General features: G+C 71.9%; 55 protein-coding genes and 1 pseudogene (1 of these 56 running past the window's edge). 13 read left to right on the top strand and 43 right to left on the bottom strand.

Annotated elements, in window-relative coordinates; translation table 11 throughout:
- Nucleotides 1-19, top strand: partial view of a 2,3,4,5-tetrahydropyridine-2,6-dicarboxylate N-succinyltransferase gene (gene dapD / locus ACFFCA_RS08735; protein ID WP_375483818.1) — the end only. Its footprint begins 929 nt before the window's first position; 19 of the gene's 948 nt are visible here — the last part of the coding sequence; the start codon falls outside the window, past its left edge; it ends in the stop codon at nt 17-19.
- A gap of 3 nt (nt 20-22) precedes the next feature.
- The gene (locus ACFFCA_RS08730; RefSeq protein ID WP_375483816.1) at nt 23-856 is read left to right on the top strand and encodes a hypothetical protein; all 834 of its coding nucleotides are present in this window, start codon (nt 23-25) and stop codon (nt 854-856) included.
- A 40-nt stretch (nt 857-896) separates the two neighbouring features.
- Here the strand turns inward: ACFFCA_RS08730 and fdxA are convergent, their stop codons facing one another.
- On the bottom strand, nt 897-1,223 hold the full coding sequence (gene fdxA / locus ACFFCA_RS08725; protein WP_375483814.1) for a ferredoxin: 327 nt from the start codon (nt 1,221-1,223) through the stop codon (nt 897-899).
- Nucleotides 1,224-1,298: 75 nt separating this feature from the next.
- On the opposite strand from fdxA, the gene ACFFCA_RS08720 reads away from it, so the two are divergent.
- Both ACFFCA_RS08720 and ACFFCA_RS08715 read left to right on the top strand, forming a co-directional pair.
- On the top strand, nt 1,299-2,255 hold the full coding sequence (locus ACFFCA_RS08720) for a GNAT family N-acetyltransferase (RefSeq protein ID WP_375483812.1): 957 nt from the start codon (nt 1,299-1,301) through the stop codon (nt 2,253-2,255).
- A gap of 106 nt (nt 2,256-2,361) precedes the next feature.
- Nucleotides 2,362-2,805 carry a DUF1269 domain-containing protein gene (locus ACFFCA_RS08715; protein WP_375483810.1) on the top strand — a complete coding sequence of 148 codons (444 nt, stop codon included), beginning with the start codon at nt 2,362-2,364 and terminating at the stop codon, nt 2,803-2,805.
- Here the strand turns inward: ACFFCA_RS08715 and ACFFCA_RS08710 are convergent.
- From ACFFCA_RS08710 to ACFFCA_RS08660, 11 genes are all read right to left on the bottom strand, one after another.
- Nucleotides 2,795-3,235, bottom strand: coding sequence for a hypothetical protein (locus ACFFCA_RS08710; RefSeq protein ID WP_375483809.1), 441 nt, complete (start codon nt 3,233-3,235; stop codon nt 2,795-2,797). The genes ACFFCA_RS08715 and ACFFCA_RS08710 overlap by 11 nt on opposite strands.
- Nucleotides 3,232-4,089, bottom strand: coding sequence for an N-acetyl-1-D-myo-inositol-2-amino-2-deoxy-alpha-D-glucopyranoside deacetylase (mshB, locus tag ACFFCA_RS08705; protein WP_375483807.1), 858 nt, complete (start codon nt 4,087-4,089; stop codon nt 3,232-3,234). Before mshB ends, ACFFCA_RS08710 begins: the two co-directional genes overlap by 4 nt.
- Before the next feature lie 23 nt (nt 4,090-4,112).
- Nucleotides 4,113-5,273, bottom strand: a complete 1,161-nt coding sequence (locus ACFFCA_RS08700; protein WP_375483805.1) for an ABC transporter ATP-binding protein — start codon at nt 5,271-5,273, stop codon at nt 4,113-4,115.
- Nucleotides 5,270-6,346, bottom strand: coding sequence for an ABC transporter ATP-binding protein (locus ACFFCA_RS08695; RefSeq protein WP_375483803.1), 1,077 nt, complete (start codon nt 6,344-6,346; stop codon nt 5,270-5,272). Before ACFFCA_RS08695 ends, ACFFCA_RS08700 begins: the two co-directional genes overlap by 4 nt.
- A 34-nt stretch (nt 6,347-6,380) precedes the next feature.
- Nucleotides 6,381-7,385, bottom strand: coding sequence for an ABC transporter permease (locus tag ACFFCA_RS08690; RefSeq protein ID WP_375483801.1), 1,005 nt, complete (start codon nt 7,383-7,385; stop codon nt 6,381-6,383).
- Nucleotides 7,386-7,477: 92 nt separating this feature from the next.
- Complete coding sequence (locus ACFFCA_RS08685; RefSeq protein ID WP_375483799.1) at nt 7,478-9,259, bottom strand: ABC transporter substrate-binding protein; 1,782 nt, start codon at nt 9,257-9,259, stop codon at nt 7,478-7,480.
- An 84-nt stretch (nt 9,260-9,343) separates the two neighbouring features.
- Nucleotides 9,344-10,348 carry an ABC transporter permease gene (locus ACFFCA_RS08680; RefSeq protein WP_375483797.1) on the bottom strand — a complete coding sequence of 335 codons (1,005 nt, stop codon included), beginning with the start codon at nt 10,346-10,348 and terminating at the stop codon, nt 9,344-9,346.
- Nucleotides 10,349-10,897: 549 nt separating this feature from the next.
- Complete coding sequence (locus ACFFCA_RS08675; protein WP_375483795.1) at nt 10,898-11,653, bottom strand: nitrilase-related carbon-nitrogen hydrolase; 756 nt, start codon at nt 11,651-11,653, stop codon at nt 10,898-10,900.
- Complete coding sequence (locus ACFFCA_RS08670; RefSeq protein ID WP_375483793.1) at nt 11,650-12,801, bottom strand: pyridoxal phosphate-dependent aminotransferase; 1,152 nt, start codon at nt 12,799-12,801, stop codon at nt 11,650-11,652. The genes ACFFCA_RS08675 and ACFFCA_RS08670 overlap by 4 nt, the downstream gene beginning before the upstream one ends.
- Before the next feature lie 72 nt (nt 12,802-12,873).
- Entirely contained in the window at nt 12,874-14,748 is a 1,875-nt protein-coding gene (typA, locus tag ACFFCA_RS08665; protein WP_375483791.1) for a translational GTPase TypA, read from the bottom strand.
- 50 nt (nt 14,749-14,798) lie between these two features.
- Nucleotides 14,799-16,307: a DEAD/DEAH box helicase gene (locus tag ACFFCA_RS08660; protein ID WP_375483789.1), complete on the bottom strand. Its 1,509-nt coding sequence runs from the start codon at nt 16,305-16,307 to the stop codon at nt 14,799-14,801.
- 257 nt (nt 16,308-16,564) lie between these two features.
- Here ACFFCA_RS08660 and ACFFCA_RS08655 point away from each other — a divergent pair, with 257 nt between their 5' ends.
- Complete coding sequence (locus ACFFCA_RS08655; RefSeq protein WP_375483787.1) at nt 16,565-17,245, top strand: lysophospholipid acyltransferase family protein; 681 nt, start codon at nt 16,565-16,567, stop codon at nt 17,243-17,245.
- 51 nt (nt 17,246-17,296) lie between these two features.
- Nucleotides 17,297-17,707, top strand: coding sequence for a PLD nuclease N-terminal domain-containing protein (locus ACFFCA_RS08650; RefSeq protein WP_375483785.1), 411 nt, complete (start codon nt 17,297-17,299; stop codon nt 17,705-17,707).
- Between the two features lie 73 nt (nt 17,708-17,780).
- On the opposite strand, the gene ACFFCA_RS08645 is transcribed toward ACFFCA_RS08650, so the two are convergent.
- From ACFFCA_RS08645 to ACFFCA_RS08625, 5 genes are all read right to left on the bottom strand, one after another.
- A complete protein-coding gene (locus ACFFCA_RS08645) occupies nt 17,781-18,554 on the bottom strand; it encodes a VOC family protein (protein WP_375483783.1) in 774 nt (257 codons plus the stop codon).
- A gap of 32 nt (nt 18,555-18,586) precedes the next feature.
- Nucleotides 18,587-19,576 carry a DUF6159 family protein gene (locus tag ACFFCA_RS08640; RefSeq protein WP_375483782.1) on the bottom strand — a complete coding sequence of 330 codons (990 nt, stop codon included), beginning with the start codon at nt 19,574-19,576 and terminating at the stop codon, nt 18,587-18,589.
- Nucleotides 19,577-19,809: 233 nt separating this feature from the next.
- The gene (locus ACFFCA_RS08635) at nt 19,810-20,415 is read right to left on the bottom strand and encodes a hypothetical protein (protein WP_375483780.1); all 606 of its coding nucleotides are present in this window, start codon (nt 20,413-20,415) and stop codon (nt 19,810-19,812) included.
- Nucleotides 20,405-21,079, bottom strand: coding sequence for a hypothetical protein (locus tag ACFFCA_RS08630; protein WP_375483778.1), 675 nt, complete (start codon nt 21,077-21,079; stop codon nt 20,405-20,407). The genes ACFFCA_RS08635 and ACFFCA_RS08630 overlap by 11 nt, the downstream gene beginning before the upstream one ends.
- Before the next feature lie 99 nt (nt 21,080-21,178).
- A complete protein-coding gene (locus ACFFCA_RS08625; RefSeq protein WP_375483776.1) occupies nt 21,179-22,294 on the bottom strand; it encodes a trypsin-like peptidase domain-containing protein in 1,116 nt (371 codons plus the stop codon).
- Nucleotides 22,295-22,394: 100 nt separating this feature from the next.
- On the opposite strand from ACFFCA_RS08625, the gene ACFFCA_RS08620 reads away from it, so the two are divergent.
- Nucleotides 22,395-23,081: a response regulator transcription factor gene (locus ACFFCA_RS08620; protein WP_375483774.1), complete on the top strand. Its 687-nt coding sequence runs from the start codon at nt 22,395-22,397 to the stop codon at nt 23,079-23,081.
- The gene (locus tag ACFFCA_RS08615) at nt 23,065-24,627 is read left to right on the top strand and encodes an ATP-binding protein (protein ID WP_375483772.1); all 1,563 of its coding nucleotides are present in this window, start codon (nt 23,065-23,067) and stop codon (nt 24,625-24,627) included. The genes ACFFCA_RS08620 and ACFFCA_RS08615 overlap by 17 nt, the downstream gene beginning before the upstream one ends.
- Here the strand turns inward: ACFFCA_RS08615 and ACFFCA_RS08610 are convergent.
- The 6 genes from ACFFCA_RS08610 to ACFFCA_RS08585 form a co-directional block, all read right to left on the bottom strand.
- Nucleotides 24,603-25,418, bottom strand: coding sequence for a GNAT family N-acetyltransferase (locus ACFFCA_RS08610; RefSeq protein ID WP_375483770.1), 816 nt, complete (start codon nt 25,416-25,418; stop codon nt 24,603-24,605). The two genes, ACFFCA_RS08615 and ACFFCA_RS08610, sit on opposite strands and share 25 nt — an antisense overlap.
- A gap of 60 nt (nt 25,419-25,478) precedes the next feature.
- Nucleotides 25,479-26,555 carry a HoxN/HupN/NixA family nickel/cobalt transporter gene (locus ACFFCA_RS08605; RefSeq protein WP_375483892.1) on the bottom strand — a complete coding sequence of 359 codons (1,077 nt, stop codon included), beginning with the start codon at nt 26,553-26,555 and terminating at the stop codon, nt 25,479-25,481.
- Between the two features lie 270 nt (nt 26,556-26,825).
- Nucleotides 26,826-27,401, bottom strand: a complete 576-nt coding sequence (locus tag ACFFCA_RS08600; RefSeq protein WP_375483768.1) for a TerD family protein — start codon at nt 27,399-27,401, stop codon at nt 26,826-26,828.
- 59 nt (nt 27,402-27,460) lie between these two features.
- Nucleotides 27,461-27,916: a tellurite resistance TerB family protein gene (locus ACFFCA_RS08595; RefSeq protein WP_375483766.1), complete on the bottom strand. Its 456-nt coding sequence runs from the start codon at nt 27,914-27,916 to the stop codon at nt 27,461-27,463.
- Nucleotides 27,917-27,964: 48 nt separating this feature from the next.
- Entirely contained in the window at nt 27,965-28,984 is a 1,020-nt protein-coding gene (locus tag ACFFCA_RS08590) for a TerC family protein (RefSeq protein WP_375483764.1), read from the bottom strand.
- 152 nt (nt 28,985-29,136) lie between these two features.
- Nucleotides 29,137-30,144 carry an acetamidase/formamidase family protein gene (locus tag ACFFCA_RS08585; protein WP_375483762.1) on the bottom strand — a complete coding sequence of 336 codons (1,008 nt, stop codon included), beginning with the start codon at nt 30,142-30,144 and terminating at the stop codon, nt 29,137-29,139.
- A 131-nt stretch (nt 30,145-30,275) separates the two neighbouring features.
- Between ACFFCA_RS08585 and ACFFCA_RS08580 the strand changes: the two genes are divergently transcribed.
- Entirely contained in the window at nt 30,276-32,150 is a 1,875-nt protein-coding gene (locus tag ACFFCA_RS08580; RefSeq protein ID WP_375483760.1) for an alpha/beta hydrolase, read from the top strand.
- 10 nt (nt 32,151-32,160) lie between these two features.
- Complete coding sequence (locus tag ACFFCA_RS08575) at nt 32,161-32,700, top strand: hypothetical protein (RefSeq protein WP_375483758.1); 540 nt, start codon at nt 32,161-32,163, stop codon at nt 32,698-32,700.
- A 79-nt stretch (nt 32,701-32,779) separates the two neighbouring features.
- On the opposite strand, the pseudogene ACFFCA_RS08570 reads toward ACFFCA_RS08575, so the two are convergent.
- From ACFFCA_RS08570 to ACFFCA_RS08560, 3 genes and pseudogenes are all read right to left on the bottom strand, one after another.
- Nucleotides 32,780-32,959, bottom strand: a pseudogene (locus ACFFCA_RS08570) (acetamidase); the annotation flags it as partial.
- A 22-nt stretch (nt 32,960-32,981) separates the two neighbouring features.
- A complete protein-coding gene (locus tag ACFFCA_RS08565; protein ID WP_375483756.1) occupies nt 32,982-34,178 on the bottom strand; it encodes a PucR family transcriptional regulator in 1,197 nt (398 codons plus the stop codon).
- 24 nt (nt 34,179-34,202) lie between these two features.
- Entirely contained in the window at nt 34,203-34,844 is a 642-nt protein-coding gene (locus ACFFCA_RS08560) for a nitroreductase family protein (RefSeq protein WP_375483754.1), read from the bottom strand.
- A 72-nt stretch (nt 34,845-34,916) separates the two neighbouring features.
- Between ACFFCA_RS08560 and ACFFCA_RS08555 the strand changes: the two genes are divergently transcribed.
- Entirely contained in the window at nt 34,917-35,615 is a 699-nt protein-coding gene (locus tag ACFFCA_RS08555) for an SDR family NAD(P)-dependent oxidoreductase (RefSeq protein ID WP_375483752.1), read from the top strand.
- A 9-nt stretch (nt 35,616-35,624) separates the two neighbouring features.
- Here the strand turns inward: ACFFCA_RS08555 and ACFFCA_RS08550 are convergent, their stop codons facing one another.
- The 3 genes from ACFFCA_RS08550 to ACFFCA_RS08540 form a co-directional block, all read right to left on the bottom strand.
- The gene (locus ACFFCA_RS08550) at nt 35,625-36,656 is read right to left on the bottom strand and encodes a TIGR03842 family LLM class F420-dependent oxidoreductase (protein ID WP_375483890.1); all 1,032 of its coding nucleotides are present in this window, start codon (nt 36,654-36,656) and stop codon (nt 35,625-35,627) included.
- A gap of 28 nt (nt 36,657-36,684) precedes the next feature.
- Nucleotides 36,685-38,115 carry a dihydropyrimidinase gene (hydA, locus tag ACFFCA_RS08545; protein ID WP_375483749.1) on the bottom strand — a complete coding sequence of 477 codons (1,431 nt, stop codon included), beginning with the start codon at nt 38,113-38,115 and terminating at the stop codon, nt 36,685-36,687.
- 70 nt (nt 38,116-38,185) lie between these two features.
- A complete protein-coding gene (locus tag ACFFCA_RS08540; protein ID WP_375483747.1) occupies nt 38,186-39,034 on the bottom strand; it encodes a nitrilase-related carbon-nitrogen hydrolase in 849 nt (282 codons plus the stop codon).
- A 115-nt stretch (nt 39,035-39,149) separates the two neighbouring features.
- On the opposite strand from ACFFCA_RS08540, the gene ACFFCA_RS08535 reads away from it, so the two are divergent.
- Complete coding sequence (locus ACFFCA_RS08535; protein WP_375483745.1) at nt 39,150-39,794, top strand: hypothetical protein; 645 nt, start codon at nt 39,150-39,152, stop codon at nt 39,792-39,794.
- Here ACFFCA_RS08535 and ACFFCA_RS08530 read toward each other — a convergent pair.
- From ACFFCA_RS08530 to ACFFCA_RS08470, 13 genes are all read right to left on the bottom strand, one after another.
- Nucleotides 39,721-40,323, bottom strand: a complete 603-nt coding sequence (locus ACFFCA_RS08530) for a DedA family protein (RefSeq protein WP_375483743.1) — start codon at nt 40,321-40,323, stop codon at nt 39,721-39,723. The genes ACFFCA_RS08535 and ACFFCA_RS08530 overlap by 74 nt on opposite strands.
- Before the next feature lie 10 nt (nt 40,324-40,333).
- Entirely contained in the window at nt 40,334-41,086 is a 753-nt protein-coding gene (locus ACFFCA_RS08525; protein ID WP_375483741.1) for an MBL fold metallo-hydrolase, read from the bottom strand.
- Nucleotides 41,083-43,290, bottom strand: coding sequence for an alkaline phosphatase family protein (locus ACFFCA_RS08520; protein WP_375483739.1), 2,208 nt, complete (start codon nt 43,288-43,290; stop codon nt 41,083-41,085). Before ACFFCA_RS08520 ends, ACFFCA_RS08525 begins: the two co-directional genes overlap by 4 nt.
- A gap of 107 nt (nt 43,291-43,397) precedes the next feature.
- Nucleotides 43,398-44,591 (bottom strand): C40 family peptidase, encoded by a 1,194-nt coding sequence (locus tag ACFFCA_RS08515; RefSeq protein WP_375483738.1) that lies wholly within the window; start codon nt 44,589-44,591, stop codon nt 43,398-43,400.
- A gap of 121 nt (nt 44,592-44,712) precedes the next feature.
- The gene (locus ACFFCA_RS08510; RefSeq protein WP_375483737.1) at nt 44,713-45,756 is read right to left on the bottom strand and encodes a quinone-dependent dihydroorotate dehydrogenase; all 1,044 of its coding nucleotides are present in this window, start codon (nt 45,754-45,756) and stop codon (nt 44,713-44,715) included.
- Between the two features lie 61 nt (nt 45,757-45,817).
- Nucleotides 45,818-45,988 (bottom strand): hypothetical protein, encoded by a 171-nt coding sequence (locus ACFFCA_RS08505; protein ID WP_375483736.1) that lies wholly within the window; start codon nt 45,986-45,988, stop codon nt 45,818-45,820.
- 68 nt (nt 45,989-46,056) lie between these two features.
- Nucleotides 46,057-46,947, bottom strand: coding sequence for a polyphosphate kinase 2 (gene ppk2, locus ACFFCA_RS08500; RefSeq protein WP_375483734.1), 891 nt, complete (start codon nt 46,945-46,947; stop codon nt 46,057-46,059).
- Nucleotides 46,947-47,246 carry a DUF3349 domain-containing protein gene (locus ACFFCA_RS08495; protein ID WP_375483732.1) on the bottom strand — a complete coding sequence of 100 codons (300 nt, stop codon included), beginning with the start codon at nt 47,244-47,246 and terminating at the stop codon, nt 46,947-46,949. Before ACFFCA_RS08495 ends, ppk2 begins: the two co-directional genes overlap by 1 nt.
- A gap of 12 nt (nt 47,247-47,258) precedes the next feature.
- Nucleotides 47,259-47,513 carry a hypothetical protein gene (locus ACFFCA_RS08490; RefSeq protein WP_375483730.1) on the bottom strand — a complete coding sequence of 85 codons (255 nt, stop codon included), beginning with the start codon at nt 47,511-47,513 and terminating at the stop codon, nt 47,259-47,261.
- Between the two features lie 67 nt (nt 47,514-47,580).
- On the bottom strand, nt 47,581-48,750 hold the full coding sequence (locus ACFFCA_RS08485) for an anion permease (RefSeq protein ID WP_375483728.1): 1,170 nt from the start codon (nt 48,748-48,750) through the stop codon (nt 47,581-47,583).
- Nucleotides 48,751-48,838: 88 nt separating this feature from the next.
- Entirely contained in the window at nt 48,839-49,201 is a 363-nt protein-coding gene (gene crcB, locus ACFFCA_RS08480; protein ID WP_375483726.1) for a fluoride efflux transporter CrcB, read from the bottom strand.
- Entirely contained in the window at nt 49,198-49,662 is a 465-nt protein-coding gene (locus ACFFCA_RS08475) for a fluoride efflux transporter FluC (protein ID WP_375483724.1), read from the bottom strand. The genes crcB and ACFFCA_RS08475 overlap by 4 nt, the downstream gene beginning before the upstream one ends.
- A gap of 38 nt (nt 49,663-49,700) precedes the next feature.
- On the bottom strand, nt 49,701-53,210 hold the full coding sequence (locus tag ACFFCA_RS08470; protein ID WP_375483722.1) for an adenylate/guanylate cyclase domain-containing protein: 3,510 nt from the start codon (nt 53,208-53,210) through the stop codon (nt 49,701-49,703).
- A gap of 242 nt (nt 53,211-53,452) precedes the next feature.
- Between ACFFCA_RS08470 and ACFFCA_RS08465 the strand changes: the two genes are divergently transcribed.
- A complete protein-coding gene (locus ACFFCA_RS08465; protein ID WP_375483720.1) occupies nt 53,453-54,229 on the top strand; it encodes a hypothetical protein in 777 nt (258 codons plus the stop codon).
- A gap of 57 nt (nt 54,230-54,286) precedes the next feature.
- Here the strand turns inward: ACFFCA_RS08465 and ACFFCA_RS08460 are convergent.
- Nucleotides 54,287-56,780: AAA family ATPase (locus ACFFCA_RS08460; protein WP_375483718.1), on the bottom strand; the 2,494-nt coding region annotated here is incomplete at its 5' end.

The following is a 56,780-nucleotide window of genomic DNA, read 5'->3' as shown; positions in this document are numbered from 1 at the left end:
CCTGCACGCCAACGACTGACCGATGGCGAGCAGACGTACCCGGCTGACCGTCACCGTCTTCGTCGCGGTGGTCGTGGTCGTGCTCGCCGTGGTGTGGGTCCCGCGGCTCGTGCGCACGGCCAAGTCGCACTTCACCGCCGACGTCTGCACCGTGCAGGGCTACGACCTCGACCCCGACCAGGCCGCCGTCGCGTCCACCATGATCGGCTCGGTGACCGACTTCCGCAGCCCGCTGCCGTTCCGCGCGTCGGTGCTGGTGCTCATGGCGGGCCTGCAGGAGAGCAAGCTGCGCAACCTCGCGCCCGGCGACGGCGACCGTGACTCTGTCGGCGTGCTGCAGCAGCGGCCCTCGCAGGGTTGGGGCGGCGGCAAGGCGGCGGCGCTCACCGACGTCGGTGAGGCGACGCGCGAGTTCCTGGCCGCACTGGTCAAGGTTCAGGACTGGCAGACGATGGCCCCTGCCGACGCGATCCAGGCCGTGCAGATCTCGGCCGACGGCAGTGCCTACGCCCAGCACGAGAGCGAGGCCACGGCCCTGGCCACGGCGCTGCAGGGCCGTCGCGCCGCCGACATCACCTGCAGCTTCGACGCCCCGACGAAGGTCGCGGCTGCCACCACCGTGGCGCAGCAGGTCGGCAAGCAGCTGGGCATCACCACCCCGGTGGCGCGCGGACGGACGGTCACCGTGCCCGGCGCGCACTGGCAGACGGCGGCGTGGTTCGTGGCGAACAGTGACCGGCTCGGGATCGACCAGGTCGACTACGCCGGCCGTACCTGGAAGCGCTCGAAGGGCTGGAAGACGTCGTCAGCGGGGTCCGCGGCGGTCGTCGCGACGATGCACGAGCTGAAGAAGTAACGCTCCCACGCGCTGTGCCAATTCGTCGTGCCCGCTGTGCCTACTCGTCGTGCTCGACGGGCGGCAGATCCTTGATCCACTGCGGGTCGTGCGCGGTCGCGCCGACCTTGGACGCGCCGCCGGGCGAACCCAGGTCGTCGAAGAAGTCGACGTTCGCCTTGGTGTAGTCGCGCCACTTCTCCGGCAGGTCGTCCTCGTAGAAGATCGCCTCGACGGGGCACACCGGCTCGCACGCACCGCAGTCGACGCACTCGTCGGGGTGGATGTAGAGCATCCGACCGCCCTCGTAGATGCAGTCGACGGGGCACTCCTCGATGCAGGCCTTGTCGAGCAGATCCACACAGGGCTCGGCGATTACGTACGTCACTGCGTTCCTCCGAAAGGCATGCGGGTCGGGCTGGGTCGGGCCAGGCGTCGTCGGACGGGATCTAGTATGCCGACCGTGGTGGAGCCTAGCTGGGTGGGGCGTCGGGTCAGCGTGCGCCGTGTCGTCGAACGTGCCCCTGACGGCCGGCTGCTGTTCGGCGATGTGGTCGGCGACCTGGTCGGGCTGGACGCCCAGACCGCGGTGGTCGAGTCCCGCCGCGGCCTAGTCGAGATCCCGCTGGAGCTCATCGCGCTGGCGAAGCCGGTCGTGGCGTCGACCGCCGAGGAGCTCGAGCTCGAACGGCTCGCCGCGCGCGGCATCCGCGCCGCCGAGACCGAGCAGCTCGGCGGCTGGGTGCTGCGCGCCGACCACGGATTCCTGCGCCGGGCCAACTCGGTCCTGCCGCTCGGCCAACCGGGCATGCCGCTCGACGAGGCGCTGGCCCGGGCCCACGACTGGTACGCGGCCCGGGGCCTGCCGCTGCGCATCGCGGTGCCCACCGAGGCACGCAGGCTGCTCGACGCCGAACTGGGCGAGCGGTGGTGGCCGATCGAGACCCCGGCGCACCTGATGACCGGCCGTCTCGACCATCTCGTGGCGCCGGCGGCGGAGGTGACGGACGTCGCAGTGGAGGCCGCCCCCGATGACGCCTGGTTCGCGCTCTACCGCGACGGCGACAGCGGCGGGGAGGCCGGCCGGGCGTTGCTGACCCGCCACGACCGTGCGGTGTTCGCGTCGGTGCGCGAGGGCGGCCACACGGTCGCGATCGGGCGCGGGTCCGTCGACGACGGCTGGCTGGGTGTCGCCGGCGTCGAGGTGGCCCCGGACGCCCGACGGCGCGGGCTGGCCACGGCAGTGACCGCGGCGCTGTGGGCGTGGGGTCGCGACCAGGGCGCCACCCGCAGCTACCTGCAGGTCGAGGCCGACAACGAGTCGGCGCTCGCCCTGTACGCCCGGCAGGGCTACCGGGTGCACCACGACTACCGCTACCGCATCGAACCGTCCGGCGAAGCCGAGTCGCCCGCCCCCTAGACTTCAGCCATGGCCGAGGTCCCGGACAACAGCAGGCTGCTCGTCATCTCCTTCGCCGACCCGATCCGGGCGCAGGAGTTCATGCTCGCCACCGCCCGGTTGGGCCGTGACCAGGACCTCCAGGTCCACGACGCGGTCATCGTCACGCGGGACACCGACGGCACCTCGCACGTGCGGGAGACCCACCGACATCACCCCGGCGCAGGCCGGGCTGGGCGCCGGCGTGTGGGGCCTGCTGCTCGGGACGCTGTTCGGCGGCCCGATAGGCGGCCTGGTCGTCGGCGCGGCGACGGCGGGCGGCGGCGCCCTGTTCGCGAAGCTGCGCGACACCGGCATCCGGGACGCCACCGTCGACGAGCTGCGCAACGCGGTGCCCCCGGGCCGCACGGCGGTCGCGTTGCTCGTCAGCCACGTCTCCGTCGCCGACCTGCAGCGCGAGCTCACCCGCTTCCCGCAGGCGGAACTGGTCGAGTCCGACCTGCCGCCGGCGGCCGTGAACGCTGTCCAGGAGGCGCTGCGCGAGGCCAACCGCGAGCCGTTCACCGGCTAGGCGGCCGCCGGTAGTGCTGCTGGCGCCGGGTCATCTCGGGCGCGCGCGGCACGCTGGAGATCACGGTGATCGTGCCGACCAGCGCGCCGCCGAGCAGGACCGCGTAGGACACCCACTGCGGGTCGCCACCGGGCAGGATCACGTCCCCCTCCGGCCGGGTCAATACCCCGAACCCGATCACCACGACGAGCCACACCACGAATGGTGCGACGGTACCGCCCATGGTGGGCACCACTGCGCGGGCCAGCAGCGGCAGGGCCACGTTGGTCACGATCGTCGCGAGGACGGTGACGGGCACCAGCGTGCCGCCTGCGTAGAGCGGCACGAACAACGACTCCAGCAGGGCGGCCAGCGCCGCCGAGGCGCACAACAGCAGCAGGGTGAGCCAGCCGACCAGGCCGACCGACCGGGCGCTCGTGGGGGCCGTCACGCGACGTCGCCGAACAGGTCGGACGGGGGCGCCGGGTAGCCCGGCGCAGCCCGGAAGTACTCCGTCCCCGACACCAGCCGGCCCAGGCCGTTGGAGAGCGCGTAGAAGTCGCTCCACACGCTGACCTGGGTCGCGTGGGCGAGCAGCGCCGACCGCTTGGCGTCCCGCCCGTCCGCGGCGTCGACGACGGTGGTCACCAGCCGGTCGGGAACCCCGAAGGACAGCGCGGCACGATCGGCCGAGAACGGCGCGTCGGGACGGTCCGCGAGCGCGGCGACGTCCCGGTCGAGCACCGAGTCGGGGTCGGCGGTCCAGAACACCCGCGGTACCGACCACGCGTCGGCCCCGCCCTCGGCCGCCGCGACGACCGCGGCCATCGTCACCCGATGAGCCATGACGTGGTCGGGGTGGCCGTAACCGCCGTCCGGGTCGTAGGTGACGACCGCGTCCGGGCGCACCTCGCGCACGACGTCGGCGGCCGCCTCCACGGCCTCGGTGAAGACCGTCGCGTCGCCGTCGGCCCGGCAGAACGCCCGGGGGTGCGCGTTGGCCGACGAGCCCGCCATGCCGCTGTCGCGGAAGTGCCCGGCCCCGCCGAGGAAACGATGGTCGGTCACGCCCAGCGCCCCCATCGCCGCACCCAGTTCGGCGATGCGGTACCCGCCCAGCTGATCGGCGCGATCGGCGGCCAGACCCTGCAGGGCCGGAACCAGGACCTCGCCCTCCTCACCCAGGGTGCAGGTGAGCAGGACGACCCGCACGCCGCGCTGCGCGTAGTGCGCCATGACCGCACCCGTGGTGATGGACTCGTCGTCGGGGTGAGCGTGCACCAGGAGGAGCCGACGGCCGGACACGTCCGACACGCTAGTCGTCCGGGTTACAGCTCGTGCTTGCCCCCGGGGAGGTCGGCGTCGCCGGCCGGGCTCTCGACGGTCTCGAGCAGGCCCTCGTCCTCGGCCGCGGCGACGTCGGCGCGGGCGATCGGGAAGTGGCAGTAGACCGAGTGACCCGGGTTGTGCTCCTCCAGGGTCGGCTCGACGGTCCGGCACTTCTCCTGCTGCGACTCGTTCAGCGTCTCCCGGTACAGGGGGCACCGGGTGTGGAACACGCAGCCGGACGGCGGGTTGATCGGGCTGGGCAGGTCGCCCTTGAGCAGGATGCGCTGGCGCGCCTGCTCCTTGGTCGGGTCCGGCACTGGGACCGCCGACATCAGCGCGTGCGTGTACGGGTGCAGCGGCGCCGAATACAGCTGGTCGCGGTCGGCGAGCTCCATGATCTTGCCGAGGTACATGACCGCGACGCGGTCGGAGATGTGCCGCACCACCGACAGGTCGTGGGCAACGAAGATGTAGGCCAGGTTGAAGTCGCTCTGCAGGTCCTCGAGCAGGTTGACGACCTGGGCCTGGATCGACACGTCGAGTGCCGACACCGGCTCGTCGCAGATGATCAGCTTGGGCTGCAGGGCGATCGCGCGGGCGATGCCGATGCGCTGGCGCTGACCGCCGGAGAACTCGTGCGGGTAGCGGTTGTAGTGCTCCGGGTTGAGACCCACGCGCTCCATCAGGCCCTGCACCGCGGTCTTGACGCCGTGCTCGGTCTTCACGTCCTGGATCCGGAACGGGGCGCCGACGATCGTGCCGATCGTGTGCCGCGGGTTCAGCGACGAGTACGGGTCCTGGAAGATCATCTGCACGTCACGGCGCAGCGGCCGCATCTGCCCACGCGGCAACTTGCTGATGTCGCGGCCGTCGAAACGGATCGAACCGCCGGTCGGCTCGAGCAGCTTGGCGATGGTGCGTCCGGCGGTGGACTTGCCACAACCGGACTCCCCGACCAGCCCGAGGGTCTGGCCGGAGTCGACGGACAGGCTGATGCCGTCGACCGCCTTCACCGCACCGACCTGCCTGGACAGCACCAGGCCCTTCTTGATCGGGAAGTGCTTGCGCAGCTGCTCGACGACGAGCAGGGAGTCGTCGGACGCCGAGGAGGACTCCACCGACCGTTTGTCGTCGGTCTTGCTCAGATCGATGGAGCTCATAGGGTCGGAAACACCTCGTCGCGGAAGATCGTGCGTCGCTCGTCGGGCTCGATGTGGCAACGCACGAGGTGGTCGGAGCTGGTCGGCAGCAGGTCGGGGTGCTCGGTGGTGCACCGGTCGCCCTCGACGCGGTCCTTGTAGACGCAGCGCGGGTTGAACACGCACCCGGACGGGACGCGGATCAACGACGGCGGCTGGCCGGCGATGGGGCGCAGCCGGTCCTGCCGGTCGCGGTCCATGCGCGGCATCGACCCGAGCAGGCCCCAGGCGTAGGGCATCTCGGGGCGGTAGAACAAGTCGCCCACCGGGCCCTTCTCGACGCACTGCCCGCCGTACATGACGACCACGTCGTCGCAAGTCTCGGCGACCACACCCAGGTCGTGGGTGATCAGGATGATGGCCGAGTTGAACTCCCGCTGCATCTGCTTGAGCAGTTCCAGGATCTGCGCCTGCACGGTGACGTCGAGCGCCGTGGTGGGCTCGTCGGCGATGAGCAGGCTGGGGTTGCACACCAGCGCCATGGCGATCATGGCGCGTTGCCGCATGCCACCCGAGAACTGGTGCGGGTAGTCGTCGTAGCGGCGGTCGGGGCTGGGGATGCCGACCAGGCTGAGCATCTCCAGGGTGCGCCGCTTCGCGACCGCCTTCGAGACGTCGTTGTGCACCCGGTAAGCCTCGGTGATCTGCACGCCCACCTTGTAGAACGGGTGCAGCGACGACAGCGGGTCCTGGAAGATCATCGCCATCTGGGAGCCGCGCAGCTGGCGAATCTCCTCCTCGCGGGCGGCGACGAGCTCGTGCCCGTCGAACCAGATCTCACCGCTGATCTGCGCCTTGGAACCCTTGTGCAGGCCCATGATGGCCTGGCTGGTGACCGACTTTCCGGAGCCGGACTCGCCGACGATGCCGAGGACCTTGCCCCGCTCGACGTCGAAGGTCAGGCCGTCGACACTCTTGACGAGCCCGTCACCGGTCGGGAAGTGCACTCTGAGGTCGCGCACGGACAAGAAGGACTTGGGTGCGTCCTCGTTGACCGTCTCGACGCTGACCGCCTCGGCACTCACGCTGACCACTCCCCTCTGAGCACAGTGTGCAGTGTCGGTCTGATCACGTGTAGCTCACGCGCGGGTCGACGATCCCGTACAGGATGTCGACGATCAGGTTGGCCACGACCAACGCGATCGATGCGATCAGGGTAACGCCGAGGATGATGGGCAGGTCGGACTGGCGGATGGCGGTGATGAGCAGGAAGCCGAGCCCGTGCAGGTTGAAGACGGTCTCGGTGATGACCGCGGTACCGATCAGGGTGCCGATGTCGATGCCGAAGATGGTGACGATCGGCGTCAGCGCCGCGCGCAGCCCGTGCCGCACGACGACCGTGCGCCGGGGCAGGCCCTTCGCCCGGGCCGTGCGGATGTAGTCCTCGCCCATCGTCTCCATCATGTTCGCGCGGGTCAGCCGTGCGTAGAGGGCGGCGAACAGGAACGCGAGGGCGATCCACGGGAGAAGAAGGCTCTTGAACCACTGCACCGGATCGTCGGTGAGGGACGCGTAGGCCAGGTTGGGCAGCCACTTCAGCTTGTACTCGAAGATCAGCAGCAGCAGCGGGCCGGTGAAGAAGATGGGCAGCGACACCGCGGTCAGCGCTGCCGTCATGCCGACGCGGTCGAAGATCGAACCGGGCTTGAGGCCGGAGATGGTGCCGACCGTGACGCCGCCGACCAGCCACAGCACGGACGCGCCGATGGCCAGGCTGAGGTCCACCGGCAGCGCCTGACCGATCAGCGAGTTGACCGAGGAGTTGAGGCGGAACGAGTACCCGAGGCACGGGGCACTGCAGTGCAGCGTCGAGTTGCCGTCGGACACGGTCTGGCCGAACAGGATGCCCTTGACGTAGTGCAGGTACTGCCGCCAGATGGGCAGGTCGAACCCGTAGCGATGCTCGAGCAGTTTCAGCTGTGCCGGTTGCGGCGGGATCTTGCCGACGTAGTAGTACACCGGCGAGCGGTGCGCCAGCGCCGGGGCCAGCTGAAAGATCAGGAACGTGACGACGCTGACCGCGAACACGACGATGATCGCGCCGAGGATTCGCCGAATGACGTATTGGATCATCTGGGATGTGACAGGCGGTGACCGGTCCGCTCGCGCGGACCGGTCACCACCTGCTCGACCTTCCTATGAGGCGTTGTCCTGGGGACGACCTGCTACTTGACGACGCCGATGTTGACGAAGTCGTAGATGCCGAACGCCAGAGCGTTGTCCGACGTCACGTTGGTCATCCGCGGGTTGCGGTAGTACAGGGTCTTCTCCCAGATGAAGGGCAGGTACGTCGCGCTGTTCATGACGGCCTTGTCGAGCGACTGCCAGTCAGCGGTGGTGTTCGTGCCCTTCGGGCCGGCGTCGAGCACCTTGTTCACCGTGGGGTCGTTCAGGCTCGAGTAGTTCGAGTTACCGGTGGGCAGGATGTTCGCTCCGTTGGTGATGGAGTTGAAGAAGCCGTACGGCGTCGGGAAGTCGGCGCCCCAGCCGGCGACGGCCAGGCCGATGCCCTGGTTCTTCACGTTCGCCGGGGAACCGATGTAGGTCGAGTAGTAGTTCGACTGGTCCTGCGGCGCGGCCGTGATCTTGATGCCGACCTTGGCGAGCGCCGACTGCTCGGCCTTGAACACGTTCGGCCCGGTGCTGCTGGGCGTGCTGTACGCGAACTTGGTCGAGAAACCGTTGGGCTTGCCACAGGCCTGGAGCTCGGCCTTGGCCTTGGCCAGGTTGCCGCTGCTGCCCGAGCCCGTGGGGTACGGGTCGTAGGTGTCGTCGTGACCGACGATGCCCGGAGGGGTCATCGAGTTGGCGACGACACCCGCGGTGGAACCACCGAAGGCACGCAGCGAGCCGGCCTTGTCCCAGGCGTAGAAGATCGCCTTGCGGCAGTGGATGTTCGGGATCACCGACGGGATGACCGCCATGTAACGGGTGGCGGCCACGATCGGGTCGTCAGCGTTGGCCTTCAGGCTCGGCTGCGTCAGGATCTGCGATTGGAACGTCGGCTGCACACCGTTGTCGGCGCGGGCGTCGGCCGTACCGGCCTTGAGCTTGCTGTCCAGGTCGTCGGGGTTGGTGTCGACGGTCAGGACCACGCTGGTGGCCTTGGGCTTGCGGATCGTGTCGGTGCTCTGCGACCAGTAGGGGTTGCGCACGAACGTGATCTGCTTGTTCTGCGTGTAGGACTTGATCTCGAACGGGCCGGACGACACCGGGTGCTTGGTGTAGGTGGAGCCGACGAAGCCGGTCCCGCCCTCGACCTTGGCCGGCACCGGCGCGGACGCCGGCAGGGCCATGAGGTAGTTGAAGTCCGCGTACGAGGTCGACAGGTTGAAGGTGATCGTGTTGCTCGTGGTCTGGATCGAGCTCAGGTCGCCGCCCTTGTAGGGGCCCTTGTAGTTCTTCGGGTGCTGGATCGTGTCGATGAAGTACGACGACGGACCACCGTTGATGACGTCGGTGGCGAACAGCCGCTCGATGCCGTACTTGATGTCGGCAGGCGTGATGGCCTTGCCGGTCGAGAACTTCACGCCCGGACGCAGCGTGTAGGTCCACTTGGTGAAGTTGGCGTTGTGGGTACCGAGACCGGTGGCAAGGTCGCCGCCGATCTCGTACTTGGTGCCGTTGACCTTCGTGTAGCCGACGAGGGTGCGGGTGAACAGCCGCTGCATGTTGAAGCACCAGCCGTAGTAGGTGCGTCCCGGGTCCCACGAGTCGCAGTCGCCGGTCGAGAGCAGGTTCAGCGTGCCGCCGGTCTTGCTCGAGGCGTTCAGCACGTTGTTGGCGGCTGCGTTGTAGCCCTTGGTCGAGTTCGGGCTGGTGGTGTTGGACTTGCCACCGCCGTTGCTGTTGCCGCCACCGCCGCTCGAGCCTGAGCAGGCGGCGAGGGTGATCGCGGCTGCTGTCAGCAGACTGGCCGCGATCACGGCCTTCGGATTGCGTCTCATCGGTGTGTTCTTACCTCTCCTGTTGGGGTGACACGGACGGGTCCGGGGTACCGGGCCCTGCGGTCGTTGGGGGTCGGTGGGCGCTCATCGGGACGAGCGTGGGTCGAAGGCGTCGCGCAGGCCGTCGCCGAACAGGTTGAACGACAGGACGGCCAGGAACAGCGCCAGGCCGGGGGCAAGCAGAAAGGTCGCGTCGACCTGGAAGAAGCTGCCGGCGTCGCTGAGCATGCCGCCCCACGACACGGTGGGTGACTGCACGCCGACGCCGATGTAGGACAGGCCGGCCTCGCCCAGGATGTAGTTGGGGATCGTCAGCGTCGTGTAGACGAGGATCGGGCCGACGAGGTTCGGGAAGATCTCCCGCGTCATGATGCGGTAGTTCGAGGCGCCGAGGCTGCGCGCGGCGTCCACGAACTCCTTCTCGCGCAGCGACAGCACCTGGCCGCGGACGATGCGCCCGATGTAGGGGAACCCGAAGAAGCCCAGCACGAAGATCAGGACCGCGAACCGCAGGTGCACCCCGCTGAGGCCGAGGAACGACGGCACGATCGCGAACACGGCGAGCAGCGCGATGGAGAACAGCGTCACCGGGAACGCGAGGAGCAGGTCCATGATGCGCGAGATGATCGAGTCGGCGACGCCGCGGTAGAACCCCGACACGACCCCCAGGATCACGCCGAAGAACAGCGACAGGAACGTCGCCGAGATCGCGATGACCAGCGACGTCCGGGCCCCGAACATGAGCTGGGCGAGGATGTCCTGCCCGAGCACCGGCGTCACACCGAGCCAGTGCGTGCCCGACATGCCGCCGTTGCTGCCGAGGGGCAGCTGGGTGCTGGAGTCCACGAGGTTGTAGTGCGGCGCGCTGGTCGTCTGCCCGTAGGCCCTGGTGAGCAGCGGCGCGAACAGGCCGATGAGGATCAACAGCAGCGCGACGACGCCCCCGGCCAGGGCCAGCTTGTCGTGCTTCAACCGGCGCCAGGCCAGCTGGCCGAGCGAACGGCCCTCGATCTCGCCGCCGTCGCGGCCGAGGTCCTCGCCGGCCATCGCCTCGACAGCGACCTCGAGTTCACCCGGGGACAGGGTCATGTGGGGTACTTACTCCTTCGAGGGGCTCAGACGTGAGATTAATCGGTTGCGTCGGCTGGGACGGTCGGTTTGCACGGTATTACGCGCGGTCAACCACCGGTAGGTCCGCCCGCACGGAACGCGGGATCGTGACTGTTCCGAGACTGCGGCCGACGTCGGCCGCCGGCGGCGCGCGGCGCTCCAGGGCGGCGCGGCCCGGCGGGAGCCGCCGGCCGAGGTGCCCGACGGCGGGCGCCGTCGACACCTGCGCGGGCGCAAGTGGACAGGGCTGACCCGGTGGGCACGGTCATGGCGCCAGGGCTCCGTTCGCCGGGCCCGCCGGGATGGGACAGGCCGTTCTCGGTACTGCGATGTGGCTTGTGGCCGACAGGCACGTTAATGCCTGCCCTCCGAACGGGGTAGGCCGGTGCGTCATCGAGTTCCGATCGTGACCCTTTCGCAATTGGCCGTGCTTGTCGGGCCACAGACCGTTTCGTTCCGCAGGAATCGTCCAAAGCGGACAGAAGCGACGTAGCGCCTTCAGGTGGGGGAATCCCCCGCTCGCAGGCCTCAGCGACGGTCCGGCAGGAAGGGCAGGTCGCGCCGGACGGCGGCCACGACCTCGGGGTCGACGTCCGCGCACACCACCGTCTCCGCAGGGCCGCCCTCGACGAGCCGGACCCCGAGCGGATCGAGGACCGTGGAACCCCCGAGGTGCGGCAGGTCCTTGGCGAGGCCCACCCGGTTGACACCGAGGACGTAGGCCTGGTTCTCGATGGCGCGGGCCTGCAGCAGCGCGCGCCAGTGCTCGTGCCGCGGGGCGGGCCAGTTGGCGGGGACCACGTAGAGGTCGGTGTCGCGGGCCAGCGCCCAGAACTCGTCGGCGAAGCGCAGGTCGTAGCAGACGAACACGCTCACCCGGACGCCGTGCACGTCGACCGTCAGGAACCGGTCGCCGGCCGCGTAGTGCTCGTGCTCGCCGGCGTACCCGAACGGATGGATCTTGGCGTAGCGCTCGACCGAACCGTCCGGCCGGGCCAGCACCGCGTTGTTGCGGTACGCGCCGTCGGAGCCGCGCTGCGCGATCGAGGCCAGCAGGTGCGTTCCGTGCTCGGCGGCCCGCGCGAGCAGGAACTGTTCGGTCGGGCCACCCTCGTCCTCGGCGACCCGTTCAGGGCGCATCGAGAACCCGGTCGCGAACATCTCGGGCAGTACGACGAGCTGTGCCCCGCCTGCTGCGGCGGCGGCGATCATCGGCCGCACGTGGGCCCGTGTCGCCTCGGGCTGCTCCCACGTGATGTCGTGCTGGACGGCGGCGACCCTCATCGGGCCACCGCTGCCAGCCGGGTCAGGGCGTCGCGCAGCACCTCGGGTCGTTTGCAGAACGCGAAGCGGACGAAGTGGTCGCCGGCGTGGCTGTCGTAGAACACGCTGCTGGGAATGGCGACGACCCCGGCCCGGGTGGGCAGCTCGCGGCAGTAGTCGACGGCGTCCCCGTCCACGGCGACCGTGGCGAAGTAGGTGGCCTGCGGCACGACGACGTCGAAGCCGAGGTCGGTCAGGCCGGCGCAGAACAGGTCGCGCTGGTCCTGCAGCGCGGCGGTGGGCGCCAGCTTCTCGGCCTGGTCGAGGGCCACGGCCACGGCGGGCTGGAACGGCGCACCGTTGACGAAGGTCAGGAACTGCTTGACCGTCCTGACGGCGCGGAGCAGGTCCGCGGGGCCGCACGCCCAGCCGATCTTCCAGCCCGTCACGCTGAACGTCTTGCCGGCACTGCCGATCGTGATGGTCCGCTCGCGCATGCCGGGCAGGGTGGCGATCGGCACGTGCACCCGCTCGTCGAAGATCAGGTGTTCGTACACCTCGTCCGACACCACGACCAGGTCGTGCTCGATCGCCAGCTCGGCGACGACGGCGAGGTCCTCGACGCCGAACACTGTGCCCGTCGGGTTGTGCGGCGTGTTGAGCAGGATGACCTTGGTGCGTGGCGTGATCGCGGCCCGCAACGCGTCGTGGTCGAAGCCCCAGTGCTGCCCGTTGCGCTCGAGGGTGACGCTGCGGCGGGTGGCGCCGGACAGGGCGACCGTGGCCGCGTAGGAGTCGAAGTACGGCTCGAAGAGCACCACCTCGTCGCCGTTGCCGGCGAGCGCGGTGACGGCGGCGGCGATGGCCTCGGTGGCGCCCGCGGTCACCAGCACCTCGCCGTCCGGGTCGAGGTCGAGGTCGTAGAGCCGGCGCTGGTGGTCGGCGATCGCGTGGCGCAGCGCCGGGATCCCGACGCCGGGCGGGTACTGGTTGTGCCCCGACCGGATCGCCTCGACCGCCGCGTCCAGGATCAGGGGCGGGCCGTCCGTGTCGGGGAAGCCCTGGCCGAGGTTCACCGACCCCGTGGCCACGGCGAGCGCCGACATCTCGGCGAACACCGTGGTCCCGAAGCCGTGCATGCGCGGGACGAGACGGTCCGGTTCAGCCACCCGTCCACCCTAACGACGAAGCCCCGTCCGGCCGGTGGTGACCGGTCGGACGGGGCAATCACGGAGCTGCGGCTACTTGGGGCCCTTGTTGCGCGCGCGGGCCCGCTCCTGGGCCAGGAGCAACACCTTGCGGATGCGCACCATGCCGGGCGTGACCTCGACGCACTCGTCGTCACGGCAGAACTCGAGCGCCTGCTCGAGGGACAGCATGCGGTGCGGGATCAGCGGCACGAGCACGTCCCCGGAGGACTGACGCATGTTGGTCAGCTTCTTCTCCTTGGTGGGGTTGACGTCCATGTCGTCGGCGCGCGAGTTCTCGCCGACGATCATGCCCTCGTACACGTCCGTGCTCGGGCCGACGAACATCGTCCCGCGCTCCTGCAGGTTGGCCAGCGCGAAGCCGGTGGTGGCCCCCTTGCGGTCGGCGACGAGCGAGCCGCTGGCGCGGGTCCGGATGTCGCCGGTCCACGGCTGGTAGCCCTCGTGGATGTGGTGCAGCAGTCCGGTGCCGCGGGTCTCGGTGAGGAACTCCGTACGGAACCCGATCAACCCGCGAGCCGGGACGATGTACTCCATCCGGATCCAGCCGGTGCCGTGGTCGACCATCTGCTCGAGGCGACCCTTGCGCAGGGCGAGCAGCTGGATGATCACGCCCTGGTACTCGGACGGGATGTCGATGGTCATCCGCTCCATCGGCTCGTGCACCTTGCCGTCGACGGTGCGGGTGACGACCTGCGGCTTGCCGACCGTGATCTCGAAGCCCTCGCGGCGCATGATCTCGACCAGGATGGCCAGCTGCAGCTCACCGCGTCCCTGCACCTCCCAGGTGTCGGGTCGCTCGGTGGGCAGCACGCGGATCGAGACGTTACCGACCAGCTCGGCGTCGAGCCGGTTGATCACCTGGCGGGCGGTCAGCTTCTTGCCCGACTGCCCGGCCAGCGGCGAGGTGTTGATGCCGATGGTCATCGAGATCGACGGCTCGTCGATGGTGATGACCGGCAGCGGCCTGGGGTCGTTGGGGTCGGCCAGGGTCTCGCCGATGGTGATCTCGGGGATGCCCGCGATGGCGATGATGTCGCCCGGCCCGGCGCTCTCGGCCGGGAACCGGTCCAGCGCTCGGGTGATCAGCAGCTCGGTGATCTTGACCCGTTCGATGGTGCCGTCGGCGCGGCACCAGGCGGCCTGCTGACCCTTGGTGATCGTCCCGTTGTGCACGCGGCACAGGGCGAGACGGCCGAGGTAGGGCGACGCGTCGAGGTTGGTGACGTGCGCCTGCAGCGGTGCGTCGACCTCGAACTCGGGGGCCGGGATGTGCTCGAGGATGGCCTCGAAGAACGGCTGCAGGTTCTCCTCCTGCGGCATGGTGCCGTCCTCGGGGCGCTTCATCGAGGCGCGACCGGCCTTGCCGGACGCGTACACGATCGGGAACTCGATCTGGTGCTCGTCGGCGTCGAGGTCGAGGAACAACTCGTAGACCTCGTCGACGACCTCGGCGATGCGGGCGTCGGGACGGTCGACCTTGTTGATGACGAGGATGACCGGCATCTTGGCCTCGAGCGCCTTGCGCAGGACGAAGCGCGTCTGCGGCAGCGGCCCCTCGGACGCGTCGACGAGCAGCACGACGCCGTCGACCATCGACAGCCCGCGCTCGACCTCGCCGCCGAAGTCGGCGTGGCCGGGGGTGTCGATGATGTTGATCGTGACCTTCCCGCCGTCCGGCGAGAGGTAGTCGACCGCGGTGTTCTTGGCCAGGATCGTGATGCCCTTCTCACGCTCCAGGTCATTGGAGTCCATGACCCGCTCGTTGACGTCACCGGTGTCGGCCTGGTGCGCGGTGAACGCGCCCATCTGCCACAACATCGCGTCCACGAGGGTGGTCTTGCCGTGGTCGACGTGGGCGACGATGGCGACGTTGCGCAGGTCCGCGCGCGATTCACGCTGTCCCATGTCCACGATCCTCTCGCTGGTGGGCTGGTCTGTCTGCTCCGCGATGTCGGTCATCGGGACCCGCGGGGACGACCCGCACCCGATCCGCGACGCGCACTGAAGGCGGCCGCGCCGCCGGAACGGTGACCGGACCCGGTACGGGGGCGGCGCGGGCTGCCGTCGGCGCGCGGGGTCGGTCGCGGCGCACGCGGCTCGAGCACCGAGGTGCCACTGGGCTGCCGGGCGCCGACGAGCCCGGTCAGGGCGGGGTCGCCCGCCGTGGTGCTGCGCTCCTCGGCGCGGACGCCGGCGGCGCGCAGCATCTTCTGCACGTCGCGGTCGTCCTGCGGCGTGCTGAGCACGACGACGGTGCCACTCTCGCCGGCGCGCGCGGTGCGCCCCGAACGGTGCAGGTAGTCCTTCGGGTCCGCCGGCGGGTCCACGTGCAGCACGAGGGACACGTCGTCGACGTGGATGCCGCGGGCCGCAACGTCGGTCGCGATCAGCACCGGCACGGACCCGTCCTTGAAGGCGTCCAGGGCGCGGTTGCGCTGGGACTGGCTGCGACCGCCGTGCAGCACGCCGGCGCGGACGCCGACCCGGGCCAGGTTCTTCACCATGCGGTCGGCGCCGTGCTTGGTGCGCACGAAACCGATGGTGCGGCCCTCACGGGCCACGATGGACGCGGCGAGGTCGAACTTCGCGTCCGGGCTCACGCGGAACAGGTGGTGGGTCATGGTGTCGACCGACGCCTCGGCGGTGCTGAGGGCGTGGACGGCAGGGTCGGTCAGGTAGTTCTCGACCAGGGTCGCGACGTCGCCGTCGAGGGTCGCCGAGAACAACAGCCGCTGGCCGTCGGGCGGGGTCTGGTTGAGCAGGCGGCGCATGACGGGCAGGAAGCCGAGATCGGCCATGTGGTCGGCCTCGTCGAGCACCGTGACCTCGACGCCGCCGAGGTCGGCGCTGCGCCGCTGGATGAGGTCCTCCAGCCGGCCCGGCGTGGCGACGAGGATGTCGACGCCGCGCTGCAGGGCCTGGATCTGCTTGGTAATCGGCAGGCCGCCGGCGACCAGGCGCACGGAGACGCCGGACGCCGAGGCGTGCGGGGTCATCGCGTCGACGACCTGCATCGCGAGCTCACGCGTCGGGACCAGGACGAGCCCGCGGGGGCGCCGCGGGACGCTGGTGCCGCCGGCCAGGCGGGCGATCATCGGCAGGCCGAAGGCCAGGGTCTTGCCGGAGCCGGTGGCAGCGCGGCCCAGCAGGTCGCGGCCGGTGAGGATGTCGGGGATGGTGGCCGCCTGGATGGGGAACGGCGCGGACATCCCGCGTGCGGCCAGCGCGGCGACCATGGGCCGGGGCAGGCCGAGCTCGGCGAAGCTCGGCAGGTTGTCGGTGGGGACGACACTGACGGGCAGCGTGTCCCACAACGAGCGGGATGCCGGGCGGCCGCCGGAGCGGCCCTGCTGGCCGCCGCGGCTCGGGGTGTGGTTGGCGGTGGGGCGACGCTGCGGGCGGCTGCCGGAACGGCGCGCAGACGAATGGCGCGCGGCAGTGCCGCGCGGGGCAGAGGTGGTCACAAAAATCCTTCGGGAACGAATGGCACGTCCCGGCAATCGCGTGTTCGGCGGCGTCCGCAGGACGCTGGAACCTGAACCGCGGTTCTGGCACGAGCCCGACGCGGGTACTCGCGTCGCAGATGAAGCACGAGTCGGTGCGGGCTTATGCCCGCTGGCTTCAGCGACAAGTCTAGCCGGGATTTCGGGGCCTCCGAGCCACTCGCACGGCAGGCACGCCGCAACGTGACCTGGGTCATGGCGACGGTCATGATGAGCGCATGTCCTCCCACGCGAGTGTCCGGCCGGCGTTCACCCCCGCCTACCGCGTCGTGCTCGCCCTGGGCGGCCCGGTCATGGCCTGGGGTCGGTTGCACGTCACCGGCCTGGACGCGCTGCCCGCCGACGGCCCCACGCTGCTGGTGGCCGATCACGACAGCTACTGGGACCCGATCGCCATCGGCGTCGCGGCCCGTGAGCTGCGTCAGGTGCGCGCGCTGGCCAAGGCGACCTTGTGGAAGACCCGGGTCACCGCGGCGTTCATGACGGGCATGGGGCACATCCCCGTGACCCGCGGAGTGAACAACGACGAGGCACTGGCCACGGCGGTCGCCGAGCTGCGGGCCGGGGCGTGCATCGGCATGTTCCCCGAGGGCACCCGCTCGCTCGGGCGGGTGCTCCGGGCGCGCAGTGGGGTCGGGCGGCTGGCCGAGGCCGTGCCGGAGGCGACCGTCGTCTGCGTGCGCTCGATCGGCACGGTCGACGTCGTCCGGGTGCCGCACCGGCCTGCGATCCGGGTCGAGTTCTTCCGGCCCCGCGGTGGCGGGCTGCGCCCGGACGAGTCGCCGACCGCCTTCGCGCAGCGACTGCTGGACGAACTACGCGAATCGGCACCCCGCGAGATCCCGGGCCGGAGGCGCACCGCGACGCGCCTCCGTCGCCGGCTCGAAGCCGGGACCTAGGCCTGTCCGCGCCAGGTGTCGACTGGGTGCGAGCTGTGCCACCATGTCGCCATGATTCTGGCGGACGGGGCGTTCGGGCTGCTGCTGCTCGGCCTGTGGCTGTTCTGCATCATCGACGTCATCACCACGCCCGACGGCGTGCAGCGCAACCTGCCGAAGGTGGCCTGGCTGCTCATCGTGCTGCTGCTGGCCGACGTCGGCTCGATCGCGTGGCTCGTCGCGGGGCGTCCCTGGGCCACCGGGCCGGCGCGCCCGCACACGCCGGCCGGCGCCCGGTTCCCCGAGTACGACCGCCCGGGCCGTTTCGCGGCGACGAACCCCGATGACGACGAGGCCTTCCTGCGTCAGGTGAAGGCCCGGGCCGACGCGCAGCGCGCCGCGTACGACCAGCGGCGCCGCGCCGAGCAGCAGGCCGAGCGGGACCGGCTGCTGCGCAAGCCCGAGGAGGGCCAGCCGGGCTGAGGTCGTCGGGCTGAGGTCGTCCGGCCGACACCGTCGGGTGTGACCGTCGGGTTGAGCCGTCGAACTGCGTGCGTCAGTCGCGGTCCTGCCAGGTGCACACGCAGACCTCGTTGCCCTCGGCGTCGGCGAGGATCCAGAACGCCCGGGCGGCGGCGTTGCTGAGCATCGCGCCACCGGCGTCGAGGGCGGCCTGGATCCGACGCTCGGCCTCGTCGTGCGCGACGACGACGTCGAAGTGGATGCGGTTGCGCTGCGGGCGCGGCTCGTCCATCTGCTGGAACCAGAACGACGGCCCCTGCCGCAACGGGTCGACGAGGGCGTCGGTGCCCGGTTCGTCGTCGTAGCCGAGCACCGCGGCCCAGAACGGGCGGATGGCCGGGATGTCGAGCGCGTCGATGGCGACCTCGAGCATCTGCACGGGGCGTCGCCCGGTCGGCGGGGCCAGCGAGTACCCGGCGTTGCGCAGGGCCGCGTCGACGGCCCGGACCAGCTCGACGTCGCGCGCGGTGTGGGTGGCCAGGGTGCGGTCGTGGACGGCGAGCTCGACCCGGTCGGGACGCAGGTCGACCCGCAGGTGACCGTCGGCGTCCGCACCGCAGGCCTCGACCGCCAGCCGGGCGACGTCGGCGGCCCGGGCCAGCGAGTCGACCGGGACGCTGGCCAGCAGCGTGCTCAGCACGACCCGCCAGCCGAGACCGTCGACCGCGGCCGCGGCGTCGGTCCCCGACAGGACGGCGGGCGCCGACCCGGACGTAGATTCGGACGCCGACCCGGGCGTGAACTCGGACGGGGATCCGGCTGAGGGCTCGGTGGACCGGTCGTCGCTGTTCGTGGCCTCGTCGCTCATGACCACAGTCTGGACCCGGGGTCCGACAGCTGTCAGCGTCGGCGGCCGCGCCCACGACGGGCGGCGAACGCGCCGGCGAACAACGCCGGGTCGATCCCCGGCACCGGGCGCCCGGTGGTCCAGCGGTAGATCAGGGCGCGGGCGTAGGTGCCGACCGCCCCGAGGACGGCGCCCAGCCCGAGGAGGGTCAGGAAACCGAGGAGGGCCAGCAGGATGCCGGCGACCAGGCCACCGGCGTTCGACGACTCCGCGGAGCTGACCAGCACGACGAACCCCGCGATCGAGACCACGATCGGGACGATGGTCAGCACGAAACCGAGCGCACCGAAGCGCAACGTCGTGCGCACGCTCGTCCCCCAGGTCTGTCGGATGGTGTTCGCGGAGCGCTTCAGGGCCTCGATCGGCCCCAACCCCTCGGCGACGATCGCCGGCACCGCGAAGAAGGTGGCGACGGCCCAGGCGATGCCGCCCAGGAAGCCGAGCACCCGGCCGAGGATGCCCAGGCGCTGTTCCACGACGCGTACGACAGCGCCCACGCTGGAGGTGAACACCGCCCACCCCAGGATCTGGCGCTTCATCCGCCAGGCGACGGCCAGGCATTGCCCCACCGTCGGGTTGTGGCCGTCCGCGCGTTGGTAGGCCCCGACGATCAGCGCGGCCTGGAAGAAGATCCCGATCACGCTGGCGAAGAAGCCGCCGACGATCGCGAACGGGTACACGAAGTAGTGGTTGCGGTGCCCGACGATCTGCAGCACGAGTCCGGGCACGAAGAAGGCCAGGTAGGCGACGGCGCCGAAGAAGGTGCCGAGCACGGGCAGCACGATCAGGCTGCGGTCCTGCTTGAGCAGACGCCACGACGACGACAGGATCTGCCTGCCGGTCGGGGCCGACAGACCGGGCTGCTGCCACTGACCGGGCTGCTGCCACTGTCCGTTCTGAGGTGCCGGCGGGCCGTAACGGTAGGAGTCCGAACCGTCGGCGGGCACGTCGCCCGGACCGGCACCCTGGGGCGGATAGGTCATCGCGTAGCCCTTCTGTCCGCCGCGGACCGACGCCCCGGTCGCGAGATCGGCTCAGTGATACCCGCGGGGATCGGTGCTCTCGCGGCACCGAACGAAACGGTCACAGGCTGCCCACAGCTCGGCCCACGCAGGGCTGAGCCCGGCCGACCGGCCCGCTTGTCACCCTGCGGTCGCGGCCGGCGGGGTGCGCCGACCGCGATCCGCGGGTGACAGGCGAGGAGGTTCGGCGCCGGTCAGGCGCCCGGTCCCCCGGCGCCGGGCTGCGGCGGGGTGCCGTGCTGGCCGCCGGGTCCCTTCCCGGGCCCGTTCCCGGGCCCGTTCGGTGCCGACCCGCCGGGCTCGGGGGCCGCCGGTGGCGCCGCGTCACTCGGCGCCGCCCCGTCCGTCGAGCTGTCGTCCGGCGTCGTCCCCTGCGAGGACGAACCGTCCGAGGCCGAGCTGCTGGGCGTGGTGCTGCTGGGTGTCGTGGTGCTGGGCGCCGGGCTGCTCCCCCGACTCGGGGTGGTCGTGCCCGTCGTCGACGGGTGGTCGCCACCGGAGCCGAGCAGGTGGGCCACCGGCTGCACCCCGGCGGCGGCGAGCCCGCTCACGGCCAGGGCGGCGACCAGCAGACCGGCCCCGACCAGGAACCCCGTGCCGGGGCGGCGCCGGCGTGGTCGCCGGCCGTGGTCGAGCGGCTCACCGGCCGCGTCCCACCCGTCCCGGTCCTGACCCTCGGCCGGCACGGCCGGGAACTCGACCGTGTCGTGCCGCCAGGTGCGCCAGGTCTCGAGCTGGTCGACAGGGTTCGGTTCGGGGTCGGACGACCCGTGTCCCCGCCGGCCGCCGTCACGAGCCATGCGCCGTGCTCGTCGCGCTCGGCTTGGGGGCCGAGGGAGCACCCGACGGCGCCTTGCCACCGGCCGGCGGCTTGGCACCCGACGGCGGCTTGTCGCCGGACGGGGCCTTGCCCGACGGTGCCTTGCCTGACGGGGCCTTGCCCGCGGGCAGCTTGACGTTCGAGCCCGGCTTGGGCAGGGCGGCCGGACCACCCGGGCCGCGTCCCGCAGGGCCACCCGCAGGCCCGGCGCCCGGCTCCGGCATGGAGGTCATGATGGCCACGGTGGTCGCGTCGAGGCTGGTGCCGTTGCTGTCGACCGTCCCGTCGGCGTGGACGAAGCGCCCGGTGGTGGCGGCGCTCAGCGACGAGCTCTTGCCGTTGTAGGTGTACTTCGTCGACGAGCTGACCTGGATCTCGCGGGTGAACCCGTCGGGGTCCTTCACGGTGATGGTGTCGCTCGAGACCGACGTGGCCGTCCCGTCGAGGTGCGGCTTGGGCTTGGGCGGGGTGGCCGGCCGGGCCGTGCTCGACGACGTGCTCGGTGACGAGGTGGACCCGGACGGCGTGCCGGGCCCCGACGCGTCGCTGCTGGCGGCGGTGGCCAGGGCCACTCCGCCGCCGACGAGCCCGACGGTGGCGATACCCGCGACGACGTAACGGCGGGGCAGGGATGGTGCGGACATGATGCTTCCTCTCGGTTGGGTGGTGCGTTGGGTTGGGTCGTATGGACTGCGGTGGTGCGGACTGCGGTGGTGCGGACTGGGAGACGCGACAGGTCGCGATCAGGGCGTGACGGCGCAGGAGGTCGCATCGGCTGCGCCGGTGTCGGCGGTGCCGGTGCTGTGGGCGGCCGCGGCCAGCACGGGCCGCAGCTCGTCGAGCGTGATCGCGTAGCCCTGCGACCCGTCGTGGCCGAGCAGGGCGTTGACCACGCCGACGACGCGACCGGACGTGTCGAGCAACGGGCTGCCGCTGTCGCCGTGCTTGATGTCGGCGCGCAGCCGGTAGGCCCGGTGCAGGGCGAGGCCGTGGGCGAAGTCCGGGCTGGTCACGGGCAGCCGCTGCTCTACGACGGCGCCGATCGCGGTGCGCGAACCGCCGGCCGGGTAGCCGACGCCGACCGCGGCCGTGCCGTTGGCGGCGTCCGATCCGGCCAGCGTCAGCGGTGTCGCGTCCAACCCGGACACCCGCAGCACGGCGAGGTCGGCGCGGGCGTCGAAGACCACCGGCGTCGCCTCGAGCTCCGTGCCGCCGGACGAGACGGTGACGTGCGTGGCGCGATGCACGACATGGGCGTTGGTCACCACGAGCGCAGCGCCGCGTGCGGAACCGGCGACGAAGCCGGACCCCACGACCCCGCCGGTGCTGACGAGCAGCACCCGTGACCCCACGCCGCGGGACACCGACTGGATCGTGCCGTCCGACGGCAGGGCGGTGCCGACGGCCGGCACCAGCGCCTGGACGTCATCGGGTGCGGCCCGGCCGAATGCTCCGGTGAGTTCGGTGAAGGCCCGTGTGCCGGTCGGCGCCGAGGATCCGGGCAGGACGCCCGCCGCCACGGCCACCCCGAGGGCGCCGACGAACAGGGCGGTGGCCACGACGACGCGGGCCGCCGCGCCCAGCGCCCGGTCGAGCGGTGCCGGCAGCGCGCGGCCGACCGCGCCCCCCAGCCTGCGTCCCACGCCCGAACCCAGCAGCGCCCCACCGAGCGCACAGACGACACCCAGCAGCAGGTGGGCTACTGGCGACAGGTGCGCGCTCAGCAGTCCGGCCGACGTGAGGCCGACGAGCAGACCCAGGATCAGCCCGACGAGCCGGACGGCGCGAGCGGTGCCACCGGTGCGCCAGCCGGTGAGGCCGGCGAGTACCAGGACGGCGAGGAGGACGAGGTCGATCACGGGACCGACTCTGGCCGCCCAGTCTGAAGTGGGCCTGAAGTGCACGGGCCGGTGGGCAAGCTTCAGGATCGCTTCAGACGACGACGGGAGGATTGGTGGCGTGACAGCCCAGCGAAGCAGCGCGCCACGGGCGCGGGTCCTCGTCGTCGAGGACGAGACGCCCATCCGCGACGCGCTGCGCACCGCGTACGAGCAGTCCGGTCACGAGGTGCTGGCGCTCGCGGACGGCGGCACCTTCGAGCAGCAGGTCGACGCGTTCCGCCCGGACCTCGTGGTCCTCGACGTGATGCTGCCGGGCCGGGACGGCTTCGAGCTCGCGGACGCGCTGCGCTCGCGCACCGACGCCGCGGTGCTGTTCCTGACCGCGCGCGACGACCTCGACGACCGGCTCCGTGGTTTCGCCGCCGGCGCCGACGACTACGTCGCGAAACCCTTCGCGGTCTCGGAGCTGCTGGCGCGTTCGGGCGCCGCGCTGCGCCGGCTCGGGCGGGTCGCCGCCACCATGTCGGTCGGCGACCTGGTCCTCGACGAGGCCGCCAGCGTGGCCAGCCGCGGCGACGGCGTGCTGGACCTGACGGCCACCGAGTGGCGGCTCCTGCTCTACCTGGCCACGAATCGCGGGCGCACGCTGTCCAAGACGCAGATACTGACCCAGGTGTGGGGCTACGACGACTACGACCCGAACCTGGTCGAGGTGCACGTGAGCGCCCTGCGCCGCAAGACCGAGGCCTACGGGCCGCGCCTCATCCACACCGTGCGTGGGCTCGGGTATGTCGTCAGAAACTGACGCGGCACCCGGTCGGCGGCACCGGCCCCGCCCGGCGTCGCTGTTCCGTCCGGCCTCGCTGCGCGGCCGGGTGGTCATCGGGGTGCTCGTCCTGCTGCTCGTCCTGCTGACGGCGCTGTTCACCACCGTCGACCTGCTGCTGCGCGAACGGCTGCAGAGCGACCTGCGCACCCGGCTCACCGACCGGGTGGCGCTCGCCACCCAGCTCGACGGCGCCCTGTCCTCGCAGGACCTCGTCAACCGCCTGCGCGGCGACGGGGTCTCGGCGCTGCTGTGCGCGGCTCGTTCGACCAGCACCACGAGCGGCGGCGGCCGCCCGCAGTGCGTCACCGCCGACTCCGGGCCGCCCGCCCCCGGCGACGCGTCGTCCGGCCGGAGCCAGGGCCGCCCGCCCGGGGCCCCGGCGAAGCCGCAGCCCGGCGCCAAGGCGACGGTCGCCAAGACGTCCGTCGAGTCCGCGGACTCGACGCTGTTCGTCCGCACGGTGCTGCCGTCGACCGGGCAGACCCTGACCCTGTCGGTCGACAGCTCCCAGGTGGGCGCGACCCTGAACCGGTTGCTCGTGCTCGAGATCGTCGGCGGCCTCGTCGCGCTCGTGCTCGCGGTCCTGCTGCTCGTCCGGCTCGTCGGCACGGCCCTGCGCCCGCTCGACCACATGACGGGCCTGGCGCGGCGCATCGGTGCCGGCGACCGAGGGCGGCGCCTGGGCACCGGCCGACCAGACACCGAGCTGGGCCGGACGGCCACCGCCTTCGACGACATGCTCGACGCGCTCGAGTCGGCGCTCGCGGAGGCGGCGGCGGCTGAAGCCCGGCTGCGCGGCTTCCTCAACGACGTGTCGCACGAGCTGCGCACCCCGCTGACCGGTCTCGCGGCCACCACCGAGACGCTGCTGCGCGACGAGCCGGCCGCCGCGGAGCGGGAGCAGGCGTACGTGACGCTCGTGCGCGAGACCCGACGCGCCGGCCGGCTCGTCGACGACCTGCTCATGGTCACCCGGCTGGACACCGGGATGTCGCTGGCCACCGAACCCGTCGACGTCGTCGAGATCGCGACGCAGGAGCTGGCCCGGTCGACGCTGCTGGCGCCGCAGCTGCACACCGAACTGCACACCGACGGCCCGGCCGTCGTCGACGGCGACCCCGTCCGCCTCGGCCAGATCCTGGCGAACCTGCTGGACAACGCGCGCACCGCCGCGGGCCCGCAGGGATCGGTGCGGGTCGAGGTCGAGCGGGTGGGCGACGACTGGCACGTCGACGTGGTCGACTCCGGCCCTGGGGTGCCGGCCGAGGACCGCGAGCGGATCTTCGAACGGCTCGTGCGCCTCGATGCCTCCCGCTCGCGTGAACGGGGTGGGTTCGGGCTCGGGCTGCCGATCGCACGAGCCCTGGCCCGAGCGCACGGTGGGGAGCTCGCCTGCGTCGGGCCGGACGGCGCCGGCGGCCGCTTCCGGCTGACCCTGCCCGCGGTCCGCGTCTCGGGCGCCCCGGGCCCGGACGGCCGCGGAGGACGCGACGACTCTCAGCCCGCGACCCTCACCCGGTAGTAGTCCTCGGTGATCACCGGCTCGAACCCGAGGGAGGTGTAGAGGCCGAGGGCTCGTTCGTTGCGGACCTCGACCTCGAGACGCACCTCGTCGACCCCGTCGGTGCGCAGCTCGCGGCAGACCTCGCCCAGCACGGCACGGCCGATGCCCCGGCCGCGCAGCTCGGGCGTGACGACGAAGCCGTAGACCCCGGCGCGTGCGGCGTCGCGTTCGACCACCAGGGACGCCACCACCCGGCCGTCGCGCTCGGCGATCGTCGTGCGGTCGAGACGGTCCCCCGTGCCGCCGACGTCGCCGAACCCGGCCCGTAGCAGCTCGTCGACCGCCACCCGGTCGGCGTCGACGGCCGGTCGGACGACCACGTCGGCGGGCGGCACGGCGACCGCGGTGCGCTGCACCATCGCGTGCTCGGCGTGGTCGAACGTCGCGCCGCGGGCGCGGGCCAGGGCGCGCCCGCCCGCCGACGACCGTGGCACCACCAGCAGGGCCGTCGGCTCGTGCACCAGACCCAGCACCGCGGCCAGCGTCTCCCGCCCGAGCCCCCGGCGCCGGTGGGCCGGGTCGACCATCCCGGTGATCTCCGGGTCGCCACCGTGGCGGTAGACGCCGGCGAACCCGACGAGGCGGCCGTCCTCGTGGACCAGGACGTCGTTGACGGCGTCCTCGTGGCGCGCGCGCAGCGTGCCCCACTCCAGCTTGAGGCGACCACCGTCCGCGGCCACGACCCGCCGTTCGAGGTCGGCGATCTCGGCGAGCGCCTGGTCGGACAGTCCGGTGCTGGGTGCGATCACCGGGTCAGCTCAGCAGAGCCGTCAACGGCTTTGCGGGAAGCGTTCCGACGCCCGTGCGGTCTACTCGAGCGGGGCGGCCGGGGCGAGGTCGGCGGACCAGCGCTGCTCGATGTGGCCGTAGCGCCAGACGAGCAGGGCCGTCGCCCAGGCCGCGAAGAACAACCCGACGATGCCGTAGCCGGCGTAGTCCAGCGGGATCGCGCCGACGGCCGCGATCGGCCCCGACGTGATGTGCGCCTGGTCGGCGAGCACGCTGATCAACTCGATGGTGCCGATGATCAGCGCGACGGCGACCGACACCGCGGTGATGGTGATGTTGTAGAAGACCTTGCGCACCGGCTTGAGGAACGCCCAGCCGTAGGCGGCGTTCATGAACACGCCGTCGATGGTGTCGAGCAGGCACATGCCCGCGGCGAACAGCACCGGCAGCACGAGGATGACGTAGAACGGCAGGTTCAGGGCGGCCGCGCCTCCGGCGATGACGAGCAGGCCCACCTCGGTGGCCGTGTCGAAGCCGAGCCCGAACAGCACCCCGACGGGGTAGATGTGCCACGGCTTGCGCACCGACCTGGTGAGCCCGTTGAGGAAGCGGTTCATGAAGCCGCGCTTGTTCAGGTGCTCCTCGAGCTCGGCCTCGTCGAACTCCCCGTGCCGCATCCGGCGGAAGACGCCGATGATGCCGGACAGCGCGACCAGGTTGAGGATGCCCAGCACCCACAGGAACACCCCGGACACCGACGCCCCGACGACCCCGGTGACCGAGTGCAGCTCGGAGCCGCCGTCCTTGACCTCGCCGGCCAGGGCCTTGACGCCGGCCGAGAGCAGGAAGGCCAGCAGGAACACGATCGTCGAGTGGCCGAGGGAGAACCAGAAGCCCACCGACAGCGGCCGGCGGTTGTCGCGGTACCCCTGCGCCTCGCGCTCGGCGTTGTCGGACAGCAGCTTGCGGGTCGTGTTGTCGACGGCGGCGATGTGGTCGGCGTCGAAGGCGTGCCGCATGCCGAAGGTGTAGGCCAGCACGGCGACCCCGACGTTGAACACCGGGTGCTCGCCGCCGAGGTGGTAGTGGTTCGGGATCACGAGCGCGAACAGGATGCCGAAGCCGAGGACGTGCAGGAAGACGATGAACCCGGCCATGCCCCACAGCGAGCGCCGATCGGTGTGGCTCAGCCCGTCCCGGAAGGTGGCCAGTCGCGAGGTGGACTCGGGTCGCGCCGCGGTGCTGGTCACCGCCCCGACGCTAACCGCCACGACAACTTGTTGCAAGAAATTGGCGACAAGGCCGGGGGCGATGTGGCCGGAGGGACAGCTCCGTCCCGTCCGTTCGGCCGGGGCCCCACACGTGAAACGCCCCCTCCGGCCGGTCGGACCCGGCTGGAGGGGGCGTTCACCCGCGGTGCGGCGACGTCAGACGTTGACGCCGAAGTCCTGGGCGATGCCCACGAGCCCGGACGAGTAGCCCTGCCCGACGGCCCGGAACTTCCACTCGTTGTTGTTCCGGTACAGCTCGCCGAAGACCATCGCGGTCTCGGTGGAGGCGTCCTCGGTGAGGTCGTAGCGGGCGACCTCGTTGTTGCTGCCCTGGTCGACGATGCGGATGAACGCATTGCGCACCTGGCCGAAGCCCTGCTGGCGCGCCTGGCCCTCGTAGATGCTCACCGGGAAAACGATCTTGTCGACCTCGGCGGGCACCTTGGTGAGGTCGACCCTGATCGCCTCGTCGTCGCCCTCGCCCTCGCCGGTGAGGTTGTCACCGGTGTGCTCGACCGACCCGTCCGGGCTGGTCAGGTTGTTGAAGAAGATGAAGTGCTTGTCCGAGACGACCTTGCCGTCCTGCTTGAGCATGATCGCCGAGGCGTCGAGGTCGAAGTCGGTGCCCGTGGTCGTGCGGGCGTCCCACCCGAGGCCGACGAGCACGTTGGTCATGCCCGGAGCCTCCTTGGAGAGGGAGACGTTGCCACCCTTGGCGAGGCTGACTGACATGGTGATTCCTTTCGGCTGACGTTCGTGGGTTGCTGACGTTCAGGGTTCTGGTGTCTGGTCTACAGGTCGAACTCCGACGGCGCGATACCCACCGCGTGGCAGGCGTCGCTTACGACCTTGCGCTCGGCGGCGTCGAACGAGCCGTCGGCGTGTCCGATGACCAGCCCGATGGAGATCACCGCGCGGGCCTGGTCGGGCTTGTCGCGCAGCTTGCCGATGGCCGCCACCGCGTCGACCTTCCCGAAGTCGAAGTCGCGGTTCAGCTTGTCGCAGTAACCGTCGAACTTCGCGCGGAGCTCGTCGGGCGGGAAGACGGCGAGGGTGTCGTTGCTGACGATCAGGCTCGCGGTGCGCTGCCGTTCCGCCGGGTCGATCGCGCCGTCGGCCGCGGCCACCAGGGCGCAGACGGCCATGCTGGCGTCGGCGAACTCGCGGCTGCGGTACTGGTCCTTCTTGGTCTTGAGCTGCTCCCCCAGGTCCTGGGCCCGGTTCTTGAGCTGGTCGAACAGTGCCATGGTCGTGGTCCTCTGCAGTGGATGTCGTGGGTGATGTAGGTGGAACGCTCAGGCCTGTGACGGGGTCTCCGCCGTCACGTGTTGCACAGCGGGCTCATCGCGGGCCGGCTCGTCACCGTCGGGCTCGTCGGCCCGCGGTCGCAGCAGGCTCAGGACGATCGAGCCACCGAGGAGAACCACGATCACGCCGAGGCTGACCAGCGACGGGATCTCCGGGATGGCGGTGTCGATGACCTTGTGCGAGGCCTGCAGCACGAGCTTCACGCCGATGAAGGCGAGGATGATCGCCAGGCCCTTGGACAGGTAGTGGAACTTCTCGAGCAGGCCGGAGAGCAGGAAGTACAGCGCACGCAGGCCCAGGATCGCGAAGGCGTTCGAGGAGTAGACGATGAACGCGTCGTCGCTGACTGCGAGCACGGCCGGCACGCTGTCGACGGCGAAGACCAGGTCGGCGGCCTCGATGGCCACGACCACCGCGAGCAGCGGGGTGGCGACGCGCTTGCCGACCTCCTTGACGAAGAACTTGGTGCCGTCGTACTCGTCGCGCACCGGGACGACCTTGCGCAGGAGCCGGATGGCGACGCTCTTGCCGGGGTCGTAGGACTCGTCGCTGGAGGCATCGTCCTTCATGAGCTTGTAGGCGCTGTAGAGCAGGATCGCGGCGAAGACGAACAGCACCGCCGTGAACTGGTTGACGACCGCGACGCCGGCGGCCAGGAAGATGCCGCGGAAGACCAGGGCGCCGATGACGCCGAAGAACAGCACCCGGTGCTGGTACTCGCGGGGCACCTTGAAGTAGCCGAAGATCAGCGCGAAGACGAACAGGTTGTCGACCGACAGGCTCTTCTCGAGCAGCCAGGCCGTGGTGAACTCGACGCCGGCGTCACTGCCGAGGGTCAGCCCGACGACGAGAGCGAAGACGAGAGACATGCCGACCCAGAGGGCGCTCCACCAGGCGGCTTCCTTGAACTTGATCACGTGCGCGCCGCGGTGGGCCAGCAGGTCGATCGCCAGCATGATCACGACGACCGCGCCGAACGCGGCCCAGGCCCAGAGTGGGACGTTCATCGGAACTCCTCGGAGGAGACGGTGCGACGCATGTTCGTCGCTGTTGCTACCAGTCTCCCTGCCGGAAGTACGCAGGTCCCGTCGCTCTGAGGCCGTTACAGGCCGATCCCGTTGCCGGACTTCGGCAATACGGGGCTGAAGCTGTGCAGGAGCTATCCGCGATGGGCAGCTGCCTGGGCACGGAGCGCAGCGTGCACCCCGTAGGCGTCGGCCCGCGGCGGCAGGTGCGCCTTCCGGACCTTGGCGACCGCGGTGTAATTGGTGTCGACGACGTTGGCCAGCGGCGACTCGACGGCCTGCGAGAGCAGCTGGTAGGCGTCGAGCTCGGACAGCCCGCACTCGGCCGACACCCACTGCACCAGGTCGAGCTGGGCGACCCGGAACGCGTCCTCGAGCGGCCGCGCCGACCCCAGCGACATCAGGTGCGTGTCGGTCTCTATGCGGGGCCACGGGGTCGGCCGGCCCTTGATCAGCTCGACGATGACGACGGAGTTCATGGCCGCCTCGACGGCCACCCCGCACGTCTCACCCTCACCCTGACGGGCGTGGCCGTCACCCAGGCTGACCAGCGCGCCCTCGACGTTGACGCCGAGGTAGCAGGTGGCGCCGACGCGCATCTCCGGGGTGTCCATGTTGCCGCCGTGCGCGTCGGGCACGAGCGCCGAACGCACTTCCAGGTTGGCCGGCGCGACGCCGACGGTGCCGTGCATCGGGTCGAGCGGCAGCTCGACCGCGACGTCGCTGTCGCGGGCCCGGAAGGTGCAGGTGCGGGCGACGCGGTCGAGGTCCCAGATCCACACGACCTCGGGCAGCGGCGGCTGCAGCGTGGCGGTCTGGTGCGTCGAGGTCAGCGCCCCGAACAGCGGCACCGTGGTCGAGGCGGCCCAGTCGCGGGCCGGCTCGATGTCGACGAAGTGCACGGCCAGGGTGTCGCCGGGCTCGGCGCCCTCGACGTAGAACGGGCCGGTCTGTGGATTCAGGAACGGGAACTCACAGACCTCGCTCACGAGGTCGTTGACCGACCGGACCCGTCCGGCGAAGCAGTCCTCGGTGTAGACGGCCAGGACCGTGCCCGGCCGGATGCGCGCCACCGGGGCGGCGCCGCCGAAGGTCCAGGCGTAGTCGCCGTCGCCGGGGGTGTAGGTCAGGACCTCGCTCATACCTCGAGGACCATAGCCAGCCGGATCGGCGCCATCGCCTCGGGGCGTTGGCTGCGGACAATGTCACGTCCGAGTTGAGTGGGCCTCGATCACCCGACACACTGGGCACGACCGGCGGAAGGGAGCAGGCAGTGACGCTCTTGACCCGTGCCTCGCTGGTGGCGGCGGCCCAGGTCGATCCATGGGCGATGCTCGCGCAGCTCGAAGCCGGGGACCCGGCGCAGATCGAGGAACTCGCGTCCGCGTTCTACCGGGCGAGCGGTCATACCCGAGCCGCCTTGTCGGCGGACGCGCAGGCCAAGCGGTACGTTCGCGCCGGTTACACCGTGAACGGGACGTCGCCGCTTGATTACAGCGCGGACGCCCGTCGCACTGCGGCGTCGCTGCACGACGCCGCCGACGCACTGCCCAAGATCGCGAAGGTGCTGACCGCCGTCGCCGACGACCTGCAGACCTCGACGGGCACCGTCACCACCGAGGTGCACGCGCTGGATGCCACGCTCGACCGCATCGAGGGCGCATGGACCACGTTCATGCAGGGCGTCGGACATCACCTGCCCTCGGACGACCAGGAGGCCGCGCGCAACGGCTATGTCGCGCAGGCCGTGGCTGCCGTCGCCAGCGCCGGAGCGTCGGCGAACCGCGTGGTGACCAGCTACGAACACACCCTGGCCAGGGCGTCGAAGTCGATGGCCGACCTGGGCTACGTGACCCCGGACTCGCTGCGGGAGGCGGGTGAGGTCGAGACCGCTCCCCTGCCCGTCGGGAGCAGCCCGACGAAGGTCGCGGATTGGTGGTCGCGGCTGACACCGGCGCAGCGGGAGTACCTGATCGACCACCGCTACCAGACCCTCGGTCAGCTTAAAGGCTTGCCCGCGCCTGTCCTCGACACCGCGAACCGGCATCGCATCCACGACGACAGGTCGTCGCTGGACCAGCGACTCGCCGCACTCGACAACCACAACGACCCCACGGGTGTTGTCCGCGCCGGAGTTCGTCGGCTGATCGCCAACGACGACGGCATCCTGCGGACCCTCCACGCCAAACCCGCCGGGGTGCCCGCCCCCATCTACGTCCTCGCGTTCGACCCGGACGGCAAGCAGGGGCAGACGGGGGTGGCAATCAGTTACGGGAACCCGGACACCGCCGACAACACCGCCGTCGTCGTTCCCGGTACGGGGAACAACGCGAGCAACCTCTCCTCGGTCGCGGGCAACGCCAGCAATCTGTACCGCACGATGTCCGGCAATCGCGCGGTCGTCGCCTGGTTGAACGGCCCTGAACCGCAGGACCTCCCGCATGCCGCCCTGGATTCCTACGCCAACGACTCGGCGCCGCACCTCGTGGGTGACATCGCCGGCCTGCGCGCCTCCCATGACGCAGCCATCGGCAGCGGCGGGCACCTCACCATGATCGGCCACAGCTACGGCAGCTACATCGCGGGCAAGGCGATGACCCAGGGCGCGAAGGTCGACGACGTCGTGTTCGTCGGCTCGCCGGGTGTCGGGGTCGATCATGCGAAGGATCTGGGTATCGACCCGCACCACGTCTGGGACGGCGAGGCCGGCGACGACCCGATCCTGTTGACCGAGAAGCGCTTCACGCCCGACCCGCTCACCGGCAACAACCCCGAAGACGGCGACTTCGGCGCGCTGCACTTCGACGTCTCCGGCTCGCACGGTCACTCCGAGTATTACAAGGCGGGCAGCTCGTCGCTGCGGAACATGGCCCACATCGCCGACGGCGACTACCCGGCTGTGCACACCGTTCACGCGCCCGACTACCGCGGGCTGCGGGAACTGCCCGGCGACTGGGTCGCGAGTGCCGTCAATCCGTTCGCCACGGACTACGACACCGTCAAGGACCTGGTGACCGGCCACCCGCTCGAGGCCGGGTCGGCTTATTACCACGGCGCCGTGAACGAGGGTAAGGACGTCCTCCACCTCGGCGAGGACGGGGTCCACGCGGCGGGCACCGGGCTGAAGAAGGTCTGGGACGCGCTATGAGCGACACGCGATGAGCAGCCCGGCGCTGGGGCCACCCCCCACCGGCTCGCCGCCACCGCACCTCGGCTCCGCCCGCCCGCCACGCCGAACCGTGGCGGGATGGACGGCCGCCGCCGTCCTCACGGTTGTTGTCATCGTCATCGGAGTGGTCGTCGCCATGAATCTCTCGTCCTCCGCCAGCAGCGGCCCGTCGCTCGCCGAACTCGAACGCATCGTGGACCGTGCTCCGCTGCCGCCCGGATCGGTTCTGGTCGACGAGACCAGGATCAGCGCGAAGGGTGACCGCACCGCCCACGTCGACCGGCGCTACCGGCTGCAGTCGGCGACTCCGGGCGCGGACGTGCGCAGCCTGCTCGCCGCGCACGGGTACCGCCTCGCCAACCTTCGTACGGGCGCCGTGGAACCGGTCGAGTCGAGCGACTGGTCGGACTACGCCTCGGCGGCCACGGGCGACGTCAACGTGGTTCCGCCCGACCACGGGAACGGCAGCATCGAATACTCCTGGCAAGGGGCGGAGCTGTCCATCACTGCGAACGGCGGCGACTTCTGAGCAGGCACGTGGTCGGATCAGGGCCAGGCGAGCAACTGGGCGCCCAGGGTCGCCACGTGCAACGCGGATCGATCGCCGGGAACGGGAACTCACAGACCTGGCTCACGAGGTCGTCGACCGACCGGACCCGTCCGGCGAGACAGTCCTCGGTGAAGACGGCCAGGACCGTGCCCGGCCGGATGCGCGCCACCGGGGCGGCGCCGCCGAAGGTCCAGGCGTAGTCGCCGTCGCCGGGGGTGCAGGTCAAGACCTTGCTCATGCGTGGAGCATAGAGGCGCGCGTCACCCGGACGGCCAGTCGAGCAGTTGCGCCGCGAGCGTCGCCAGTTGCAGGGGGAAACGGTCACCGGGCAGGTTCGGGTCGAGCCCGGTCAGGTCACGGATCCGGTCGAGCCGGTAGGTGACCGCGCGTACGGACAGGTGCAGCGCGCGGGCCGTCGCGGCGTTGTTGCCACCGGCCGCGTGGTACGCGACGAGGGTGTCGATCAGTGGTTGCGGGCCGCCGCGCACCGTCCGCAGCGGCCCGAACGTGCTCTCGACGAGATCGGCCAGCACGTCGCGGTCGCGCAGCAGAACGCGATAGGCGAGCAGGTCGCGGGCGTCGACGACGCGGGCGGACAGGGCCAGCCGGGCGCCGAGGTCCAGCGCGTCCAGCGCTTCGCGGTAGGACGTCACCACCCCGTCGGATCCGGGTCCGGGGCGGCCGACGCCGATCCGCCACGTCCCCACCGCCGCGCGGGACCCGCGCTGGCGGTCGAGCACCTCACCGAGCCGGTCGACGACGTGCGTGACGGCGCGGCGGTCGGGCGCGGCGAACACCACGACGAGGCGCCCTTCCTTGCTGGCGAGCAGCGCCTGCGCGTCGCCCTTCACGCCGGAGATCGCCCGTTCCAACGTCCCGATCAGCGGCAGCCCGTCGTCGAAGGCCCGCTCGGCGTCGACGGTGACCACGGCGTGCGGGCCAGCCAGGTCGAGGCCGAAACCCTCGGCCCGGTGCAGCAGGCCGACGACGTCCGCCGTGCCGGCCAGCAGGTCGTCGATGAACTCCCGGCGCGCCGACTCCTGCGTCCGCACCAGCGCCCGCCGGGCCAGCTGGTAACCCTCGGCGAGGACGGCGACCACGTCGTCGACGGCGTGCAGCATGACCTCGCCGGCTCGCACGACGCCCTGCGGGCGGGCGGCGGCGTCGCGCACCGGCGGCAGGTGCGGCCACAGCCGCCACGCCGCCGAGAGGTAGAGGTCGAGCAGCGCCCGCAGCGCCACGCCCTGCCGTGCCGCCCGGTCGCCGAGACCGCGGTAGCGGCGGACCTCGCCCGGCCCCAGCGCCTCCCCCGCGACCACGGCCGCAACGAGCACGGGCAGGAAATCACCCAGCAGCTCGACGGGGACCCCACCGGAATCCGTGGCGGCGCCGGCGGCCACCTCGTCCAGCACCTCGCGGGGGATGACGTCGACCGGATCCACGGAGGGCGACGTCACGGGGTCATCATGCCGTCCGGGCACTTACCAGCGGTCGACGTGCAGCACGTCGTCGAGCGGCTGACGCGCGGCCGGCTTGAACGTGTCACCGGTGTAGTAGGCGGTCGGCAGCAGCACCCCGTGCCGCACCCCGTCCGGCAGCCCCAGGATCTGCGCCATCTCGGCCTCGCGGGCGAGCGTGAACGACGTCCACGCGGTGCCCAACCCCCTGGCCCGCGCCGCGAGGCAGAAGCTCCACGCGGCCGGCAGCAGCGAGCCCCACAGCCCCGCCTGGGTGCCTGACGGCAGCTTCGACGCCTCGATGCACGGGATGACGAACGCCGGCACCTCGGCGATGTGCTCGGCCAGCCAGGCCGCGCTGTCACCGACCCGCTGCTGCACCCGGGCCCGCGCCGGGTCGTCCTGGTACTGGCCCGCCGCCGAGGAGGCGGAGGCGAAGTAGGCCTCGCCCACCTCGGCATACAGCCGCCCGATGGCGGCCCGCTGCCCGGCGTCGGTGACGACCAGCCAGTGCCAGCCCTGCCGGTTCGACCCGGACGGTGCCTGCAGCGCGACCTCGATCGACTCGCGGATCAGCTCCATGGGGACGGGCCGGGTGAGGTCGAGGCGCTTGCGGACGGTGCGGGTGGTCGTGAGCAGCTCGTCGGGTGACAGGGGAAGGGTCATGGCCCGATCATGCCGCCCGAGGGGGAGCAGCGCTCCCTCCCCGCGGCCCACGGACCGACGCACCATGGACCCATGACCGTCACCTTCATCACCGGGGCCAACAAGAGCCTCGGCCACGAGACCGCCCGCCGCCTCATCGAGCACGGCCACACCGTCCTGATCGGCGCCCGCGACCCCGAACGGGGCACGAAGGCGGCCGACGAGCTCGGCGGCCGCTTCGTGCAGATCGACGTCACCGACGACGCATCGGTCGCATCGGCCGCGGCCGACGTCGCCGCCCACGAGGGACACGTCGACGTGCTCATCAACAACGCCGGCGTCGCCGGTACCTACCGCGACGACGTGGAGACCTACACCGCGCAGGACGCGGCGGAGGTGCTCGACGTCAACGTCGTCGGCGTGGTGCGGGTGACCCAGGCGTTCCTGCCCCTCCTGCACGCCTCCGACGCGCCGCAGATCGTGAACGTCACGAGCGGGTTGGGCTCCTTCGCGGCCACGCAGGACCCGGACCGCGTCGAGCACACCGTCCTGACGCCGATCTACTCCGCGTCGAAGGCGGCGCTGACCATGTTGAGCACCATCTGGGCCCGTGGCTTCCACGGGATCCGGGTCAACGTGGTCGACCCCGGCTACACCGCCACGGACTTCAACGGCAACACCGGCACGCAGACCGTCACCGAGGGCACGGACGCCATTGTCGAGATGGCGACCACCGGGCCGGACGGCCCGACCGGCGCCTACCGCGACCGGCACGGCGTCGCGCCGTTCTGAGCGACGGCGTCAGAGCTTGGCGTCGCCGCGGACGTTGACCGCGGGCACGACCTTCTCGCCGTAGGCCGCGAGCGTCGCGTCCTTGGCGTCGTGCTGCAGGTAGACCGCGAACTGGTCGACGCCCAGCGCGCGCAACTCCTGCAGCCGGTCCACCTGGGTGGCGGGTGGGCCGATGAGGCAGAAGCGGTCGATGACCTCGTCGGGGACGAAGTCGGTGTGGGTGTTGCCGGCCTTGCCGTGCGAGTTGTAGTCGTAACCCTCGCGCCCGGCGATGTAGTCGCTCAGCGCCTTCGGCACCGCCGCACCCTCGGTGCCGTAGCGCGCGACGATGTCGGCGACGTGGTTGCCGACCATGCCGCCGAACCACCGGCACTGGTCGCGGCCGTGGGCGAGCCCGGCGTCGGTGCCGTCGGTGACGTAGGCCGGAGCGGCGACGCAGATCGTGATCGAGTCGGGGTCACGGCCGGCGTCGGCGGCGGCCCGGCGCACGGCGGCGATCGACCATTCAACGATCGCCGGGTCGGCCAGCTGCAGGATGAACCCGTCGGCGACCTCGCCGGTCAGCGCGAGCGCCTTGGGCCCGTAGGCCGCCACCCACACGGGCAGTTGCGAACCCTGCGACCACGCCAGGCGCAGGGTGCTGCCGCGGTAGTCGACGGACTCACCGTTCGCGAGGCCACGGATGACGGCGATGGACTCGCGCAGGTTCTTCAGGGTCACCGGCGCGCCGTTGATCACACGGACGGCCGAGTCGCCACGGCCGATGCCGCAGACCGTGCGGTTGCCGAACATGTCGTTCAGGGTGGCGAACAGCGACGCGGTGACCGTCCAGTCCCGCGTCGCCGGGTTCGTCACCATCGGCCCGACCGTCATCCGGTGCGTCGCCGAGAGGATCTGGGAGTAGACGACGTACGGCTCCTGCCACAGCAGGTGCGAGTCGAAGGTCCACGCGTGCGTGAAGCCGTAGGCCTCGGCGCGCACCGCGAGGTCGACGACCCGCCACGCCGGCGGGTCGTTCTGCAGGACGACGCCGAACTGCATGCTGCCCGAGCTCATTGGATCCAGACCCTCAGATCAGGTTCTGCGAGAGCTCGCGCTTGACGAAGCGGCCGTGCGCCTTCGACCCGACATACCCCGAAGTATCCTTGACGACGGTGCCGCGCGAGAGCACGACGTCGACGTGCCCGTCGATCTCGTAACCCTCCCAGGCCGAGTAGTCCATGTTCATGTGGTGCGTGCGTCCTTCGCCGACGCCGATCGACGTGTGCCCGTTCGGGTCGTAGACGACGAGGTCGGCGTCGGCCCCGGGGGCGATGACGCCCTTGCGGCCGTAGAGCCCGAACATCCGTGCGGGCGTCGTGCAGCACACGTCCACCCACTTCTCCAGCGAGATCCGGCCGTCCTTGACGCCCTGGAACAGCAGGTCGAGGCGGTGCTCCACCGAGCCGATGCCGTTGGGGATCTTGGCGAAGTTGCCGACGCCCAGCTCCTTCTGGTCCTTCATGCAGAACGGGCAGTGGTCGGTCGAGACCGTGGTGACGTCGCCCGTGCGCAGGTACTTCCAGAGCTCGTCCTGGTGACCCTCCGCGCGCGAACGCAGCGGGGTCGAGCACACCCACTTGGCGCCCTCGAAGTCACCCCACTGCTCGCTGCGGGCCCCCAGGTTGTCCTCGAGCGACAGGTACAGGTACTGCGGGCAGGTCTCGGCGAACGCGTTCTGGCCGGCGTCGCGGGCCTCGGCGATGCGGGCCAGGGCCTGCTTGGCAGACACGTGCACGACGTAGAGCGGTGCACCGGTCAGCTCGGCGAGCATGACGGCGCGGTGCGTCGCCTCCTGCTCGGTCTGCCACGGGCGAGTGACGCCGTGGAAGTACGGCGTCGTGTCGCCACGCTCGATCGCCTGCTGTACGAGCACGTCGATGGCGCTGCCGTTCTCGGCGTGCATCATGATCAGGCCGCCGTTGCCGGCCGCGGTCTGCATGGCGCGCACGATCTGGCCGTCGCTGGACAGGAACACGCCGGGGTAGGCCATGAACAGCTTGAAGCTGGTGATGCCCTCGCCGATGAGCTCGTCCATGGCCTTGAGCGACTCGTCGTCGACCTCGCCGATGATCTGGTGGAAGGCGTAGTCGACCGCGCAGTTGCCGGCCGCCTTCTCGTGCCACAGCGCGACCTGGTCCTGCACCCGCTGGCCGTGCGCCTGCACGACGAAGTCGACGATGGTCGTGGTGCCGCCCCACGCGGCCGCTCGTGACCCGGTCTCGAAGGTGTCGCTCGCGTTGGTGCCGCCGAACGGCATCTCCATGTGCGTGTGTGCGTCGATGCCACCCGGGATGACGTACTTGCCGGTCGCATCGATGGTGGTGTCGGCGGTGATCGGACCGAGGGTCTGCGTGCCCGGCTCCAGCAGCGCGACGATCCGCTCCCCGTCGACCAACACGTCCTGCCGGGAGGATCCGGTCGATGAAACGACCGTCCCGCCGGTAATCAGGGTCGTCATGCGACGACGCAGTCGGAGCAGGACAATTTGAAATAGCCTTCGGCGCCCGGAGCGCAGCGGAGGGCGGTGCTCACGGGCGGGTCGTCTTCTCGTAGGAGTCGGGGCGACGGTCGCGGTAGAACTGCCAGTCGTTGCGCACCGCGGTGATGACGTCGAGGTCGAGGTCCCGCGTGACGATCTCCTCCTTGTCCTGCGAGGCGACCTCGCCGACGTAGTTGCCGCGCGGGTCGACGAAGTAGGACGAGCCGTAGAAGTGGGGGGCGTCGGCGCCGAACTCGCCGACCTCCTGGCCGATGCGGTTGTTGGCCGCGATGAAGTACTGGTTGGCGGCCGCGGCCGCCGGCTGCTCCAGCTCCCACAGCCGGTTCGACAGGCCGGGCTTGGTGGCCGAGGGGTTGAAGACGAGCTGGGCGTTGTTCAGGCCGAGCTCGCGCCAGCCCTCCGGGAAGTGCCGGTCGTAACAGATGTAGACGCCGACGCGACCGACCGCCGTCTCGAACACCGGGTAACCGAGGTTGCCGGGGCGGAAGTAGAACTTCTCCCAGAACGCCGGCAGGTTGGGGATGTGGTGCTTGCGGTACGAGCCGAGCAGGGTGCCGTCGGCGTCGATCACCGCAGCGGTGTTGTAGTACTCGCCGGCGTTGGCGACCTCGTAGATCGGCAGGATGATCACCAGGTGCAGCTCGCGGGCCAGCGCCTGGAACCGCTCCGTCGTCGGGCCCGGGATCGACTCGACGTAGTCGTAGTACTTCTGGTCCTGCACCGCACCGAAGTACGGGCCGTAGAACAGCTCCTGGAAGCCGATGACCTGCACGCCGTCTGCCGCGGCCTCACGCGCCAGCTCCTCGTGCCGCACGATCATCGATTCTTTGTCGCCCGTCCAGGCGACCTGGGTGACGGCGGCTCGGACGACGGCCATACGGACTCCTTCGACGACGCGGCGGGGGCTCCGACTCTAGCCCGCTTCGGACGCCGCGACAGGGCTCTCACCGAGATCATGGGATGCGCCCCGGCCGGCCGGGCAGCATGGCCCCGTGCTGCGTTTCGACGGGTCGATCGCCGGGATCGGCACGTCGTCGGGTGTCCGGCTCGTCGTCGGGATGTGGACCGAGAGCCCGTTCGGGCCGATCGCCGACGTCATGATCGAACGCCCGAACGGCGGCCGGACGCTGCTCGCCCCGCACCCCGACGTGGGCGCGTTCATCGCCGGCACCTACCGCTTCGACGACGTGCGGTCCGAGAACGTGCGCCTCGACCTGGACGGGGACACCCGCACCGTCGTCGCCGACTCGCTGGTCCTGCGCTTCGTCGTGGGCCGGCGCACGCCCGCCGGCCGGCTGCTCGCCCTGGTCCCCCGCCGCCTGGCCCGCGCCCGCTGGTGGGTGCGGGCCATCGACCCGGTCGCGCGACTGGTCCGGCGCGGCGTCCGGACCGCCGGTACCGCGGGTGGCGGTCGTCGCGAGTGGTACTGCGCGCTCGACGAGCACCGCGTCGTCCAGGTGCAGGCCACGCTCGACGGCGTCGACCTCGGTGGCCTCCGCCGCGTCACGCCGCCCGTGCGTTTCGGGTTCGCCTCGACTCCCCCGTCGCCGTCGCTCGTGCGGGTCACGACGTGGATCGACGCGGATCCGCCGCTACCTCCGAGCGACGACGACGGAGCAACGAACCCACCACGCTGATGACCACGATCAGCACGATCGCCGCGACGACCCCCTGCCACGGTTCGGGGAACACCGACCGGCCGGCCACCCCGATCGCCGCGTAGACCACCGCCCACAGCGCCGAGGCAGCGAGGTCGGCGCTGACGTAACGCCGGAACGGGTAGCCACCGAGCGCGGCGGCGAGCAGCACCGGGATGCGGCCGCCGGGGACGAGCCGGGACAGCAGCAGGGTCCGGAGCTCGTGCCGGGCGATCTCGTCCTGGAAGCGGGCGAGCGCGGCCGCGCGGGCATCGGCGTGCAGCCAGGCGATGCGCGCCGACAGCCGCTCGCCGAAGAAGCGCAGGACGGCGTAGACGACGAGATCGCCGAGGTAGGCACCTGCGGCCCCGACGCCGATGACGACGGGCAGCAGCACGACGTGATCGGACACGCCCAGTACCGCCCCGACGCTGACGGCGGCGCCGGTGGGCACGACCGGGACGACGGCGCCGAAGGCGACGACCCCGAACATGCCGGCCAGGTAGCCGACCCCGAAGGAACCACTCACGGGTGCCCGCTCACAGCTCGATGCCCTGCCCGGGTCGCAGGACGTGGGCCCGGACGCCGTCGTCGAGCGCCGCGGCGAACTCGCGCCCGGGGGCCTGGCACTTGCGCGCGTAGAGCGCCGGGGACACGCTGCGCAGCCCGACCGGCCACAGCGTCGCGTAGTGGATCGGCACGGCGTCCGCTGCGCCCACCCGGCGCACCGCCTCGGCCGCCTGTACCGGGTCGAGGTGCTCCGGGCCGAGCGTCGGCCCCCAGCCCCCGACCGGCACCAGCGCGATGTCGACCGGCCCGATGTCGCGCATCCCGTCGAACAGGCCGGTGTCGCCGGCGAACCACACCCGCCGACCCTCGGCCGCGAGTACGTACCCGAGTGCCGGGCCGACGTGCCGCGAGCCGGGCAACCGCCGGCCGTCGTGTCGCGCCGGGACGACCGACAGCGTCACCCCACCCAGGTCGAGCACCTCACCGGGCCCGACCTCGTCGACGGACAACTCGGGCAGCGGGCGTCGCAGCAGCGCGGCCGCGCCGCGCGGGGCGACGAGGCGCACATCAGGACCCAGTCGGCGCAGCGACGGCACGTGCAGGTGATCGGCGTGCAGGTGCGAGACGATCACCACGTCGGCGCGGGCGGCGTCCGACGGCGGCGGCCGGTGGTCGACGCGGGCCAGGTGGGCGACGTGGGCCGTCAGCACAGGGTCGGTGAGCACGCGCAGGCCGCCGAGCTCGACGGTCAGGCTGGCGTGCCCCCACCAGTCGATCCTCACACCGGCACCCTGCCGTTCCCACCGACGTGGTCGCCGACCGGCTCGTCCGCACGACCGCCCGGGCCGGGGTCGTCACCGGGGCGCAGGCCGAGCGCGCGCAACCGGCCGACCAGCGCGTCGTGCACCTCACGCCCGGTCAGGGCTGGCGGGGCGTTGACGTCGTCGGTGGTCCGGAAGCGCGCACGGACACCGGGCCAGGTCGTGGGCACGACGAACAGGGCCTCGGTCTGGTCGCCGCCGAGGCCGCCGTGCGAACCAACGAGTTTCTCGAACGCCGCCACCTCGCCGGTGTCGGGGTCGTGGCGACCGAGCACGACCACGTCGCCGACGTGGTCGCGCCCGTCGAGGTCCAGCAGGTCACGGGCGGCCTGCGAGCCGAACGGCTCGAGCGGGTCGTCCCCGGCCCCGGACGCGACCCCGGTCGCGGCCAGCCCGCGCCATCCGCCGGGCCCCATCACGACCGGGCCGCGGACCTCCGCGCAGCGGACCATCACCAGCCCGATGCCGGGTGTCGCGACGAGACCGTCCAGCAATCGCGGGTGGGCCCGCTCGATCTGCTGCCGCGTCGCCCGCCCCTCGACCGTCGGCAGGTAGATGTGCGCGAGGCTGCCCGCGGCGGCGACGACGGGCGCCGAGGTCGGCATGCCGTCGGGATCCCTGCCGAGGCTGACGGTGACGTCCTCCCGGGCGACACGGCGGGCGTCGCGGCGCGCGCGCCGGCGGGCCAGGCTACCGATGCCGTTCCTGCGGGAGCGCGCGGCACCGGTGAGGAGCACGTTGGCCGGGCCCCACCGCTCGACCTGCTCCTCGCGTCGACCGGCCGGCACCTCGTCGGCCAGTTCGGCGACGACGTCTTCGAGGGTGCGGCCCGCGAGCTGGGCGAAGGGTTCGCCCTGCGCCTGCCCGTGGTCGGACAGCACGACGATCTCGTAGCGCCGATTGGTCTCGGCGGCGACGTCCTCGAAAAAGCGCAGCACGCGGTCGAGGCCGTCCAGGGTGCGCACCGCCTCGGGCCGGGTGGGTCCGGCGTGGTGCGCGATCTCGTCGAAGTCCACGAAGTCCACGAAGACGACCGGCGCCCCGCGGGCCATCTGTTCGGCCACGACGGCGAGGTTCAGGTCGTGCAGCAGCGCCGTGGTCACCCCACGCAGCAGTGGGAAGACGCCGCCGCGGGCGACGCGGGGACGGACGTCGCGCCGGCGCTGGCGGCGGGCCTGGTAGATCTCCATGACGACCTGGCCGGCGAAGACCACCAGCGTGCGCAGGAAGCCCAGCGAGGTCGCGAAGGAGGCCAGCCCGCGCGTGCGACGGTCGGGCAGCCGCGCGTCGCTCATGGTCAGGATGCAGGTCGGGGCGTCGCCGGAGAACAGGTTGGACACACTGACGCCGCCGTCGGCGAGCAGCCCCCGGCCCGTCGAGATGCGCTGTTCGACGACGTGGGCGTCCGCCGGTCGGTTGGCGACGAGCAACGCGCCGGTCTGCTTCTCGAACCAGCGGAACGACGGAACGGCGCGGGTGTCCCCGTGCAGCAGCACCGCCTGGCCGGCGGGGGTCGTCGCGGGCAGTCCGGTGTGCCACCGGTAGCCGCGATGGCTGCCGTCGCGCATCCAGCGGGCCAGGGTGGGCACGGCGCCGGCGACGATGGACTGGCGCAGCACCCCGATCCCGAGGCCGTCGAGCTGGACGACGAGCAGGCCCGGCCGGCCCGTCTCGGGCCCGCCCTCGAGCCGGTGCGCCACCCGCACGGCCCGTCCGAGGACCTGGGTCAGGTAGGAGTCCGCGCTGCCGGCGTCGAGCAGCCAGTTGACGACGGCCGCCACAGCCGCCGCGGCCAGCGACACCAGGAACGTGCGCAGATAGCTGAGCGAACGCACGTCCGGCGCGATGTTGACGGCGACGTCGAGGATGATCCCCTGCGCGAGCAGACCCACCACGAGAAGGCCCACCGGCCCGGTGAGCACCGCCAGGCCGGCCAGCAGCGGGCGCACGACGAACCCGACGCCGACCACGGTGACGACGAGGAGCAGTACCGACACCGGCCCGGTGGTCTGCCGGCCGGGCAGGATCCAGAACGTGACGCTGAGCGCGATGAACGAGGTGATCATCGTCCGCACCAGCTCGGCCAGGTTCAGGCCGGTCGGTCGCCACGACAGCACCAACCGCCGCCCGATGGCGAGCCGGCGCCGGACCGAGCGGCTGATCACGCGGTCGAGGTTACTGAAGCCGGCCTGTCGCGATCGTCAGCGCCGAACCGTCGGACGGTGACGGTTCGGCGCCGACGGTTCGACGCGGATCGACGCAGCTGCGACGGTCAGAGGTGCGTGAACGAGCCGTACGTCGTCGAGCTCGGGTCCCAGATCTGCTGGTAGTTCACACCCTCGGCCTCGTCGATCGCGGCCACGGTCTTGCCCGGGCTGAGATAGATACCCACGTGGTACACGTCGCCCTGGCTGTCGTGGTAGAACACCAGGTCACCCGGCCGGGCGTGCGAGGCCGGGATGAGGCGGGCCGCACGCGACTGGTCCTCGGAGATGCGCGGCGTCTGGAAGCCGAACTTCTTGTAGCTGTACATGACCAGGCCCGAGCAGTCGAACTTCTTGGGGCCGGTGGCGCCCCAGACGTAGGGCTGGCCGATGTGCTTCTTCGCCTCGGCCGCGACCTTGGCCAGGATGGCCGTCGACGGTGAGCCGGCGGCGAGAGCCTGACCGGCCCGGGTGTCGAGGGTCCGGCAGCCCAGGAAGGTGTTGTGGCCCCATCCGACGTTCACGGCCCACAGGCAGGCCTGGTGGGTGCCGGAACTCACCGGCTCGGTGACGGAGTAGCTGGCGTTGCCGCCGCTGCCCGCCGGGGCGCCGGCCCCGGTGCGTGACGTGCCGAAGGTGGCAGCGGAGCTCCCGTCGACGTACAGGACGACGGTGAGGTGCTTGCTGCGGAAGTCCTGGTCGGTGACGAAACCGGACAGGTGCAGCGACGAGCGCGACGCGCTCGCGTGGCTGATGACTCCGGCGGGGCTGTGCTTCGCGATGGTCGCCGAGCTCACCTTGCGGCCGAGCGGGTAGGCCATGCACTTACCGACGACGTTCGTACCGGGCCCGGAGTTGCGGAAGGCAACGCACACCGTGTGGTTGCCCGACGGCACGCGCACCGGCATGACGAAGCCGGGCGTCGGCCCGGCGTGGTACTTGGTGGTGACGGAACGGTAGGCGACGGACGTGGTCGCGACGGCCCGGGTGACCCCGTCGACGAGCGCGAACGCCACGGCGTTGCTGGTCCGGGAGTCCGGGTCGACCGCCCAGCCGCGCAGGGTGAGGCCGGTCGACGTGGCGGTGACCCCGCTGAGGCCACCGAGCGGGTTGTGCGAGGCGGTAGTCGCGGCCGAGGCCGGCGCGGCGCCGACCACGACTGCGGTGGCCAGCCCGGCGACCAGGCCGGTGACGGCGGTCAGCGCGGCGGTGGGGCGCCGCAGCCGGGTCAGGTGAGCGTGCATCGAGGCGGAGCGGGTCATGGTGGAGGGCCCTTCAGGTGGTAGATCGCTGGCGTTCCCCCGCTGCGTGTCCCCGCGACGACCGTAACCCAGCGTAAAGAAAATGTGAAGAGGTGTGGTGGAAGTGAAGTGAGGGTCGACCTCAGGCCAGCGCACGGGTGACCCGGGCCGGCCACGCGGGGCCGCCGTACACGAAGCCGGTGTAGGACTGCACGGCGTCGGCACCGGCGTCCAGGCGCGCACGCGCGTCGGCCGGCCCGTCGATCCCGCCGACGCCGATCAGGACGAGACGCCGACCCACGTGCGACCGGAGCAGGCGCAGCACCCCCGCGGCCCGGTCCGCCAGCACCGGGCCGGACAGCCCGCCGGCCCCGGCCGCCTCGACCTCCAGCGCCGGCGAGGAGAGCCCGTCGCGCCTGGTCGTGGTGTTGGTGGCGATGAGCCCGTCCACGCCGGCCTCGAGCGCGAGGTCGGCCACGGCGAGCAGATCGGCGTCGGCGGCGTCCGGGCTCACCTTGACGAGCAGCGGCACCCGACCGCGGCCGGGGACGTCGTCGCAGACGGCGCGCAACGCGACGAGCAGGGGGCGCAGCGCGTCCACCGCATGCAGGTCGCGCAGGCCGGGCGTGTTCGGCGAGCTGATGTTGACCGCCAGGTAGTCGGCGTGCGGGGCCAGGGCTCGCGCGCTGCGGCTGTAGTCGGCGACGACCTCGTCCGGCCCGGCGAGCTTGGAGCGCCCGACGTTGACACCGATGACGATCCGCCGGCCGGCGGCCGTGCGGCGCAACGCGGCCAGGCGGGCCGCCACGACGTCGGCGCCGTCGTTGTTGAACCCCATCCGGTTGACGATCGCGCGGTCAGCGGGGAGCCGGGCCAGCCGCGGCCGCGGGTTGCCCGGCTGCGGGCGCGCGGTCACGGTGCCGATCTCGACGAAGCCGAAGCCGAGCGCGGCCAGCGCCACCACGCCGCGGGCGTTCTTGTCGAACCCGGCAGCCACACCGAGGGGTCCGGGCAGCCGCAGGCCGAGCACCTCGACAGCACTGCCGGCCGGAGGTGCACAGCGCCGTGCGACCAGCGCGCGCACCGGCCGGACCGCTAGGGCGAGCCGGAGGAGGAGGAACCCCAGACGGTGCGCCAGCTCGGCGTCGACGTGGCGGCCGACGATCCGCATCAGCGCCGCGTACACACCGCCCACCCTAGGGGCCGCCGGCCCGGCCCGAGGCGGCGGTCAGCCCTGCCGCGGGCGCTCAGTCCTGCTGCGGACGCTTGGACAGCACCTCGCTGAGCGCCTCGTCCGTCCGCGCCTGGCGGGCGAGGTCGGCGTCGCGCTCCTCGCGCTCGAGGCGTTGCGATTCGGCGAGAGCGGCGTCGAGTTTTGCGGCGCGCTCGTCGTTGTCGGGCACGGGGTTGTCGGGCATGACCCGGACAGTACGAGACGAAGATGAACAGACCGGCGGAAGGCCGCGCGGTCCCCGTCACACCCTCGTCAGTCGCCGACCGCGTCGATCCCGCGGCGGACCAGCAGCGGGTCGGGCGTCCCCACGACCTCGCGGTTCTTGCCCTCGTAGTCGAACTGGCTCAGGAAGTACCGCATCGCATTGAGCCGCGCCCGCTTCTTGTCATTGGACTTGATCGTGATCCACGGGGCGACGTCGGTGTCGGTGCGCAGGAACATCTGTTCCTTGGCCGCGGTGTAGGCGTCCCACTGGTCCAGCGACTCCAGGTCGATCGGCGAGAGCTTCCACTGCCGCACCGGGTCGACCTGTCGGATGATGAACCGCGTCCGCTGTTCCGACCGCGTCACCGAGAACCAGAACTTGGTCAGGTGCACGCCGCTCTCGACGAGCATCTGCTCGAACAGCGGCGCCTGGCGCATGAACTGCTCGTACTGCTCCTCGGTCGCGAAGCCCATGACCCGCTCGACGCCGGCGCGGTTGTACCAGCTGCGGTCGAACAACACCGTCTCGCCGGCGGTCGGCAGGTGTCGCACGTAGCGCTGGAAGTACCACTCGTGCTGCTCGCGGTCCGAGGGCTTGGCCAGCGCCACCACGCGGGCGTAGCGCGGGTTCAGGTGCTCCATGAAGCGCTTGATCGTGCCGCCCTTGCCGGCCGCGTCGCGCCCCTCGAACAGGACGACGTGCTTGCCGCCCGTCTCGGTCGACCAGTTCTGGAACTTGAGCAGTTCGACCTGCAGGAGGTACTTCTGGTCGTCGTAGGTCTCGCGGGAGAGCCGCGCGTCGTGGGGGTAGTTCTCGCGCCAGGTGTCGACCGGGACGCCGTCGGCCGTCAGCAGTTCCGGGTCGTCGTCGTGGTCGGCCCCGAGGTGGTGGCCGTCGATCTGCAGCTCGGCGACGTGGGCGCGCAGTTCCTCGCGCATCAGCCCTGGTCGGGCCGGGCCAGCGGCCAGCCGCCGGCGGCCAGGTGCGACCGCACCCGCGCCACGTCGGCGTCGTTCGGTTCGGCGTGCGTCACCATCTCGATGGCGTCCCGGATCGCCTGCTGCGACGACGGATCGCTGCTGACCGCGAGCTCCTCGCCGATCTCCTTGACCTCGACGTCGGTGAGCTGGCTGGCCAGCAGCGCGAACAGCGGCACGTAGTCACGCTGCGGCACACCTTCGGGGTAGCCGGCGCGCAGCCAGGTGACGATCGAGGACAGCAGGGGCGGCAGCGGCATGGGATCCTCCGATCAGGTGCCGTCGACGATGAGGTAGATACCCCACCCGATGGCTGCGAGGACGACGGCGAAGCAGACGGCCGCGACCGCGACCCGCAGCGGGTTCGTCCGCGACAGCGTGGCCGTGCCACCGGTGGCCGACTCGTCGCCGTCCGCGCCGCCGAGGGCCTTGAGCCCGAGCGCGAACACGGCGGGCAGGCCCGCACCGCAGATCAGCCCGATGACGACGATGCGCCACAGCGCGTGCAGGTCGATCCAGGCGTTCATGAGCGAACCTCGTGAGCGAATGACGGGCCGGCATGGCCTCCGGCGGTCGGAGCGAAGCGAAGACCGGTCATGCGGCGACCTCCTGCTTTTCGGCGTTGGCAGGGGTGCTCGACCCGGACCAGTCGTCGTTGACGTTGTCGTGGCTGACCTTGTTCTTGCGCGAGCGCGTGAAGATCGTGGCGCCGATGACGATCAGTAGGGCGAAGACGAGCAGGAACCCGGCGTCGCCGCCGACCCCGTTGGCCAGCCAGTAGGACAGCGCGCCGACCAGGCCGGCCGCGGGCAGCGTGACCAGCCACGCGGTGGCCATCCTGCCGGCGACGCGCCACCGCACCTCGGCGCCCCGCTTGCCGAGACCCGTGCCGAGGATGGAACCGGTCGAGACGTGCGTGGTCGACAGCGAGTAGCCGAAATGGCTGGAGAGCAGGATGACCGCGGCCGAGGACGACTCGGCGGCCATGCCCTGCGGCGCCTCGATCTCGACCAGGCCCTTGCCCAGAGTGCGGATGACGCGCCAGCCGCCGCTGTAGGTGCCGATGCTGATGGCCAGCGCGCAGGCCAGGATCACCCAGAACGGCGCCTGCGCACCGGAGTGCAGCGTGCCGTGCGCAATCAGGGCCAGCGTGATGATGCCCATCGTCTTCTGGGCGTCGTTCGTGCCGTGTGCCAGCGAGACCATGGACGCGGAACCGATCTGGCCGATGCGGAAACCCTTGGTACGGGTCCGTTCCGGGACGCCGCGCGTGAGGCGGTAGACGAGGTAGGTGCCGGCCGCGGCGACGCCGATGGCGATGACCGGTGACAGGCCGGCCGGGATGATGACCTTCTCGAACAGGCCGTGCCACTGCACCGCGTGCGAGCCGGCCGCGGCCAGGGCCGCGCCGATGACACCGCCGATCAGCGCGTGCGACGAGCTGGACGGGATGCCGAGGTACCACGTCAGCAGGTTCCAGGTGATGCCGCCGCACAGCCCGGCGAACACGACCAACGCGAGGTGCGGCTTGAGCTCGGCACCGGTGACGTCGACGAGGCCGCTGGCGATGGTGGCGGCCACGCTGAGCGACAGGAACGCGCCGACCAGGTTGAGCACGCCGGACAGGCCGACGGCCAGGCGTGGCTTCATCGCACCGGTGGCGATGGACGTGGCCATCGCGTTCGCGGTGTCGTGGAAGCCGTTGGTGAAGTCGAACCCGAGGGCCACGACTACGACGAGCACCAGCAAGAGGTCGTTTCCCACAGGCTGCAGTGTCGGCAGGTGAAGCAGACGGTTGGCGACCCGTCGGTGAACGGCGGGTGAACAGGCCCAGGAGGTCGGGGTGACCGTGTCACCGCGTGACGAGCAGGCCCAACGCGCCGGCGCCCACGGCCAGGACGAGCGTGCCCAGGGCGTTGCCCAGGGCGGCGACGACCGCGCCGCGTTGGGCGAGCCGAACCGTCTCGACGCTGGCCGTGCTGAACGTCGTGTACCCGCCGCAGAATCCGGTCCCCAGGATCAGGCGCAGGTCGTCGGGACGGCCGTGGAACAGCACGAGTCCGGTCAGCACGCCGAGCGCGAAGGAGCCGGTGACGTTGATGAGCACCGTGGCCCAGGGGAAGTCCGAGGCGAGGCGCGCCCGGACGGCGCCGTCGAGCACGAAGCGGGCCAGCGCACCCGCTCCCCCGGCCAGCGCGATCCACACCGCGATCACGCGATCCGCCGGTACCTGGCGGCGAGCGCGATGCCGGCGACAGACAACACGGCGCCGGCCACCAGGGTCGCCGCGACGTAGCCCACGGCCAGCCCCGTGTGGTGGTCGCGGACCAGCAGGTCGGCCTCGACGGCAAAGGTGCTGTAGGTCGTGAAGCCGCCGCAGAACCCGGTGCCGAGCAGAAGTCGCAGCCGACGGCGTACACCGGTGTCCGGCCCGGAGCGGAGCAGCGCCTCGAGCAGGACACCGAGCACGAAGGCGCCGACGAGGTTGGCGACGAAGGTGCCGGTGGGCCAGTGCCCGGACCGCGTCGGGAAGGCCCGCGCGAGGCCGTAGCGCGCTGCGGTGCCGGCCACCCCGCCGGCGACGACCAACGCGCACGCGCCGGGTCGCAGGTGCAGCGGCCGTCGTCCCGGACGTCCGTCGGGTGAGTCGGGGTCGACCCCGTCGTCCGGGGTCACTCGACAGCGCTCATCCGACAGCGCTCATTCGACAGCGCTCATTCCACGAGTCGCAACGGGACGGGCGCGGTCTCGCGCAACCAGCCGCGCGCGCCGAGATCGGTGAAGCGCAGGCTGACCTCGGCGAGCAGGGCATCGGCCTCGTCACCGCGTCCGAGCCGGCGCAACCACTCGCTCAGCACGAGGTGCGCGCGGGCCGCCGCCGGGACGGCACCGAAGGCTGCGAAGGCGTCGGCGGCGGTGCGCAGGTCGCGTTCGACGTGCGTCGGGTCGGCCTGCGAGCCCGGGTCATTCGCCTCGAGGGCCCCGCGCACACCGGCGACCTGGGCCGCGAGCAGCGGGCTCCACCGCGTGGCCGGGGTGTCGAGCACGGGCCGGAGCAGGGTGCGGACGTCGGCGTACCGGGCGGCGTCCAGCAGCCAGCCCGCGGCGAGCCCCCACAGGTGCGGGAAGTCGTCGTCGATGCCGCAATAGCGGGCACTGGTCGTGACGGCGGCGAGCGCGGCCTCGGCCATGGCCGGCACGTCACCGCGCACCCGCGCGGCCATGGCGCGGTTCGCCAGGTAGAAGGCGCTGCCCGTCGACTCGGGCAGCACGTCGGCGTAGTCACCCACCCGGTCGAGCGCGGCCGTGTCGACGGGCTGCTCGGTGGCCTCGTCGATGACCGCGTCGAACAGGGTCCGGATGGCGTCCTGGTCGGGCTCGGGCGGGCGCTCGCGCAGCAGCGGCCGGTCGAAGACGTCCACCCGCTCGGGCCAGCGCCCGGCCAGGGTCAGCAGCATCAACCGGTTGGCCGCGGTGTGCCAGCACGCGGTGCTGTCACCGGCCGCCTCGCTCACGCGCAGCGATTCCTCGCCGGCGGTCAGGGCCTGCTCGAGGTCGCGGTTCATCAGGTAGGCGATGAGGTTGTCCAGTGGCAGCGCGTACTCCGCGACCAGGTGGTGGTCGCGCGCGACGTCGACGCACATCCCGAACAGGGCGATCGCGATGCGGGCGTGCCCCCGGTTGCCGGCCGTGATCGCGAAGTTGTTCGTGCTACGCACGATCTCGCGCGGGTCGGCGGTGTCCTCGGCCAGGTTCACCGAGCGCTCCTGCCACTGCCAGGCGAGCTCGAGGCGGCCCGTCTCGGCGTAGCAGGCGCCGATCTCTCGGGTGAGGCGCGACGCGGCCAGCACGGGCAGCGCGTCCATCGCCCCGTCGGGCAGGTACGCCTCGAGGTGCGTCCACGCCTGGGTGTAGTCGCCGCGGCGCCGGGAGGCGATGGAGGCGATGGCGGCGGCGAAGGCGGCATCGGCGGGCAGGGCCGGGTCGCTCCCGTGCGCCAGGGGCGCAGCCAGCTCGAGCGCCCGGGCGTGGTCCCCGGCCGCGGCCGCGGCTCCCGCTGCGGCCAGGCGCAGGCGGACGGTCTCGACGGGGTCGTCGGTGAGCTCGAGTGCCTCGAGGTACGCGCGTACCGCCTCCATCGGGGCGCCGACCGCCTCGGCCCGGCGTGCCGTGCGCTCGAGCCAGGCGAACAGCCGGTCGTGCAGCGCGGCGGCGGCGGCGGTCTCGTGGGCGCTGGTCAGCGCGAGCGCGTCGCGCAGGTGCTGCGCGATGACGGCGCTGAGGTCGCGGTCGGTCTCGGCGAGCGGTTCGAAGTGCTCGGCCGCGGCGAGGTGACGGGCGAGCCGGTCCCGACGGGACTGCGTGCCGTACGCGACCTGACGGGCCACCGTCTGCACGAACGCGTAGCGCTGCACGCCGGACCACGCCGCCTGCACGGGCGTCAGCAGGTCACGTGCGACGAGCTCGTCCAACGCATCGGCGATACCGTCGGCCCGCTCCATCAGCGCGTGCAGCGCCGCCGCGGTCACCGACGGGTGCAGCACCGACGCGGCCGCGAGCACGGAGCGTTCGGTCGGGCCGAGCAGGTCGAGCCGGCTGGCGATAAGGATCTGCAGGCTGGCCGGGGCGGTGAGCGCCCGGAGCCGTTCCCGGTCGACGCCGTCGGCCAGACGCACGGCGCCGGGGGTGCGGGTGGGCCCGGACACGGCCAGGCCCTGGTCGTGCAGGGCGCGGACGGTCTCGACCGCGTACAGGGGGTTGCCCTCGACGCGGGCCACCAGCTCGTCGAGCACTTCCTCGGCGGCGCCCTCGACGAGCACCCGGAGCAGGGCCGCGCACTCGTCGGGCGCCAGCGCCGTCAACGTGATCGGGCTGGCCCGGCGCAGCGAGGCGAGCCACGGGCGCCGGGTCAGCAGCTCGGGCCGGGCGAGGAGCACGACGAGGACCGGTGCCTGCGCCACCATCACCAGCCGCTCGACGAAGTCCAGCAGGCCGTCGTCGGCCAGCTGCGCATCGTCGACCACCCAGACGACGGGATGGCCCTCGCTCTCGTGCAGCCGCTCGAACCAGGTGATCCAGGCGCGGAACAGCTCGTCGCGGGCCACCGAGCTGCCGTCCGTCAGCCCCAGCAACGTCTCCAGCGCGCCGCCCAGCCAGCCCCGCTCGTCGGGGTCGGCCACGTAACGGGCGAGCGCCTCGGCCAGAAGTCGCCGGGTCGCGTCGTCGGGGTCGTCGGGGTCGGACCCGATGCGGGCCCGCACGGCGGCGGTGAGTGCGGCGAAGGCGACGCCGTCGCCGTAGGACGGGCTGCGCCCCGCGTGCCAGAGCACCGGCGCGGTGAGCCCGTCGAGGTAGGAGCGCAGTTCCCAGGCCAGGCGGGTCTTGCCGATGCCGGCCTCGCCGGTGAGCAGGACGAGCCGCGGGCGGTCCTCCTCGACCGCTACGTGGAACATCTCCTTGACGATCCCGAGCTCACCGGTGCGCCCCACGAGCGGCGCCTGCACCCGGTCCGCGCTGCGTTCGCCGCCCCGCCCGCCGCGGACGGAGGTCGCCATGTGCAGCGCCATCGGCTCGGCCTTGCCCTTGAGCACGTGCGCGCCCGCGTCGGCAAAGTCGATCGACGCCCCCGCCAGGTCGCGGGTCTGGGTGTCGACCCAGACCGTGCCCGGCTCGGCCGCGCCCTGGATGCGGGCGGCGGTGTTGACGGCGTCGCCGGCCACCATGCCCTGGTGCTGGGCGCCGACCGTGACCGCGACCTCGCCCGTGACCACCCCGGCCCGCAGCGCGAGACCGGGCGCGCCCACGGACGCACCGAACGCGGCCACGGCCTGAACGAGGTCCAGGCCGGCGCGCACCGCACGCTCGGCGTCGTCCTCGCGCGCGAGGGGCACCCCCCACACGGCCATGACCGCGTCGCCGATGAACTTCTCGATCAGGCCGCCGTAGCGTTCGACGACCTGCCGGCACGTCTCGAAGTACTGCGACAGCAGCTCGCGCACGTCCTCGCTGTCGCGGCTCTCCGACAGCGTGGTGAAGCCGACGAGATCGCCGAACAGCACCGAGGTGATGCGCCGCTCCGTGAGCGGGCGGACCGGCCCCTGACCGGACCCGACCGGGGTGCCGCACTCGCTGCAGAACTTGGCGGTGGCGGCGAGCAGCGCGCCGCAGTGCGGGCAGCCCATCACCGTCGCCGGCCGATCACGAAAGGACTCTAGCCCGGCCACGGGCCGCGTCGATGATGTACTACCCAGCCAGGCGTCGAGCCGTTAGGGTGCGGTCGATCTTGCCCGCCGACCGTCACGACCGGGAGTACGCCGTGCACCGACCAGCCCTTCGAACCGTGGCCTCCCGCCGTCCGCTGCGCCTTGTCGCGATGGCCGTTCTTGCGTGTGGTGCGGTGCTCGTCCCGTCTGCGCTGATGGATTCGGCGTCGGCCGCCCCGGTCCCGGTGACGACCACGACGACCGTGACCTTGTCGACCGCGACGTCCTACCCGTACCAGTCCGTGACCGCGACGGCGACGGTCGCACCGTCGGCGGCGACCGGCACGGTGACCTTCACCCGATCGGGCACGACGTTGTGCTTGGGCAAGGCCGTGGTGGCGGGCACGGTTACGTGCAGCTTTGCGCCCCAGGTCGTGGGCTCGGGCGCCGTGACGGCGACGTACACCCCGACCAGCGCCCTGGCGTTCTCGGCCAGCAACAGCACCGACAACCCGACGCTGACCGTGGCCAAGTACCCGGTGACGGTCAAGGCGGCCTACGACGACAACGGCTCGTCGAGCTGCGCGCAGCGCGTGGTCACCGTGACCGTCACGCGCGGGTCGGTGTCGGGTGGCACTCCGTCGTCGCTGCCGGCGCTGACGGGCACGGTGTCGGTGGACGGCGCCGCCGGCATCACGTTGCCCGCCGGCGGAACGGTCACCGCGTGCACGGCCCTGACGACGAGCGCCCCGGTCGTGACCTACAGCGGTGACGCACGCGACGTCGCTGCCCGCGTAACCGCCGCCAAGGCCGTCACCCAGGGCGGCAGCGGGGCGAACCACACGCGCACGGGCAGCGGTGGCGGCACGCTGGTCGGCAGCGCACCGGCCCACACGCGCACGGGCAGCGGCCCGGACAGCAGCACCTTGGCCGACACCGGCACCCGGCACGTGGCGGCCCTGCTGCTGACGGCGCTCGGGTTGCTGGTGGCCGGCGCGGGCTGCCTGACGGCCGGCCGGCGCCGGACCCGCTCCCTCTGACCCGTTGACGGTGGGCGGACGCGCGGGCGATGGCCCGCGCGTCCGGCCAGCGTCGCGTCAGGACCGTCCGGCAGGTGCCTCGGTCTCGCCGCGAGCGAGTCGGCCGACCCACGCAAGGGCCTCGGCCGTGCTGTAGGACGCCGCGCGGGCTCGCGCCGAGGCCGAGCGCACCGGCCCGGCGAGCGTGCGAGCCCGTTCGAGGCCGTCGGCGGCATCGGCCGGCATCGGCCACGACCACTCGTCGTGGACGCTCGCGGTGATCGTCAACGCGGCCACCGCCTCGGGGTGGCGCCCGAGCTCGAGCAGGACGAGGCCGACGCGGCCGGCGAGGTCGAGCTCGTCCAGCGCGACGTCGTAGCGTTCGAGCACCCGCATCGCCTCGCCGTAGCGGGCCAGCGCCGCCTGCGCCTGATCGAGGGACTGCGCCTGATCGACCGACTGTGCCTGTTCGCCGCCACGAGCCAGGTCGGCGGCGACGACCAGCACCCCGGCCCGGAGCAGGTCGTCCGGCGCAACCCGGGCGAGCAGCTGCTCGGCGGTCCCGACGGCCTCGTCGTGACGGCCGGCGACGTCGAGGGCACGCGCCCGGCACTGCTCCGCCGACCACGCGACGCCGTCGGGCTCGGAGGTCGCAGCCGCCAGGTCGGCGATGCGGTCTGTGACGGCCAGGGCGCCGGCACCGTCGCCGCGTTCCGCGAGCCGAGTCGACACCAGCATCAGGCTCGTCGCCTCGCGGTCGGCGTCGCCCAGCTCGCGCCACCGGGATGCGGCGGTCGAGCCGTCGTCGGCGTCGGCCGGTGAGACCACGGCGAGCGCCTGCAGGCACCGCGCCGTCTCCCGCACGTCCCTCGCCCGCTCGAGCGCCTGCCGTACGTGGTCCCGGCTGATGCCGCCCAGACCCGACCGGTGCAACAGCCAGGCCGTGGACGTCGCCAGCCGTAGGTGCAGCGCGGCGTCGTGGTCGCGGGCCCAGTCGAGCGCCGCGAGCACGATGGGCTGTTCCGGGACCAGCGAGACCCGTCCCTCGCCCTCGCGCAGCGGCCACAACACCTCGACGCGCTCCGCGACGGCGGCGAGCGCCGAGGCGACACCGCGCGGGCCGGCCGCCGGGTCGTCGGACCGGCCGGCCAGCGTGCCGGCGTAGCGACGGACGGGCGGCCGCAGCACGTAGCGGCCGTCGTCGGCCGTGACCACCAAGCCGGCCCCGACGAGAGCGTCGAGCTCGTCGACGGCGTCGCCGAACGCGGTCTCGGCGACGATCGGCGAGAACGACGCGGGGAAGCCGGCGAGCAGCACGAGCAACCGGCGTTGCGCCGGAGCGAGCAGGCCCACGCTCCACTCGAGGGCCGCGTCGAGCCCGCCGTCGCTACCGGACGCGAGACCCTCGGCCACCGCCGACGCGGACGTGCCGCCCAGCCGGGCCGCGACCAGCTCGAGCGCCAGCGGGAGTCCGTCGAGCCGGCGACACACCCGAACGAGAGTCGCGGCGTCCGCGACCTCGGTTCCCCCCGCGCGGTCGAGCAGCAGCTGCACCGACGGTGCCGACCGCACCTCGGCGACGGCTCGCCCGTCATCGCTGCCGGACACCGGTTCGGCGGGCAGGCCCAGGGGCGGCAGCGGCACCACGTGCTCGACCGCGACCCGCAACGGCGCCGCACCGGTGACGAGCAGGTGCACGCCGTCCCCGGCCGAGACCAACCGCGTCACGGCCACCGCGGCGTCCGGCACGTCGCCGGCGCCGTCGAGCACGAGCAGCACCCGCCTACCGCGCAACACCGCAGCAACCCGCTCGGCCACGTCGACGTCGTCCCGGTCCGGCAGGCCGAGGGTGCGCGCGACCGTCGCGAGCACCGCCACGGGGGTCGTCACCGAGCCGAGGTCGACGAAGCACACGGACTCGAAGCGCGCGGCGAGCACGTCGGCCGCCTCCACGGCGAGCCGGGTCGTTCCCGAACCGGCGGCACCGGTGAGCGTGACGAGCCGCTGCCCGCCGGTCAGGCGACGGACCAGGTCGTCGAGCTCGGAGCCCCGCCCGACCAGCACGCCAATCTGCGACGGCAGGTTGGTGCGTGGGATGTCCGGCGTGCGGGGTGCCGCGAACGCGCCGGCCCGCACACCGTCCACGACCAGGTGGAACAGCTCGTGCGGGGTCGGGAACCCCTCCAGCGCGTGCCGGCCGACGGACGCGAGATCACCCGCAGGTGCGGCCGCGTACACGCTGTCGGCCACGAGGACCTGACCACCGCGGGCGGCTGCGGCGACGCGCGAGACGTAGTCGACGTCGGTTTCCCAGTAGCCGTGGCCTCCCCTGCGCGGCCGGCCGGTGTGCACGGCGACCCGCGCCCGCGCGCCCACACCGGCGCCGTCGGCACCGAGCAGGCGTTGCGCCTGCGCGGCGGCCGACAGGGCGGCCGCCGCGTCGTCGAACACGACGAGGACCGAACGGCTGTCCGACGCCCTCGTGGTGCCACCGTGAGAGGCCCAGAGGCCCGCCATCCGGTCGAGCGGGCGGTCCTCCGCTGCGCGCGGCCCGCGCGCCGGGGCGTCGACC

Origin of the sequence: uncultured Jatrophihabitans sp., assembly GCF_964252635.1 — a bacterium.
Taxonomy (GTDB): Bacteria; Actinomycetota; Actinomycetes; order Mycobacteriales; family Jatrophihabitantaceae; genus Jatrophihabitans.
This window is presented reverse-complemented; position numbering and strand designations above follow the sequence as displayed.

Bases quoted from the DNA above. Each gene is read 5' to 3' on its own strand.
- ACFFCA_RS08605 (WP_375483892.1), bottom strand. From the start codon at position 26,555: ATGGCCGGGTTCATCGTCTTCCTGCACGTCCTCGGCTTCGGCATCCTG.
- ACFFCA_RS08490 (WP_375483730.1), bottom strand. From the start codon at position 47,513: ATGAACGCCTGGATCGACCTGCACGCGCTGTGGCGCATCGTCGTCATC.
- ACFFCA_RS08560 (WP_375483754.1), bottom strand. From the start codon at position 34,844: ATGACCCTTCCCCTGTCACCCGACGAGCTGCTCACGACCACCCGCACC.
- ACFFCA_RS08505 (WP_375483736.1), bottom strand. From the start codon at position 45,988: ATGCCCGACAACCCCGTGCCCGACAACGACGAGCGCGCCGCAAAACTC.
- ACFFCA_RS08575 (WP_375483758.1), top strand. From the start codon at position 32,161: ATGAGCAGCCCGGCGCTGGGGCCACCCCCCACCGGCTCGCCGCCACCG.
- ACFFCA_RS08615 (WP_375483772.1), top strand. From the start codon at position 23,065: ATGTCGTCAGAAACTGACGCGGCACCCGGTCGGCGGCACCGGCCCCGC.
- ACFFCA_RS08590 (WP_375483764.1), bottom strand. From the start codon at position 28,984: ATGAACGTCCCACTCTGGGCCTGGGCCGCGTTCGGCGCGGTCGTCGTG.
- typA (WP_375483791.1), bottom strand. From the start codon at position 14,748: ATGGGACAGCGTGAATCGCGCGCGGACCTGCGCAACGTCGCCATCGTC.
- hydA (WP_375483749.1), bottom strand. From the start codon at position 38,115: ATGACGACCCTGATTACCGGCGGGACGGTCGTTTCATCGACCGGATCC.
- ACFFCA_RS08635 (WP_375483780.1), bottom strand. From the start codon at position 20,415: ATGGCTCGTGACGGCGGCCGGCGGGGACACGGGTCGTCCGACCCCGAA.
- ACFFCA_RS08495 (WP_375483732.1), bottom strand. From the start codon at position 47,246: ATGCCGCTGCCGCCCCTGCTGTCCTCGATCGTCACCTGGCTGCGCGCC.
- ACFFCA_RS08600 (WP_375483768.1), bottom strand. From the start codon at position 27,401: ATGTCAGTCAGCCTCGCCAAGGGTGGCAACGTCTCCCTCTCCAAGGAG.
- ACFFCA_RS08630 (WP_375483778.1), bottom strand. From the start codon at position 21,079: ATGTCCGCACCATCCCTGCCCCGCCGTTACGTCGTCGCGGGTATCGCC.
- ACFFCA_RS08655 (WP_375483787.1), top strand. From the start codon at position 16,565: ATGTCCTCCCACGCGAGTGTCCGGCCGGCGTTCACCCCCGCCTACCGC.
- ACFFCA_RS08585 (WP_375483762.1), bottom strand. From the start codon at position 30,144: ATGAGCGAGGTCCTGACCTACACCCCCGGCGACGGCGACTACGCCTGG.
- ACFFCA_RS08650 (WP_375483785.1), top strand. From the start codon at position 17,297: ATGATTCTGGCGGACGGGGCGTTCGGGCTGCTGCTGCTCGGCCTGTGG.
- ACFFCA_RS08685 (WP_375483799.1), bottom strand. From the start codon at position 9,259: ATGAGACGCAATCCGAAGGCCGTGATCGCGGCCAGTCTGCTGACAGCA.
- ACFFCA_RS08640 (WP_375483782.1), bottom strand. From the start codon at position 19,576: ATGACCTATCCGCCCCAGGGTGCCGGTCCGGGCGACGTGCCCGCCGAC.
- ACFFCA_RS08515 (WP_375483738.1), bottom strand. From the start codon at position 44,591: ATGACCCGCTCCGCCTCGATGCACGCTCACCTGACCCGGCTGCGGCGC.
- ACFFCA_RS08700 (WP_375483805.1), bottom strand. From the start codon at position 5,273: ATGAGCTCCATCGATCTGAGCAAGACCGACGACAAACGGTCGGTGGAG.
- ACFFCA_RS08730 (WP_375483816.1), top strand. From the start codon at position 23: ATGGCGAGCAGACGTACCCGGCTGACCGTCACCGTCTTCGTCGCGGTG.
- ACFFCA_RS08680 (WP_375483797.1), bottom strand. From the start codon at position 10,348: ATGACCCTGTCCCCGGGTGAACTCGAGGTCGCTGTCGAGGCGATGGCC.
- ACFFCA_RS08555 (WP_375483752.1), top strand. From the start codon at position 34,917: ATGACCGTCACCTTCATCACCGGGGCCAACAAGAGCCTCGGCCACGAG.
- ppk2 (WP_375483734.1), bottom strand. From the start codon at position 46,947: ATGCGCGAGGAACTGCGCGCCCACGTCGCCGAGCTGCAGATCGACGGC.
- ACFFCA_RS08645 (WP_375483783.1), bottom strand. From the start codon at position 18,554: ATGAGCGACGAGGCCACGAACAGCGACGACCGGTCCACCGAGCCCTCA.
- ACFFCA_RS08690 (WP_375483801.1), bottom strand. From the start codon at position 7,385: ATGATCCAATACGTCATTCGGCGAATCCTCGGCGCGATCATCGTCGTG.
- ACFFCA_RS08675 (WP_375483795.1), bottom strand. From the start codon at position 11,653: ATGAGGGTCGCCGCCGTCCAGCACGACATCACGTGGGAGCAGCCCGAG.
- ACFFCA_RS08595 (WP_375483766.1), bottom strand. From the start codon at position 27,916: ATGGCACTGTTCGACCAGCTCAAGAACCGGGCCCAGGACCTGGGGGAG.
- ACFFCA_RS08550 (WP_375483890.1), bottom strand. From the start codon at position 36,656: ATGCAGTTCGGCGTCGTCCTGCAGAACGACCCGCCGGCGTGGCGGGTC.
- ACFFCA_RS08540 (WP_375483747.1), bottom strand. From the start codon at position 39,034: ATGGCCGTCGTCCGAGCCGCCGTCACCCAGGTCGCCTGGACGGGCGAC.